The following is a 57671-nucleotide window of genomic DNA, read 5'->3' as shown; positions in this document are numbered from 1 at the left end:
ACGAAGTACGCCAGCTGCTTGGCAAACGCCTCACGCGCCGCACGCACCACATTACCCTTGGCACTGCCGACATCGGTCAGCACCGCGTGCCCCAGGTCAAGTTGCGCCAGTCGAGCCAGGAGCTTTTCCATGGCCAGGATCGGCACGGCCAGCTGAATGACATCTGCGCCAACGCAGGCCGCAGCCAGGTCTTCTTCGCAGCGGTCGACAACCCCCAGCTCCACCGCCAGCTTGCGCGACTGTGGATCCAGGTCAACGCCGACCACTTCACGGCAGAGGCCGCTTTCGCGTAGACCCTTGGCGAACGAACCGCCAATCAGCCCGAGACCGACCACCACCAGCCGACCGATAAGCGGCTCGACCTTGTTCAACACGACTTCAACCACGGAGCAGGACCCTATTCAAATCTGTATGCACGTCACTCATTACGTCAGAGTACTGCTTTGGGATAGGAACCCAATACCTTGAGGGCCACAGCTTCCTGGCTGATCTGTTCGAGTACGGCCTTGATCAGCGGATCACGGTGATGCCCCATGAAATCGATGAAGAACACGTAGGTCCATTTGCCACTGCGCGACGGGCGGGTCTCAATACGGGTCAGGTCGATACCGTTCTGATGGAACGGCACCAGCAACTCGTGCAAGGCGCCCGGTTTGTTGCTCATGGAAACGATGATCGAGGTCTTGTCGTCACCGGTTGGCGGCACTTCCTGGCTACCGATCATCAAAAAGCGCGTGGAGTTGTCCGGACGGTCTTCGATCTTCTCGGCAAGACGCGTCAGACCGTAGAGGCCTGCCGCCATGTCGCCAGCGATCGCTGCCGAGTTCCACTCACCCTTGACCCGCTTGGCGGCCTCGGCGTTACTCGACACCGCGACGCGCTCAACATTCGGGTAGTGGGCATCCAGCCATTTGCGGCACTGGGCCAACGACTGGGCGTGCGAGTAAATGCGGCTGATGCTGTCGGTCTTGGTGTTCTCACCCACCAACAGGTGGTGGTGGATACGCAGCTCGACTTCGCCACAGATGACCATGTCGTGCTCAAGGAAGCTGTCGAGGGTGTGGTTGACCGCACCTTCGGTGGAGTTCTCCACGGGCACCACACCAAAGTTGACGGCGCCTGCCGCCACTTCGCGGAACACTTCGTCGATCGCCGCCATCGGCTTGCTGATCACGGCGTGACCAAAGTGCTTCATCGCCGCGGCCTGGGTAAAGGTACCCTCAGGGCCGAGGTAGGCGACTTTGAGCGGCTGCTCCAGGGCCAGGCAGGAGGACATGATTTCACGGAACAACCGCGCCATCTCTTCATTGCCCAGCGGCCCTTGATTGCGCTCCATGACGCGCTTGAGCACCTGCGCCTCACGCTCAGGACGGTAGAAGATCGGCTCTTCACCGGCCGGTAAAGCCGCCATCTTCACCCGCGCCACTTCCTGGGCGCAGCGGGCACGGTCACTGATCAGCTCGAGGATCTTCTCGTCGAGGCTGTCAATGCGCACCCGCAGCGCCTTGAGTTCCTGCTCCGACATCAGCCGTGCTCCTTCTCGAATTCAGCCATGTAGGTCACCAGCGCTTCTACCGCGTCCAGGCCCAGGGCGTTGTAGATCGAAGCACGCATGCCGCCCACCGAGCGGTGACCCTTGAGGTTGAGCAGGCCACGGGCGTCAGCGCCGGCGAGGAACGCTTTGTCCAGGCGCTCGTCAGCCAGGCGGAACGGTACGTTCATCCAGGAGCGGGCGTTGACACTGATCGGGTTGCTGTAGAAGTCGCTGCTGTCGATGAAACCGTACAGACGGTCCTTCTTGGCGCGGTTGCGCACTTCCATGGCAGCTACACCGCCCTGCTCCTTGAGCCACTCAAAGACCAGGCCCGAGAGGTACCAGGAGTAGGTAGCCGGGGTGTTGTACATCGAGTTGTTGTCGGCAGCGACCTTGTAGTCGAGCATGGTCGGGCAGCTGCTGCGGGCGCGACCGATCAGGTCTTCGCGCACGATCACCACGACCAGGCCGCTTGGGCCGATGTTTTTCTGCGCACCGGCATAGATCAGACCGAAGTCAGCGACATCGATCGGACGGGAAAGGATGTCCGAAGACATGTCGACCACCAGCGGAACGTCACCGGTCTGCGGCACCCAGTCGAACTCCAGACCACCAATGGTCTCGTTCGAGGCGTAGTGCACGTAGGCGGCACCCGGGGTCAGGTTCCACTCATTTTGGCCAGGGATGGCCAGGTAGTCGTAGGGTTTGGCACTGGCAGCAACGTTGATGTTGCCGTAGCGACGGGCTTCTTCGATGGCTTTCTTCGACCAGATACCGGTTTCGATATAGTCGGCCGTGCCGTTTTCAGGCAGCAGGTTCAGCGGGATTTCAGCGAACTGCTGACTCGCACCACCCTGCAGGAAGAGCACCTTGTAATTGGCGGGAACGGACAACAGGTCGCGCAGGTCCTGCTCGGCCTTTTCGGCAATGGCCACGTAGTCGTCGCTACGGTGACTCATCTCCATCACGGACAAGCCCTTGCCATTCCAGTCCAGCATTTCGGCCTGGGCACGCTGCAGGACAGCGTCGGGAAGCGCAGCAGGGCCTGCGCAGAAGTTAAAGGCTCGTTTGCTCACATCCACTCTCGCTCTGCTCTTGATGTCCGTGGAAGTGGCCGGCCGGCGCTGGATTTGCACCGCGACGGCCACCCCACCAGGGTTACGCTACTGTGTTGGTTATTCCTGCTGCGCCTCTTCGTCGCCAGCGGCCTGCGCCTCTGGTGCGTCATCGGCGTCAACGGCGTCAGCATCGACTTCGTAGTCCTCGTCACCTTCCTCTTCGGACGGCTCCTGGACACGCTCCAGACCCACCAGGGTCTCGTCGCTGGCCAGCTTGATCAGGGTCACACCCTGGGTATTACGACCCAAGCTGGAGACCTCGCCGACGCGGGTACGGACCAGGGTGCCCTGGTCGGAAATCAGCATGATTTCCTCACCATCCTGCACCTGCACGGCACCGACCAGACGACCGTTACGCTCGTTGCTGACCATGGCGATAACGCCCTGACCGCCACGCTTGTACTCGGGGAACTCGCCGATTTCGGTACGCTTGCCGTAACCACGCTCGGAGGCGGTAAGGATCTGGCTGCCCTCCTCCGGAATGATCATGGAGATCAGCTTCTGCCCTTCGCCCAGACGCATGCCGCGCACACCGCGGGCGGTACGGCCCATGGCGCGAACGTCGGACTCTTTGAAACGGGTGACCTTGCCGGCGTCGGAGAACAGCATGACCTCACGCTCGCCATCGGTGATGGCCGCGGAAATCAGCACGTCGCCTTCATCCAGCTCCAGAGCGATCAGGCCGACGCTACGCTGACGGCTGAACGACTCCAGCGGAGTCTTCTTCACGGTACCGTTGGCGGTGGCCATGAAGATGAAATGACCTTCGGTGTACTCCTCGACCGGCAACATGGTCGAGATGTACTCACCTTCGTCCAGCGGCAGCAGGTTGACCAGTGGTCGACCGCGCGCGGCACGGGAGGCTTCGGGAATTTCGTAGGTCTTGAGCCAGTACACCTTGCCCTTGCTGGAGAACAGCAGCAGCGTGGTGTGGCTGTTGGCAACCAGCAGGTGCGAGATGTAGTCCTCGTCCTTGACGCCAGTAGCCGACTTACCTTTACCACCGCGGCGCTGAGCCTGGTAGGCCGCCAGCGGCTGGGTCTTGGCGTAGCCGCCATGGGAGATCGTCACAACCCGGTCTTCTTCCGGAATCATGTCACCCAGGGTCAGGTCCAGACGCGCATCGAGGATCTCGGTGCGGCGCACGTCGCCGTATTCAGCGCGGATCAGTTCCAGCTCTTCACGGATCACTTCCATCAGGCGCTCGGCGCTGCTGAGGATGCGGATCAGCTCGCCGATCTGGTTGAGGATCTCCTGGTACTCGGCCAGCAGCTTCTCGTGCTCCAGACCGGTCAGGCGGTGCAGACGCAGGTCCAGAATGGCCTGGGCCTGTTCCGGCGACAGGAAGTACTTGCCATCACGCAGGCCGTACTGCTCGTCGAGGTTCTCCGGACGGCAGGAGTCGGCGCCCGCGCGCTCGACCATGACCTGCACGGCGCTGGATTCCCACGGCGTGCTGATCAGCGCTTCTTTAGCTTCCGACGGCGTCGGCGAGGCCTTGATCAGGGCGATGACCGGGTCGATGTTGGACAGGGCAACCGCCTGACCTTCAAGGATATGACCGCGCTCGCGAGCCTTACGCAGCTCGAACACCGTACGACGGGTAACCACTTCGCGGCGGTGACGAACGAACGCCTCGAGCAGGTCCTTGAGGTTCAGGACCCGTGGACGACCGTCGATCAGGGCGACGATGTTGATACCGAAGACCGCCTGCAGCTGGGTCTGGGCGTAGAGGTTGTTGAGGATCACCTCAGGCACTTCGCCACGACGCAGCTCGATGACGATACGCATACCGTCCTTGTCGGACTCGTCGCGCAGCTCGGTGATGCCTTCGAGTTTCTTTTCCTTGACCAGCTCGGCGATCTTTTCGATCAAGCGCGCCTTGTTCAGCTGGTAAGGCAGCTCAGTCACGACGATCTGCTGACGGCCACCGACCTTATCGATGTCTTCGATGGTGGAGCGGGCACGCATGTAGATGCGGCCACGGCCGGTGCGGTAGGCCTCGATGATGCCCTGACGGCCGTTGATGATCGCGGCGGTTGGGAAATCCGGGCCCGGGATGAACTGCATCAGCTCATCGATGGTGATGTCGGCGTTATCGATCAGCGCCAGGCAACCGTCGATGACTTCACCGAGGTTGTGCGGCGGAATGTTGGTCGCCATGCCCACGGCGATACCGCTGGAGCCGTTGACCAGCAGGTTGGGGATCTTGGTCGGCATGACCGCCGGGATCTGCTCGGTGCCGTCGTAGTTGGGCACCCAGTCGACGGTTTCCTTGTGCAGGTCTGCCAGCAGCTCATGGGCCAGCTTGGTCATACGCACTTCGGTGTATCGCATGGCCGCGGCGTTGTCGCCGTCCACCGAACCGAAGTTACCCTGGCCATCGACCAGCAGATAACGCAGCGAGAACGGCTGAGCCATACGAACGATGGTGTCGTAGACCGCGGTATCACCGTGCGGGTGGTACTTACCGATCACGTCACCGACCACACGGGCGGATTTCTTGTACGGTTTGTTCCAGTCGTTACCCAGTTCGCTCATCGCATAGAGAACGCGGCGATGCACGGGCTTCAAGCCATCACGCGCATCGGGCAGTGCACGCCCGACAATGACGCTCATCGCGTAGTCGAGGTAGGACTGTCTCAGTTCGTCTTCGATATTGACCGGGAGGATTTCTTTGGCCAGTTCGCCCATGAGAAGCCTGATTCCTTTTTCTGGTGAAACCTCGTCACATCCATATGGGACGAACGAAGCTCGCCGCTGCAAAGTGACTCCTTGCAGCGACTTACGACAAATCAACGAGTTAAGCCATGGATCTGCGCAGTAAAGACAGCCCCATCGGGCTACCTTGGAAACCGTCGGATGTTACCACAATCGCCCAGACGGTGGGAGTAGGCTGCAGCACTACTACCCTACTGCTCGTCAGTAACGCCCGCTAGCCGCCCAACCAGGCCGCAAGCGGGGGATAAACACTCAATGCAAACGCTTGCGACACATCAGTTGCGCCATCTTTACGGTGTCGGGACGTTCGACGATACCTTTCTCGGTCACGATCACATCGATCAAATCGGCCGGGGTCACGTCAAAGCAGGGATTGTAGGCCTCGACATCTGCCCCCACGCGCGTGCCGCCGAGCGTCAACAGCTCGCTGGCGCTGCGCTCCTCAAGGAGGATGTCTTCGCCACTTTCCAGGTTCATGTCAATGCTCGAGCTCGACGCCACGACCATGAAGCGCACCCCGTGGTGCATAGCATTGACGGCCAACTGGTAGGTGCCGATCTTGCTCGCCACGTCACCATTGGCGGTGACCCGGTCAGCCCCGACGATGACCCAGGTAATGCCCTTGGTCTTCATCAGGTGGGCGGCTGCGGAATCAGCAGTGACCGTCAATGGGATGCCTTCATTGGCCAGCTCCCAGGCGGTCAGCCGTGAGCCCTGCAGCCAGGGCCGGGTCTCGTCGACATAGACCCGCTCGACCATGCCTTCCATATAGGCGGCTCGAATCACCCCGAGCGCCGTGCCAAAACCACCGGTGGCCAGGGCGCCGGTATTGCAGTGGGTCAACAAGGCCTGCTCATTGCCCTGGTGCTTGCGAATCAGCTCGACACCGAATTGGGCCATGGTCAGGTTGGCTTCACGGTCACTGTCATGGATGGCAACGGCTTCGGCGTCCATGATTGCCGCCACATCATCGCCGTCCTTGATCCGCAGCAAACGCTCACGCATGCGGTTGAGCGCCCAGAACAGATTGGCGCCGGTAGGGCGCGCGTGCAGCAGCAGCTCGAAATCCTCTTCCAGAGCCATCTCCCAGTCATCGCCGGCGGCCAGGCGCTGGCGCACGGCCATGGCCAGGCCATAGGCCGCACTGATGCCTATGGCAGGCGCGCCGCGCACCGTCATCGAGGCAATTGCCCGAGCCACATCAGCGGCATCGGCACAGGCCTGCCAGGTCTGCTCGAACGGCAGGACACGCTGATCGAGCAGATACAGGACGCCATCACGCCAATCGATGGCTTTCACCTTCTCTGCTGCCAGTAGTCGATCGCGCATGCCTCACCCCGTCATTCGGACATCAAAAGCGCACGATTATAGCGAGCCCCAGGCGCAGACGCTCGGGTATACTTCGCCCTCAGCCCAAGTGTCCCAGGGAAACCCTGCCATGCCCAAACCCGCTACGCCGCTCGACCTGCTGCTCCTGCCTAGCTGGCTGGTGCCTGTCGAACCTGCCGGGGTGGTATTGAAGGATCATGGCCTGGGTATTCGCGACGGGCAAATCGTCTTTATCGGCCCGCGGGCCGAGGCCGAGCGCTATCTCGCCACCGAAACCCGTGAACTGCCGGGCTGCCTGCTCAGCCCAGGCCTGATCAACGCCCACGGCCATGCCGCCATGAGCCTGTTTCGCGGCCTGGCCGACGACCTGCCACTGATGACCTGGCTCGAAGCGCACATCTGGCCGGCTGAAGGTCGCTGGGTCGACGAGGACTTTGTCCGTGACGGCACCGACCTGGCCATCGCCGAGCAGATCAAAGGCGGCATCACCTGTTTTGCCGACATGTACTTCTTCCCCAAGATTGCCAGCGAGCGGGTCCACAACAGTGGCATCCGTGCGCAAATCGCCGTGCCGCTACTGGATTTCCCGATCCCGGGTGCCCGCAGCACCGAAGAAGGCCTGCACCTGGCGGTCGAACTGTTCGGCGACCTGCGTCATCACCCGCGCATTACCGTGGCCATGGGCCCACATGCGCCGTACACCGTGAGCGACGAAAACCTGGAGAAGATCCGGGTGATTGCCGAAGAACTCGACGCGCCCATTCATATGCATATCCATGAAACTGCCTTCGAGGTCGAGCAATCACTGGCCACCCGTGGCGAACGGCCACTGGCGCGCCTCGCCCGCCTAGGGCTGCTCGGCCCACGCCTGCAGGCGGTGCACATGACCCAGGTCAGCGACGATGACCTGGCCTTGCTGGTAGAAAGCAACACGAGTGTGGTGCATTGCCCGGAGTCCAACCTTAAGCTGGCCAGCGGCTTCTGCCCAGTCGAGCGCCTGTGGCAGGCCGGTGTCAATGTCGCCGTGGGCACGGATGGCGCAGCCAGCAACAACGACCTCGACCTGCTGGGCGAAACCCGTACCGCAGCGCTGCTGGCCAAAGCCGTGGCGGGCTCGGCCGCCGCTCTGGATGCCCACCGGGCACTGCGTATGGCGACCCTCAACGGCGCCAGGGCGCTGGGCCTTGAGGCGCTGACTGGTTCACTGGAAGTGGGCAAGGCAGCCGACCTGGTCGCCTTCGACCTCTCAGGCCTGGCCCAGCAACCGATCTATGAGCCTGTTTCACAACTGATTTACACCAGCGGCCGTGACTGTGTGAAACACGTCTGGGTCGCTGGCAAGCAACTGCTCGACGAGCGCCGCCTGACCCGCATGGACGAGCAGGCACTGCATGCCGTTGCCTGCGCCTGGGGCCAGCGGATCGGCGAGCGCAGCGAATAACTGGTCGGCAGCTGCGGCTGCTGACCTGTAACACCTTTAATCAAAGTTTCAGAGGACCGTTCCATGAGCAACGTCGACCACGCCGAAATCGCCAAGTTTGAAGCCTTGGCCCACCGCTGGTGGGACCGCGAGAGCGAGTTCAAGCCACTGCACGACATCAACCCGCTGCGGGTCAACTGGATCGATGAGCGGGTCAAGCTGGCCGGCAAAAAGGTCCTCGACGTCGGTTGCGGCGGCGGCATCCTCAGCGAAGCCATGGCCCAGCGCGGCGCTACCGTCATGGGCATCGACATGGGCGAAGCGCCGCTGGCCGTGGCCCAACTGCACCAGCTCGAATCCGGCGTAGAAGTCGAGTACCGCCAAACCACCGCTGAAGCCCTGGCCGAAGAAATGCCCGAGCAGTTCGATGTGGTCACCTGCCTGGAAATGCTCGAGCACGTGCCTGATCCGTCTTCAGTCATCCGTGCGTGCTACCGCATGGTCAAGCCAGGCGGCCAGGTGTTCTTCTCGACCATCAACCGTAACCCCAAGGCCTACCTGTTCGCGATCATCGGCGCTGAATACATCATGAAGCTGTTGCCGCGCGGCACCCATGACTTCAAGAAATTCATCCGCCCTTCCGAGCTCGGTGCTTGGAGCCGCGAGGCGGGCCTGAACGTCAAAGACATCATCGGCCTGACTTACAATCCACTGACCAAGCACTACAAGCTGGCCAATGACGTTGACGTCAACTACATGATCCAGACCCTGCGCGAGGAATGAGCATGCGCCTGAGAGCAGTACTTTTCGACATGGACGGCACCCTGCTCGACACGGCGCCGGACTTCATTGCCATCTGCCAGGCGATGCTCGCCGAGCGCGGCCTGCCAGCGATCGATGATCAGAAGATCCGCGACGTGGTTTCTGGCGGCGCCAAGGCCATGGTTTCAGTGACGTTCAACCTCGACCCGGAAGACCCGACATTCGAAGCCCTGCGCCTGGAGTTCCTTGAGCGGTACCAACAAGGATGCGCGGTGCACAGCAAGCTGTACGACGGCATGGCCGAGCTGCTGGACGATATCGAGAAAGGCAACCTGCTGTGGGGCGTGGTCACCAACAAGCCGGTGCGTTTCGCCGAGCCGATCATGCAGCAGCTGGGCCTGGCCGAACGTTCGGCATTGTTGATTTGCCCGGATCACGTCAAGAACAGCAAGCCGGACCCCGAACCCCTGATTCTTGCCTGCAAGACCTTGAACCTCGACCCTGCCAGCGTGCTGTTCGTCGGTGACGACCTGCGCGACATCGAGTCGGGCCGTGATGCTGGCACCCGCACTGCAGCGGTGCGCTACGGCTATATTCATCCAGATGACAACCCCAACAACTGGGGCGCGGATGTGGTTGTCGATCATCCGCTGGAGCTGCGCAAGGTGCTTGATAGCGCGCTTTGCGGCTGCTGAACCTTTGTATCGGCAAGGCTTTGCCTTGCATCGCCGGCAAGGTCGGCTCCCACAGGGAGCTGGCTTGCCAGCGATGACGCCATCACCACTCTAGAGGTAACCCCATGTTCGATTACTCCGCCCGCCCCGACCTGCTTAAAGGCCGGACCATCATGGTCACCGGCGCCGGTCGCGGAATCGGCGCAGCTGCCGCCAAGGCTTACGCCGCCCATGGTGCGACCGTGCTGTTGCTGGGCAAGACGGAAGGCAACTTGAGCCAGGTTTATGACGAGATCGAAGCCGCCGGCCACCCCAAGCCTGCCGTCATCCCGTTCAACCTGGAAACCGCCCTGCCGCACCAGTACGACGAACTGGCGGCGATGATCGAAAGCGAGTTCGGCCACATCGACGGCCTGCTGCACAACGCCTCGATCATTGGCCCGCGTACGCCACTGGAGCAGCTGTCCGGCGACAACTTCATGCGCGTCATGCAGATCAACGTCAATGCCATGTTCATGCTCACCAGCACCCTGCTGCCGCTGCTCAAGCTGTCGCAAGATGCTTCAGTGATCTTCACCTCCAGCAGCGTCGGACGCAAAGGCCGGGCTTACTGGGGCGCCTATGGCGTGTCGAAATTCGCCACCGAAGGCCTGATGCAGACCCTCGCCGACGAACTGGAAGGTGTGGCACCGGTGCGCGCCAACAGCATCAACCCGGGCGCCACCCGCACCAGCATGCGCGCCCAGGCCTATCCAGGTGAGAACCCGGAGAACAATCCGCTGCCTGAGCAGATCATGCCGGTTTACCTGTACCTGATGGGCCCCGACAGCACTGGCGTCAACGGCCAGGCGTTCAACGCCCAGTAGGCTCAGCCCTCGACCAGTTCCGCCTGGGAACGGGCGGGCTGGTGCTGCTCCAGCTGCATGCAGCGCTCAAGGAACAGGAACATGCAGTCGTAGCTCTTACAGATCGCCCGACGCAATTCTGCCTGCAACGCCTGACTAGGGTTATTACCGGCCAGGGTGCAGACGATTTCCAACGCTTCCCACGGGTGGGCATCGTCATACTGAGCATGCATCTTCAGCCACTTCATGGCGCGCTTGCGACCTTCTTCTGCAAAGCCCTGGGCATACACGCCGGTCGAGCAGACCACTGCCGACCATTCGCCGGTCGCCCCTTCGATCGCATAGTTGGTCGCGGCAATGGCGACAACCAGGGAGTCGGCCGCACAGGTATGCCAGCACCAGTCGCTCAAGGCATTGAGTTCGGTGGGCACTTCCTGGGTTTGCAGGTCCTCCAGGCTCACGCCATGGGCCTGGCTCCAATACAGCCAATAATCAGCATGATTGAGCTCGACGCGAATATTGCGCATCAGCCAACGACGCGCCATATCCTCCCCAGGATGGCGCGCGTAGCGGGTCTTGGTCAGGTTCTTGGCCATGTACAGGGAAAACTGCTCGACCACCGGCCAGCCACCAATCAAGTACTGGCGCATCGTCCGGCCACTGAGCCGACCGTCACGCATGCGTTGATAAACTTCGTGCTCGACGACCCGACGCTTGCTCTCATGACAATCCCTGATCAGCTGCTGGGCCCAGAGCGGGTAACTGGTGGGGTCCATCAATGGACCGGTACGGATAAACGCGTCAATCACTGTCAGCTCCTTGTTCCTTGTGATTATCGTGCGGATCTTCAGCGAAAGGTCCCGGGTGCCTTGAACAACAAGGGCCTTGCGGTAATCCGTTGGCGTTGCAAGCTGTCGCAGGTAAACATCTGCGGTCGTTCGATCAGGTAGCCCTGGGCATAATCGACGCCGATTTCCTGCAGGGCCTGTTCGATCATCGGCGTTTCGACGAATTCGGCAATGGTGCGTTTGCCCATGACATGACCGATGTGGTTGATGACCTCGACCATGGCGCGGTTGACCGGGTCATCAAGCATATCTTTGACGAAACTTCCGTCGATTTTCAGGAAGTCTACAGGCAAATGTTTTAAATAGGCGAACGACGACATCCCGGCACAAAAGTCATCCAGCGAGAACCGGCAACCCAGGCCTTTGAGTTCGTTGATGAAGCGAATGGCGCTACCCAGATTGGCGATTGCACTGGTTTCAGTGATTTCGAAACAAATCATCTGCGGTGGAATAGCGTACTCACCAAACAAGCGCCGCAGGTATTCAAGGAACTTGTCATCGCCAATGCTGCTGCCAGAGAGGTTGATCGCGCACATGGCCAGGGGGCCGTCGCGCTGCTCATCCAGGCACTGGCGAATGACGGTGAAGACGCTGCGCACCACCCACCGATCAAGTGCAGTCATTAAGCCATAGCGTTCAGCGGCAGGAATGAAGCTGTCCGGCAGGATAATACGTCCGCTTTCGTCCTGCAGGCGCAGCAGGATCTCGATATGTCCTGCCCCTTCATGCGGCCCGAGTGCGGCGATTTCCTGGGCATACAGGCAGAAGCGGTTTTCTTCCAGGGCCACATGCAGGCGTTGAATCCAGGCCATTTCACCAAAACGCATGGACAACTCGCTGTCGTCGGCGTGGTAGACCTGCACCCGATTGCGGCCTTTTTCCTTGGCCATGTAGCACGCCATATCAGCCGACCGCAGGGAGGCTTCGAGGGTAGTCGGCGCCTGTGCGATATGCACCACCCCCAAGCTAACCGTGGTCATGAACGGACGACCCTTCCAGACAAAATGCAGGCTCTGTACCGCCTGGCGCAAGCTTTCAGCGATACGCTCAGCCTGCTCCTGAGGGCAGTTCAGGAGGAGAATGCCGAATTCATCGCCGCCCAACCGCGCCAGGATGTCACCCTCTCGCAGGCCGGCCTGAAGTACGGCACAAATGTGCCGCAACAGCTCATCACCGGCCGCGTGCCCGCAGGTGTCGTTGACCAGCTTGAATTGGTCGAGGTCGAGAAACATCAAGGCATGCCGCGCCGATTTGCGCGTCAGACCATTGAGTGCCTGCTCCAGGCGATACTCGAACTCGCGGCGGTTGGCCAGGCCCGTCAGCGCATCATGGGTCGCCTGCCAGGACAGGTTGGCGATGTACTGGCGCTCCTGGGTCATGTCATGCAGCACCAGGACGATACCGCTGATTTGCCCATCGGCCATGATCGGCGCCCCCACCAGCGTCACCGAGACGGTACTGCCATCCAGGCGCTGAATCAGCTTAGTGTGTTCGCTGCCGCCCTTGAGGCCACCGCTGAGAATGCGCTCAACCAAGGTCAGGCTGTCTTTCTCGGCATTCTCATCCAACAGGCTGAAAAGTGCCGCCAATGGCAGGCCGTGGGCCTGGGCAGCGTGCCAGTGGGTGAGTTGCTCGGCGGCCGGGTTCATGTAGGCGATGCAACCTTCCACGTCGGTGGTGATCACCCCGTCGCCAATCGATTCAAGGGTGATTTGCGCCCGCTCTTTTTCCACCTGCAAGGCGTTGGCAAAGGCCTGACGCTGGGCCAGCAGCTTGCTTGAACGCAACCAGGCCAGGGCAATCAGAAACAGCGCCGTAGCGAGGTTGGTCACCAGCAAGATCCGCAACAGCATCCGCGAGCCTTCACCCAAGGCATCACTGAACGCGCGCGCGGCGGGTGTCACACCATCGTTGATGGTGGCAATGCGCGCCTTCCATTCGGCGACATCAGCGGCCGTCGCTGTGCCCGAACGAAAGCCTTCATGCATCTGCTGGGCAACGTCGTTCAACTGGTTGAGAAAACCGTCACCCACCGCCCACAGCTCGATGGCCTTTTCCAGGTAACTGACCTGGCGAAAGTTCAGGTACAACCAGATGACACTGGAGATGTCGTCAGGATGGTTGCCACCCTGAAGAATGCCCCGACGTGCTGCCTCAAGGTCCGGATTTGGCAAATCCAGAGCAGCCCGCAGCTCATGGCCACCTTGCGGCACCGCAAAGGCCTTTTGGTACTTGTGGTAGTTAGCCTCATCGTGGCTGTCGGCATACAGGTTGAGGTAGTAGATCGCGTCCTTCTGCCCCTTGGACCAGAGGCTCTCCCCCGCCACGTAACCACGCACCGCCGATAACGCGTACAGGCTGATGCCTCCGAGCAGCGCCTGAAACACCACCACCGCAACAAATGGCCAAATGATGCCCAACAAGTTCGGCGCTTCGAGAATCCGTGTTCGCTTCATGAGGTCCCTTGCACACAGAGCCGGATGAATCTCTATCTTATAAACGCACAGCCTAGGCTATTTGCTCTCACATCTGGAGAGCTTTTCTCTATTACCCGTACTTTTGCCTCAACTCTGCTGCAAATGCCCGTACAGCTTGGCGTACAAACCGCCGTCGGCGATCAGTTGCTGGTGATCACCATCCTCAGCGACGTGTCCGCCATCAAAGACCAGCACGCGGTCGGCCTGCTTCACGGCTGAAAGGCGGTGGGCAATGATCAGGGTGGTCCGCGCACTGAGGAAACGGGTCAGGGCCTGATGCAGGTTGTATTCGGTGGCCGCATCCAGCGCCGAGGTGGCTTCGTCGAGAATCACCACCTTGGGCTCAGCCAGCACCATCCGCGCAATCGCCAGGCGCTGACGCTGCCCGCCCGACAAGCGCACACCCGAGCGCCCGACCACGGTGTCCAGGCCATGGGGCAAGGCAGCAATGGTGGTGTCGAGCTGGGCGATACCCAGCGCCTGCCAGCAGGCTTCGTCGCTGCAGTCGCGGCCCATGGTCAGGTTGGCGCGCACCGAGTCGTTGAACAGCGACGGATGCTGCAGCACCACGGCAACATGCTCGCGCAAGGTCTCAAGGCCAATGTCCTGCAAGGTCGAGCCCCCAAAACGGATCGTGCCCGCCTGAGCGCTGTAGAGCCCCAGCAGCAGTTGCACCAGGGTGCTCTTGCCGCCGCCACTGGCACCAACGATTGCGACCTTTTCGCCAGGCGCAATGGACAGGTTCAACTGGTCGAGCACCGGCTCATCACCGTAGGCAAAGCGCAGTCCCTGGACTTCGATGCCGACCGTGTCACGGCCCTTGAACGGATCGACACCACCGGGGTACTGCGGCTCATCTGCACGCGCCAGCAGCTCGTTGAGTCGGCTCAAGGCGCCGCCTGCGGCGTAGTAGGCATATTGCAGGTTCAGCAACTGCTCAACCGGGCCAATCATGAACCACAGGTAGCTGAACACCGCCAGCATCTGCCCGATCGACAGGTCAGAGAACAATACTGTGAGCATCGCCGCGGCACGGAAGATATCGATGCCAAACTGGAACAGCAGTCCACTGGCGCGGCCACTGGCATCACTTTTCCACTGCGACGCCACTGCGTAGTTGCGCACTTCCTGAGCCCGCACGCCCAGACGCCCAAGGAAATAGCCCTGGCGATTGCTGGCGCGGATTTCCTGAATGGCGTCGAGAGTTTCGGTCAGCGCCTGGGTGAAACGCGAGGTACTGTCGTTCTCGAGTTTCTTCAGGTGTTTGACGCGCTTGCCCAACTGCACCGTGGCGAAGATCACCAAGGGGTTGAACAGCAGAATCAGCAATGCCAGCTTCCAGTGCATCCACATCAGGATCGCCGCAGTGCCGGTCAAGGTCAGCATGGCCACCAGGAAGCGGCTGAGGGTTTCGCCGACGAATTTGTCCAGGGTGTCCAGGTCGGTGACCAGGTGGGTGGTCACCGTGCCGCTGCCCAGGCTTTCATATTCCTTCAGGGAGATGCGCTTGAGCCGCTCGATCAGGCGGATGCGCAGGCGATAGACGATGTCCTTGGCCAGGCCGGCAAACAGCTTGGCCTGAATCACGTTGAAGGCCAGGGCGGCGCAGCGCAAACACAAGGTCAGCACCAGCATCAAGCCGATATAACCGGCCGCCACTTGCCAACTCTCCGGCAGCAACTGATTCATCCACTTGAGCGCGGCATCACCATGGCCGAGCAAGACTTCATCGACCAGCAACGGCAGCAGCAAGGGAATTGGCACACTGCACAGCGCCGCCAGTACGGCGATGCCGTTGGCAATCCACAGGGCTTTGCGATGATGCAGGGCCAGGCGGCGGATTTCCGCCCAGCTCAAACGATCGGCAACAGTGGGCGCTGGCCCCGGCACAGGGTCGGGTGACCCTGGCAGGTCAAGCACAAGCGGCCTGCTGTAGCCAGCGGCCAAGCAGTGGGCTCAACGCATCGAGTGGCTGGTAGCCATTGGTCAGCAACGCCAGCTGGCCATTACGTTCAGCCAGTAAGGTGGGAAAGCCGGCAATGCCCAGGTCCTGTACCCAGGTGAAGTCCGAGGCTGTGGCCGACCGTACTTCGGCACTGGTAAAGCGCTCGGCAAAGGCCGCACGCTCAAACCCCACCTGCTCAGCCAGCTCCACCAGTTTCGGCGCCAGGGTGACGTCTTCGCCGCCCTGATAAAACGCTTGCTGGATCGCCGCGAGCAACGCCCAGGTGCGCTGTGGATCAAGACCACGAGCAGCCACCAGGGCACGGCAGGCAGGTTCGGTGTCATAAACAAAGCCGTCCGGCATCGCCCCTTCATGGGTGAAGGGTTGGCCAGTGGCTTGATTGACCGCTTGCCAGTGCTCAAGGATGTAGCCACGGGTCGACGCATCCAACGCACTGCTACCGGTGCGCAAACCGCCGGGCACCAGTTGCGTGTCGACCCCGGCGGCGCGCGCCTGGGCGATCAGGGCCTGGGCCACTGGTGCAAACCCCCAGCACCAGGAGCACATCGGGTCCATCACATAGAGCAGGCGTGCGGACATCTATCAGGCCTCGGCAGCTTTGCGGTAGTTGTGACCGATCGGGTGCGGCATGTTGCGGGCCTTGGCCAACTCGATCTGCTTCTGCCGGTCAATGGCGCTGCGTCGGGTCTTCTCGCTCAGGCTGTCCCAGCAATGCGGGCAGCTGATACCAGGCGAATAATGCTCGGACGCACGGTCTTCCACGCTGATCGGGGTACGGCAAGCATGGCACTGGTCGTAGTCGCCCTCGGTCAGGTCGTGACGCACGGTTACCCGGTTGTCGAAGACGAAGCAATCACCCTGCCAGCGGCTTTCATCCTGCGGCACCTCTTCGAGGTATTTCAGGATCCCGCCCTTAAGATGATAGACCTCTTCGTAACCTTCACCGAGCATGTAGCTGGAGGCTTTTTCGCAGCGGATGCCGCCAGTGCAGAACATCGCAACCTTCTTGTGCCGCGACGGGTCGAAGTTGGCCTTGATGTACTCGGGGAACTCGCGGAAGGTAGTGGTTTTCGGGTCGATTGCGCCTTCGAAGGTGCCAATGGACACTTCGTAGTCGTTACGGGTGTCGATCAACAGGACTTCCGGGTCACTGATCAGCGCGTTCCAATCTTTGGGCTCGACGTAGGTGCCGACCTTGTGGTTCGGGTCAACGCCCTCGACGCCCAGGGTGACGATCTCTTTCTTGAGCTTGACCTTGGTGCGATAGAACGGCTGTTCGTCGCAGTAGGATTCTTTGTGGTCGATGTCCACCAGGCGTTCATCACTGCGCAACCAGGCCAGCAGGCCGTCGATACCTTCACGAGTACCGGAGACAGTGCCATTGATGCCTTCTTCGGCCAGCAACAAGGTGCCCTTGATGCCGTTGGCGGTCATGCTTTCGAGCAGCGGTTCGCGCAGCTCGACGTAATCTTTCAGGGTGACGAACTTGTACAGCGCCGCCACGACGATAGCTTGGGTCATGCAGTCAATCTCCAGGTGGTCACCCTCGCAAAGGGCGGACCGGATGGCAAAAAAAACGCGCCGACGAGCGGCGCGTTGCACATTCTAGCAAAAACCTGACGATGAAATCAGTGTTTGCTACCACCTGCGCAGGTGGGGGATGCCGGTGCCGCGCCAACCTTCTGCCACTCCTCGGGCGTGTAGGTGTGCAGCGCCAGGGCATGGACCTGCCCCATCAGCTCACCCAAGGTGGCATAGACCGTCTGGTGGCGCTTGACGCTGTTCAGGCCTGCGAACTGCTCGCTGACCAGCACCGCCTTGTAATGGGTCTCTAGCCCACGGCTGTGCATATGGCTTTCGTCGAGCACCGACAGGTGCTGCGGCGCCAGCGCGGCCAGGCTTTGTTCAATTTTTTGCTGCATGGACATGGACGGCTCCGCGGTTTACTTCTTCGCTGGCGCGGCGGCCTTGCCAGCGTTCGGGTCAAGCTCCTTGGTCATGTCAGCCAGCAGCTTGTTGACCACCGGCACCGCGCTTTCCAGCTTGCGCTGGGTCAGCTGGGCCGACTGCTGGGTAACTTGTGGCATCTTTTCCAGGACTTTCTTGCCCAGTGGCGACTGATAGAAGGCTACCAGGTCCTTGAGCTCGCTTTCGGTAAAGGTAGTGGTGTACAGCTTGACCATGTCCGGCTTGAGCTTTTTCCAGCCAATAGCCTGGTCCAGGGCAGCGTTGGCCTTGGCCTGGTAGCTATCAAGCACGGCTTTTTTCGAGGCTGGGGCCTTGGTCTGTTCAAAGCGCTGGGCAAACATCTGTTGCACCTGCATATAGACCGGAGTGCCCAGCTTGTCAGCATGCGCCATCATGAGGAATTTTTCGGCACTGGCGTTGTGGCTAGCGGTATCGGCAAGCACCTGGCCGCTGGCGCAGACCAGCGCAACAGCAGTGCAAAGGGCGCGAAGACGGGTCATCGTTATTCCTTCATTAGACAGAGGAGGTAGTACCCCAGAGTAGAGCATTCTGCGCCGACTCGGGCACGGCACTCAAGTGGGTCGACGAGCGATGGAACCGCTGCGACAAAAAGGGACCTAAACTGCGAATTCAGACCACAAGGGAGTGAGCGCAGTATGAGCCGTATCGAAACTGACAGCCTGGGCCAGGTCGAAGTTCCTGAGCAAGCCTATTGGGGTGCCCAGACGCAACGCTCGCTGATCAACTTCGCCATCGGCAAGGAACGCATGCCCCTGGCCGTTTTGCATGCCCTGGCGATGATCAAAAAAGCCGCCGCACGCGTCAACAACCGCAACGGCGACCTGCCGGCCGACATTGCCCGGCTGATCGAGCAGGCTGCCGATGAAGTGCTCGACGGCCAGCTCGATGACCAGTTTCCACTCGTCGTCTGGCAAACTGGCAGCGGCACCCAGAGCAATATGAATGTCAATGAAGTGATTGCCGGGCGCGCCAACGAGCTGGCAGGCAAGGGCCGTGGCGGCAAGGTTCCGGTACACCCAAACGACCATGTCAATCGCTCGCAAAGCTCCAACGATTGCTTCCCCACCGCCATGCACATCGCTGCCGCCCAGGCCGTCCAGCACCAGCTGTTACCGGCAATCACCGAGCTGTCGTCGGGGCTCGCAGAATTGGCGGCGCGTCACCAGCACCTGGTCAAGACCGGCCGCACGCACATGATGGACGCCACGCCGATCACCTTCGGCCAGGAAATCTCAGCCTATGTCGCGCAACTGGATTACGCCCAGCGGGCGATCCGCAGCGCCCTGCCGGCCGTGTGTGAACTGGCCCAGGGAGGCACGGCCGTCGGCACCGGGCTGAACGCCCCGCACGGTTTTGCCGAAGCCATTGCTGCCGAACTTGCCGCCCTCTCCGGCCTGCCCTTCGTCACCGCGCCGAACAAGTTTGCCGCCCTCGCCGGGCATGAACCGCTGACTACGCTGGCAGGCGGCCTGAAGACCTTGGCCGTGGCGCTGATGAAACTGGCCAACGACCTGCGCCTGCTGAGCTCCGGCCCCCGCGCCGGGCTTGCCGAAGTGCGCCTGCCCGCCAACGAGCCTGGCAGTTCGATCATGCCCGGCAAGGTCAACCCGACGCAGTGCGAGGCGCTGTCGATGTTGGCCTGCCAGGTGCTGGGTAACGACACGGCCATCGGCTTTGCCGCTAGCCAAGGCCACCTGCAGCTGAACGTGTTCAAGCCAGTGATCATTCACAACCTGTTGCAGTCAATCGAGCTGCTGGCAGACGGTTGTCGCAACTTCCAGCAGCACTGCGTCGCGGGTATCGAACCGGATACCGAACAGATGGCGGCGCACCTGGAACGCGGATTGATGCTGGTCACTGCACTCAATCCGCACATCGGCTACGACAAGGCGGCGGAAATTGCCAAGAAGGCCTACAGCGAAGGCAGAACCTTGCGCGAAGCAGCCTTGACCCTGGGTTACCTGAGCAATCAGCAGTTCGACGAGTGGGTACGCCCACAAGACATGCTTGAACCTGGCAAGAAAGGCTGAGCTTACCGGGCCAGGCGTAGACGCCTGGCCCGCCAGCCGGCCATCAGCGATGGGCCCAGCGCGGTGAGCGCCGAGCCCAGCACCACCACCAGTGCACCGATGTAGCCCAACGAGTTGATTTGCTCAGCCTGTACAAAGTCAGGCCAGAACCAGGCTGCCAAGGCGACGGCGACAAAGGTCACCAGTGGGGTCAGCGCCAGGGTAGCGCTGACCTTGGACGCCTCCCAGTGCGCCAGCGCCTCGGCGAAGGCGCCATAGGCCACCAGGGTATTGAGGCAGCAGGCAAGCAACAACCACCCTTGCAGCGGGCTTAGTTGCAGGGCTTCAAGCGGATGCACCCACGGTGTCAGGAGCATCGCGCAGCACAGGTAGATGACCATCATCACCTGCATCGAATTCCACACCGTCAACAGCTGCTTCTGGCTCAGGGCGTAGAACACCCAGATGGTGGTGGCCAGAATGATCGTTAGCACACCAGTGGTGTAAACGCTCAGGGAGGTCAACAGCTCTTCCAGACGCTGATTGAAGAACAGGCCAAAGCCCATCAACAGGATGAGCAGACCTACGCCTTGCCCGAAACTGAAGCGCTCCTTGAACAGGAACACGCTGGCCACCAGCAACAGTACCGGACCAAGCTGCACCACCAATTGCGCGGTGCCCGGGCTGAGCAGGTTCAGGCCCATCAGGTACAGCACATAGTTGCCGACCAACCCGCAGGTGGCCAACGCCACCAGGCCCCAACCCTTGCGGCCCAGACCGTTGAACCTCGGCAAGCGCTTGCTTGCGGCCAGCCAGGCAAACAACAGGCCGCCTGACACCAACAGACGAAACCAGGTGACGGTGATCGGGTCCATCACCTGCAGCACCTGTTTGAGCTTGATCGGCAGAATGCCCCAGAGCAAGGCGGTCAGTAATGACAGCGACAGACCGTAGACCCAGCGTCCGGAAGAAATATGCATAACAGCCTCAATAGCCCTGTGGTGGGGGGAGACTGAATTCTACGGGCTGGGCATGGGGGGCCGACAGGTACAATTGCGGAAAAGAATTCAGTACTTCATTCCCTGGGTTCCTGCGAGCCGAGCGTATGACTTGACTGCCCCCTCGTTGCCGCTGCCGCTAGGCTGCGATCGGGCGTGAAACGGCCGCAAACCTGACCACCGCGATTCGACAGGCCCAACGAGGTGAGCGAGTTGCGACTGCTCTGCAGTCGATCGCAGCCTCGTACCTCGGCAGCGGCTACAGCAAGTGCTGCTGCCTTGGCCTACTTCTTGTCTTTCTTGAACGCCGCCTCCAGCGCGTTGTTGATAGTGCGCAGAACCTTGACCCGGGCCCAGCGCTTGTCGTTGGCCTCGACCAGGGTCCAAGGCGCAATTTCGGAACTGGTGCGGTCGACCATGTCGCCCACTGCTTCAGCGTACTGGCCCCACTTTTCACGGTTACGCCAGTCTTCTTCGGTGATCTTGAAGCGCTTGAACGGAATCTGTTCACGCTCCTGGAAACGCTCCAACTGCGTCTGCTCATCAATCGACAGCCAGAACTTGACCAGCACCACGCCAGCATCGACCAACTGTTCCTCAAAATCGTTGATCTCGCCGTAGGCGCGCATCCAGTCGGCCTGACTGCAAAAGCCCTCGACCCGCTCGACCAGTACCCGGCCATACCAGGAACGGTCAAAAACGGTGAACTTGCCGCGCGCCGGAATGTGCCGCCAGAACCGCCACAAGTACGGTTGAGCACGTTCTTCCTCGGTGGGTGCGGCAATGGGCACGATACGGTACTGGCGCGGGTCCAGTGCGTCGGCCACGCGACGGATTGCCCCCCCCTTGCCCGCCGCATCGTTGCCTTCGAACACAGCAATCAGTGCATGGCGGCGCATGCGCTTGTCGCGCAACAGGCCAGCCAGACGCGCCTGTTCGGTGATCAGTTGCTCCTGATAGTCACTTTTGCTCAGGCTCAATGTCAGGTCAAGGCTATCAACCAGACTGCGCTCGTCGATGCTCCTGCCCAACGGCGCAATGTTGGTGTGATGCAGTGGCGCATGCTGGGCCTTCAGCGCCGCCTGCAACCCTTCCAGCAAAATGCGTCCGACCGCCAGGCTGCGATAGTGCGGGTCGACGCCTTCGATCACGTGCCAAGGGGCATAGTCACGACTGGTCTGGCGCAGCACGCGCTCGCCGAAGCGCACAAAACGGTCATAGGTTTCTTCCTGCTGCCAGTCCAGTGGGCTGATGCGCCAGCTGTGCAACGGATCGTCCTTGAGGGCCTTGAGCCGGGCTTTCATCTGTTTCTTGGACAGGTGGAACCAGAATTTGAAGATCAACGCGCCTTCATCGCAGAGCATCTCTTCCAGGCGTTCGGCGCCGCGGATGGCCTGGTCGAGTACGGCGTCCTTGAATTGGCCATGGACCCGCCCCTGAAGCATCTGGCTGTACCAGTTGCCAAAAAACACGCCCATTCGCCCTTTGGCCGGCAGTGCCCGCCAGTAGCGCCAGGCCGGTGGCCGGGCAAGCTCCTCATCGGTCTGCTGGTCGAAGGTGCGCACTTCGATCAAGCGCGGGTCCATCCACTCATTGAGCAGTTTTACCGTCTCGCCTTTGCCCGCGCCTTCAATGCCGTTGATCAGCACAATCACTGGAAAACGCGCCTGTTGCTTAAGTTCGTACTGCGCCTCAAGCAAGGCTTCACGTAGCGCCGGCACCTCGGCGTCGTAAGCGTCTTTGTCGATGGCGTGACCAATTTCAGCGGATTCGAACATACCAGGCTCCCTACATGGATAAGCAAGACTAGCGGATCCGGGTAGACTTTGTCCGGGTAAGCTAAAATGCCGCTCTAGACATGCCTGAGCCGACCATGACCGAAGTAACCCATTACGCCCAGATCGACTGGGACGACCAGGGCCGCCCCCACTCACGCCAGTTCGATGACATTTACTTCTCCAAGGATCAAAGCCTGGAAGAGACCCGTCATGTGTTCATTGAGCAGAACAATCTACGCCAGCGTTTCAGTACGATGGCCCCCGGCCAGTGCTTGGTGATTGGTGAAACCGGCTTTGGCACAGGGCTGAACTTCTTCTGTGCCTGGCAACTGTTCAGCGCCTGTGCCAGCGCCGAATCGCGCCTGCATTTCATCAGTGTGGAAAAGTACCCGCTCAGCCACGATGACCTGACCCGCGCCCTGGCCCTGTGGCCAGAGCTGGCGCCTTTCAGTAGCCAACTGCTGGCGCAATACGTGGCAGTGCATGACGGCTTCCAGACGTTCGTTTTCGATCAGGGCCGGGTACGCCTGACGCTGATCATCGGCGATGTGCTGGAGCAGTTGCCACAGCTCGATGCTCAGGTCGATGCCTGGTTCCTCGACGGTTTTGCCCCGGCCAAGAACCCACAGATGTGGACCCCGGAACTGTTCACCGAGGTCGGGCGGCTGTCGGCCGCCAATGCGACTCTGGGTACCTTCACCAGCACCGGCTGGGTGCGCCGCGGGCTGATCGCTGTGGGCTTCGAGATGAAGCGCATTCCTGGTATCGGCAAGAAGTGGGAGATCCTGCGTGGCGCCTTCCAAGGTCGGCCCGCTGAGCTTGCGTTGCCATCGCCCGTTCCTTGGTTCGCCCGCCCCGCTACCCTGCCCGGCCCGCGCCAGGCCCTGGTCATCGGCGCGGGGTTGGCCGGTTGCGCCACGGCGGCGAGCCTGGCGGCGCGCGGCTGGCAGGTACAGGTGCTGGAACGCCATGCGACGCCAGCGGCGGAAGCGTCGGGGAACCCGCAAGGGGTGCTCTACCTCAAGCTTTCTGCTCATGGCACCGCCTTGTCACGTTTGATCCTCAGTGGTTTCGGCTACACCCGCCGCTTGCTTGAGGCGCTGCAACGTGGGCGCGACTGGGATGGCTGTGGGGTCTTGCAACTGGCCTTCGATGCCAAGGAGGACCAACGCCAGACGCTGCTGGCCGAAGCCTTCAACCCACAGTTGTTGCAACGCCTGAACCGTGAGCAAGCCGAGTCCGTAGCTGGGGTAAGCCTGGCCAGCGGCGGTCTGTACTATCCCGAAGGGGGCTGGGTCCATCCACCGGCCTTGTGCCAGGCACAACTGCAGCACCCCAACATCACCTTGCGGACCCACCATCAGGTGCTGGAGCTGCGCAAGGTCGACGGCCTTTGGCAGGCCTGGGAAAGCGACAAGCTGCTGGCTAGCGCACCGCTGGTGGTACTGGCCACTGCCGCCGAGATTCAGCGCTTCGAGCCCTGCGCGAACCTGCCGCTAAAGCGTATTCGCGGTCAGGTCACCCGCCTGCCCGCCACGGCGCAAAGCCAGGCCTTGGACTGCGTGGTGTGCGCCGAAGGATATGTCGCGCCGCCGCGTGAGGGCGAACATACCCTGGGTGCCAGCTTCGACTTTCACAACATCGACCTCACCCCGACGGCCGGCGAACACATCGGCAACCTGGCCCTGCTTGAAGAAATTTCCAGCGACCTGGCCGAGCGCCTGAACGCCCACCAGATTGATCCGCACACCTTGCAGGGCCGCGCCGCCTTCCGCTGTACCAGCCCTGATTACCTGCCGATCGTCGGCCCGCTGGCCGACTGCCAGGCATTCGCGCAGTGCTATGCGGTGCTGGCCAAGGATGCCCGGCAACTACCAGACACTCCCTGCCCTTGGCTCGAAGGCCTGTACATCAACAGCGGGCATGGATCGCGCGGGCTGATTACCGCCCCCTTGTCCGGTGAATTGATCGCCGCCTGGGCCGACAACGCCCCCTTGCCGCTACCACGAAGTGTCGCTGAGGCCTGCCACCCGAATCGCTTCATGCTGCGCGAGTTGATACGCGGCAAGGGCAAGCGGAGTTAACTGCTTATAACCGATCGATCTAAAACTCTCACGATCCGCACCGGTCAGTTTCCTTGTGCCTGTGTATTGGCACCTTCCCCAACGGCAAAACCGGTAAGGACTTATGTGCGGATTAGCTGGAGAGTTTCGTTTCACCCCTGTAGAACACCCATCACGACCGGCAGACCTCGCCGCAGTCGAGCGAATAACCCATCACCTGGCACCTCGCGGCCCCGATGCCTGGGGCTTTCATAGCCAGGGCCCGATTGCCCTGGGCCATCGTCGGCTGAAAATCATGGACCTGTCCGATGGCTCGGCGCAGCCAATGGTCGACAATCAGTTGGGCCTGTCCCTGGCCTTCAACGGCGCCATCTACAACTTCCCGGAACTGCGCCGTGAGCTGGAAAGCCTGGGCTACGCCTTCTATTCCGAGGGCGACACGGAAGTGCTGCTCAAGGGCTACCACGCCTGGGGCGCCGAGCTGCTACCGCGCCTGAACGGCATGTTCGCCTTGGCGATCTGGGAGCGTGACAGTCAACAGCTGTTTCTCGCCCGCGACCGCCTGGGCGTCAAACCGCTGTACTTGTCGCGCAACGGCGAGCGCTTACGCTTCGCCTCAAGCCTGCCGGCTCTGCTGCAAGGTGGCGACATCAACCCGATGCTCGACCCGGTAGCCCTCAACCACTACCTGAATTTTCACGCCGTGGTGCCCGCACCGCGTACGTTGCTGGCCAATGTCGAGAAGCTGCCTCCGGCCACCTGGATGCGTGTCGATGCTCAGGGCCGGGTTGAACAACAGGTCTGGTGGCAGCTGCATTACGGGCCGCGCTCCGATGAACACGACCTGAGCCTGGAAGACTGGCGTGACCGGGTCCTGGAGAGCACCCGCGAGGCCGTGGCGATCCGCCAACGAGCCGCGGTGGATGTCGGCGTGCTGCTCTCCGGTGGGGTTGATTCGAGCCTGCTCGTCGGCCTCTTGCGCGAAGTCGGTGTCGAGGATCTGTCGACCTTCTCCATTGGCTTCGAGGATGCCGGTGGCGAACGCGGTGATGAGTTCCAGTATTCCGATCTGATCGCTCGCCACTACGGCACCCAACATCACCAACTGCGTATTGACGAACGAGAGATCATCGAGCAACTGCCAGCAGCGTTCCGCGCCATGAGCGAACCGATGGTCAGCCACGACTGCATCGCGTTCTACCTGTTGTCCCGCGAAGTGGCCAAGCACTGCAAAGTGGTGCAAAGCGGCCAAGGCGCTGACGAGTTGTTCGCCGGTTATCACTGGTACCCGCAGGTAGACGGTGCGCAGAACCCTTATGGCGCCTACCGCGATGCCTTCTTCGACCGCAGTTATGACGACTACGCCGCCACCGTCCAGCAGCCATGGCGACTCGATCACGACGCCGCCGGCGACTTTGTCCGCCAGCACTTTGCCCAACCAGGTGCGAGCGCGGCGGTGGACAAGGCGCTGCGCCTGGACAGCACGGTGATGTTGGTCGACGACCCGGTCAAACGGGTCGACAACATGACCATGGCCTGGGGCCTGGAAGCACGCACGCCGTTTCTCGACTACCGCCTGGTGGAGCTGTCGGCGCGTATTCCGGGGCGTTTCAAGCTGCCTGACGGCGGCAAACAGGTGCTCAAGGAAGCGGCGCGTCTGGTCATCCCCAGTGAAGTCATCGACCGCAAGAAAGGTTACTTCCCGGTGCCTGGCCTCAAACACCTGCAAGGGGCAACGCTGGACTGGGTGCGCGAACTGCTGCTGGACCCCAGCCAGGACCGCGGCTTGTTCGAACCGGCGGCACTGGACCGCCTGCTCAGTGATCCCCATGGCCAGCTGACACCGCTGCGCGGCTCGAAACTCTGGCAACTGGCAGCCTTGAACCTGTGGCTCAGCGAACAAGGAATCTGACCGATGAAAGCCCACGCATCACCTTATGGGCAGCGACTGGTTCGCGGCCAGGTACCGTCCTACGAGCGCTTGCAAGCGCAACTGGCCGGCGACGGTAGCGAGCCTCACGACCAGCCGCGTTCTTTGCATTGCGGCTGGGGGCGCTTGCTGATCGGCCACACCTACCCAGATCCGGCAAGCCTGGCCAATGCCCTGCAAGACGAACGACCCGGCGAGCGTGACATCGCCCTGTATGTCGCGGCGCCGCAGCAAGTGCTGGCCCAGGCGCCACAGCAGCTGTTCCTCGACCCCTCCGACACCCTGCGCCTGTGGTTCAGCGACTACCGCCCGGCGCAGCGGGTGTTTCGTGGCTTTCGTATCCGTCGCGCGCAGAGTGACAGCGACTGGCAGGCGATCAATGCCTTGTACCTGGCCCGAGGCATGTTGCCCATCGACCCGGCGCTGCTGACCCCGCGCCACCTCGGTGGCCCGGTGTACTGGCTGGCCGAAGACGAAGACAGTGGCGCGGTGATTGGCACTGTCATGGGCCTGAATCATCACAAGGCCTTTTCCGACCCCGAGCATGGCAGCAGCCTCTGGTGCCTGGCGGTAGACCCACACTGTACCCGGCCAGGGGTCGGCGAAGTGCTGGTGCGGCACTTGATCGAGCACTTCATGAGCCGCGGCCTTAGCTGCCTGGACCTGTCGGTGTTGCACGACAATCGCCAGGCTAAACGCCTGTATGCCAAGCTCGGTTTTCGCACCCTGCCGACCTTCGCGATCAAGCGCAAGAACGGCATCAACCAACCACTGTTCCTGGGGCCTGGGCCTGAAGCCGGGCTCAACCCCTACGCCCGGATCATCGTCGAAGAGGCTTACCGGCGTGGCATCGATGTACAGGTCGATGACGCCGAGAGCGGGCTGTTCACTTTAAGCCTGGGCGGACGGCGGGTGCGTTGCCGCGAATCTCTCAGTGATCTGACCAGCGCCGTGAGCATGACCCTATGCCAGGACAAAAGCCTGACCCACAACGTACTGAAGAACGCCGGGCTGCAACTGCCGGCGCAGCAATTGGCCGGCAATGCCGACGATAACCTGGCGTTTCTCGAAGACCACGGCGCAGTCGTGGTCAAGCCGCTGAATGGCGAGCAGGGTCAAGGGGTGGCGGTGAACCTGACCAGCCTTGAAGCGATCAGCCAGGCCGTGGACAACGCTCGGCGCTTCGACAGCCGAGTGCTGCTGGAAAGTTTCCATGAGGGCCTGGACTTGCGCATCGTGGTCATCGGCTTTGAGGTCGTCGCGGCCGCCATTCGCCACCCGGCGCAGATCGTCGGTGACGGCCAGCACGCCGTTGGTGCCTTGATTGAAGCGCAAAGCCGCCGACGCCAGGCCGCTACCGACGGCGAAAGCCGCATCCCGCTGGATGAGGAAACCCAGCGCACCCTGCACGGTGCTGGCGTCGATTACGACAGCGTACTACCTGCGGGCCAGCGCCTGACTGTACGGCGCACCGCCAATCTGCACACCGGTGGATGCCTGGAGGACGTCACTGAGCGCCTGCACCCGCAGTTGGTTGATGCCGCTGTGCGCGCCGCCCGCGCTCTCGATATTCCCGTGGTCGGCCTCGATCTGATGGTCAAGGCCGCCGATCAGCCCGAACACGTGTTCATTGAAGCCAATGAACGCGTCGGCCTGGCCAACCACGAACCGCAACCCACTGCCGAACGCTTCGTCGACCTGCTGTTCCCACACAGCAAACTGACGCCATGAGCACAGGAGGCCGCATGCCCGAACAATGCCCGGAACCCGATCTCAATTATCTGCAGAAAGTCTTGCTGGAGATGCTCGCCATTCCCAGCCCTACCGGTTTTACCGACACCATCGTGCGCTATGTCGCCGAACGCCTGGAAGAGCTAGGCATCCCCTTCGAACTGACTCGTCGCGGCACCATCCGCGCCACCCTCAAAGGACGCAAGAGCTCACCGGACCGCGCCGTCTCGGCCCACCTGGACACCATCGGCGCCAGCGTGCGGGCGATTCAGGACAACGGCCGGCTGTCGCTGGCGCCGGTAGGTTGCTGGTCCAGCCGCTTCGCCGAAGGCAGCCGAGTCAGTGTTTTCACCGATAACGGCGTGCTGCGTGGCAGCGTCCTACCGTTGATGGCCAGCGGGCACGCCTACAACACCGCCATTGACCAGATGCCAGTGAGCTGGGAACACATTGAACTGCGTCTGGATGCCTACTGCGCAACCCGTGCCGATTGCCAATCACTGGGCATCGATATCGGTGACTTCGTCGCCTTCGACCCTCTGCCGGAGTTCACCGAAAGCGGTCACATCAGTGCCCGTCACCTGGATGACAAAGCCGGTGTGGCGGCGCTGCTGGCATCACTCAAAGCCGTGGTCGACAGCGGCGCCCAGCCATTGATTGACTGCCACCCGCTGTTCACCATCACCGAAGAAACCGGCTCTGGCGCTGCTGCCGCCCTGCCCTGGGATGTCAGCGAGTTTGTCGGCATCGACATCGCCCCGGTCGCGCCAGGACAACACTCCAGCGAGCATGCCGTCAGCGTGGCCATGCAAGACTCGGCCGGCCCTTACGACTATCACCTGTCGCGCCATCTGCTGAAGCTGGCCCGTGACAACGAACTGCCGGCGCGCCGCGATGTGTTTCGCTACTACTTCAGCGACGCCCACTCGGCGATCACCGCCGGTCACGACATCCGCACCGCGCTGCTGGCCTTTGGTTGCGATGCCACCCACGGTTATGAACGAACCCATATCGACAGCCTGGCAGCCCTGAGCCGCCTGCTCACCGCCTACTTGCTCAGCCCGCCGGTGTTTGCCAGCGACTCCCACGCTACGGGCAGTTCGCTGGAAAGCTTCAGCCATCAGCTTGAACACGACGCGCAGATGGAAACCGAAACCCGTGTGCCCGCGGTCGACAGCCTGGTCGGCAACAAGCACTAGCGCCTACACAGTCAGGACAGGTTTCGCGTAGCATGGGTACTCATTTCGCCAAGCCTGTCCTGTTTATGCTGATTCCCTACGACCAACTGGAAGCCGAAACCCTCACCCGCCTGATCGAGGACTTCGTCACCCGCGACGGTACCGACAACGGCGACGACACCCCGCTGGAAACCCGCGTACTACGCGTACGCCAAGCCCTGGCCAAGCAGCAGGCGTTCATCCTCTTTGACCTTGAAAGCCAGCAATGTCAGCTGCTGGCCAAGCACGACGTGCCCAAAGAACTGTTCGACTGATCACTCCGTCCCCTTGCCCGCCAGCTCGGCAATACGCCGATAGATTTCTGCTCGATGCACCTCGATTTCGCGCGGTGCGCTGATACCGAAGCGCACCACATTGCCCTCTACCGAGAGCACCTTGACCTTGATGTGCTCATCAATGGCGATCACCTCACCGACTTCGCGGCCGATCACTAACATGCTCCGATCCTCCCCAATACTGAGAGTTCGGAGACTGCACGGGGTGTCAGAGCGCTTCAATACTCAGCCAATCAAATAGACCGATCCCACTTCTACCGACGAATTTGCCTACAGATTTTCGCTTTTTATGCACTCTGCAGGCGTGGTCCCAGCACAATGATGCTGGCCCCCAGCACACACAGCAAGGCGCCGATCCAGTCGCTGCCCAATGGCCGCGCGCGTTCGATCACAGCCAGCCACAGCAATGACGTGACGATATAGATACCACCATAGGCGGCATAGGCGCGTCCGGCGTAGGCGGCCTCGACGCGGGTGAGGATCAATGCGAACAGGGTCAGGCTGAGCAACGCCGGGGCAATCCACCAGCCGCTCTTGCCTAGCCGCAGCCACATGTAAAAGGCATAGCAACCGGCGATCTCGAAGACCGCCGCGAGGAAAAACCACAGGTAATTGATCACACCAGCCATCCCGGTCCAGTTATAAAGGGCCTAGGTTAACCGATTGGATGTATACCGAACCTGTGGAAGCTGGCCTTGCCAGCGATGCAAACACCGCGCTAGCGCTGGCACCACTCCGCCCCCATCGCCAGCAAGACTGACTCCCCCTCTGCATCGTCTAGGAAGCCGGTTTGGCTTTGGCGCGCATTTTCTCCGCCATCGTCGCCATCTCGTCGTAGATCATCTGTGGATTGCGCTGCTTGAGTTGCCAGGCGTTACGCCCCAGTTCATGCGGCAGGATCAGGAACTGACCCTCTGCGACCTGCTCGAAAATGTACTCGGCAATATCGGCAGCACTGATCGGCGAGCTTTCCAACAGCTTGCCGACCTGAGCCTTCATCGCCGGGGTCGGGCCGCGGAACGAGTCGAGCAAGTTGGTCTGAAAGAACGAGGGGCAGACCACATGCACCGCGACTTCCTGCTGGCGTAACTCGATCAGTAGGCTCTCCGACAGTGCCAAAACGCCAGCCTTGGCCACGTTGTAGTTACTCATTGCCGGCCCCTGCATCAACGCCGCCATTGAGGCGATGTTGATGATCCGGCCTTTACTGCGTTCAAGCATCGGCAGGAAGGCCTTGCAACCCTTGACCACACCCATCAGGTTGATCGACAGCTGCCACTCCCAGTCTTCCAGCGACAGTTCAGAGAAGAAGCCGCCCGAGGCCACCCCGGCGTTGTTGACGATGACATCGATACCGCCAAACTTCTCTTCGCAGGCCTGGGCCAGTGCAGTGAGCTGACTGTAGTCGCGCACGTCGCAGCGTTGCACAAAGCCTTGGCCACCCGCCTCTTTGACCAGTGCCAGGGTGTCCTTCAGGCCCGCCTCATTGACATCCGCCAACGCCAGTTGCCAGCCCTCGCGTGCCCAGCGCAGCGCGATCTCGCGGCCCAGCCCGGAGCCTGCGCCAGTAATCATCATGCGGTTTTGCATAGCCGGATGCCTTATACGGTTCTGGAAAGTTAGCGCCAGTGTAGCGAAGGCATGTGCCGTACCCACCCTGTATCAGGATGCTGAATAGCCCAGGCAAACAGTGGTGAAACCGGTTTATTAAACTTTTCGTCGAGAACAGGAGTCGGAATTAACAGGCGGACATGATTCACGTGGCCGAACAGCAGGATTGAACCGAAACGCCTACCCCTCAAGCCAAACAAGGATACTGCCATGGGCACCATACTCATCATCATTCTGATACTGCTGTTGATTGGTGGCTTACCTGTCTTCCCGCACTCCAGAAGTTGGGGCTATGGCCCGTCCGGTGTCATCGGTGTGGTGCTGGTGGTCCTGCTGGTGCTGCTTTTGCTCGGCATGATATGACCCAGGCGCTACCTGTAGGACCCCGCTTACGCAGTCTTCTACAGGTAGCGCCACTCAAAAAGCGATCGGGTTATATCAACAGGTTGCGCCGTGCCAGATCAGCAAGATCGATCAGAGACTTGACCCTGAGTTTCTCGATCAAGCGCATCTTGTAGGTACTGATGGTCTTGTTGCTCAGCAGCATGGCTTCGCCGATTGCCTTGTTGCTCAAGCCACGAGCCAGCTGCTGCAGTATCAACACCTCACGGTCGCTCAAGCGGGCAATGCACTGTGCTTCGGTGGCCCGCAAATCCTGCTGATTGATCGAACTGAGCACCACCTCGGGGAAATAGGTATACCCGGACAACACCGCCCTGACAGCCTTGCTCAGCGCTCGCAAACCGTCGGTTTTTGATACATACCCGGCCGCGCCAGCCTGCATGCAGCGCAGGGAAAAGTAATCCGGCAACTGGGAGGTCAGCACCAGCACTTTGGCCGGCCGCTCCATGGCCCTGATGCGCATCATCACCTCCAGACCGTCCAGCCCCGGCATGGTGATATCCAGGATGACGATATCAGGTGACAGCTCGCGAGCATGACGCACGGCATCCACACCATTGTCCGCCTGGCCCGCAATTTCGATACGGTCCTGACGCAACAGCATGCAGACACTGGATCGAATGAAGGGGTGATCATCTACCACTAACGCTCTATACATGGTCCTTCCTCACTGGAAATTCGGCGTCCTACAACTCTGCATCGAATACCACTGTCACCTGACCTGTGTAGGTACTGCCGGGGTGGGCGAGCATGCTGCCGACGTCGTCACGTGCTACCTCGAAGTGCAGTTGGCCTGCTCGGTTAAGGGTGGGTGTCGCGGCCTCAAATTGCAGGGCAGCGGACCGACCAGTAGGCAATGCCAGTCGGTTGACCGTCGCCCCCCGGTGTTCAACGCCCGCCGGCAGGGTCAGTGCGATCGTCACAGGCACTTGATCGCTGTCGTCGTTACGGATACCACAGCGGTCGCCGTCCTCGTACTGACACTGTTTGTAGACCTTGAAGGGCCCGGTCGACCAGAGTCGAAACGGCAAGTCTCGGTAAAGTCGCCCAGGCCGGCGCCCACCGGTCAACCAAGCATTCCAACCGCCTTGAGGCTCCAGTACGGCGCGGTCCGAACCCGGCGGGAACTCGAAAATGAACGCGTGCTGAACGTCGAGTACAAAGTTGACAGTCAAACTGCCCCCGCTGAGTTCGGTGACGTCGTTGCCAAAATCAAAGTCGCCCCCAGGGCCGATGCTGTAGGTCTGGCTGCCGCGGTAAGTACCAGCCTTTAACCGGTAAGGCGGCGGAATGTCCATGGCATAAGCAACACTGGTTTCCAGAACGGTGGCGACTTCGACCCGCCCAACCGGCGCATTTTTGCCGTTGGCCCAGCATGCAACCGGTGATTGTGGGATACCTATGTCCCACAGATAAGTGACGATAGCGGGCCGGAACTGAGAAGTGCTCCCGACAAAACGGCAACCACTACTGATAACAGGCTGGTAAAGCGGGTGGTGATTCAGACTTGATGCCAGCACTTTCTGGCTGACTGCCGTCCACTCAAAAGTCATGCGCCGCGGCTCGCCGGTCTGCTCATGAAAAACATCGACCTCCCTGCGCCCTGGCAACTGCAGGAAGAACTCATCCCGCGAGTCGACCGCACCTTTAGTGGTCTTCTTGGAATAAGTGATGGGCAGGTTCACCGTCATTCTGTTTCTACAGGTAGCTGGCCAGCCCTGGCAAAGCCCGCCTGGCGGGGTTGTGTTCTCGAAGCGTCCCGAGCCACCACCGCGGTACTGCGCCGAAATCGTAACTTCCAAAGCCCCTGCTACAGGTGCCCCCCCTAACAGCACAAGGCCCAGCAGCAACCAGAAGCGTCGCCGTAGCGGCTGAGTCAACCTGCGAGCGCTCATCCCTTGAGCACCATAAGCTGATGGTTTTCCCCTTCATGCAGCTCGAACTGATGCACCTTGTCCGACTCACCGTCGAACTGCCGACTGCGCCCCGGTAGCAAGTGGTGTTTAGTGGCCGGTTCGCAAGCCTGGTTCGGGGTCGAACATTGGCGAAAATGGTCGAGCACTACGGTAGTGTTACCCTCGTTGACAACAGTCAGTTGACCGCCCTGACGCCGCACCGGCGTTTGGAAACGCACCTGACCAGGGCGCACGAACAACAGCGAGCCGTAGCCGGCCAAGAGATTGACGCCCGCCTTGAGCTGCTCGCGATACCGTTCAGCATCCTGCGCATCGACAGCAAAACCATCGCTACTTTCCGGCAACACCGGAATGAAGCGTAGGCGGAAGTAGCGTTCGCGATCCCGTGTACCGCGATACAGCACGCGCACAGCCTGTGTGCCTTGGGCCGGCACAATCAGGCGAGCCGGACTGGCCACTACCCCTCGTTGCGCTAGGGGTAAGCCGTCGGTGGCGACTTCGCGCGCGACACCCTGGTCGTCATAGACCAGCTCGGCGACGCTGACCTTGACGAAAGCGGTCGTGTCACCGTTGTTGCGTACGCGTTTGAGCAGCGTGCTCTTACCGCTGTCGAGATAATCGTACAGCGCGCCAACATTCAGTTCCGGCGCGGCCTGCGCAGAATGCGCCAACAACAGCAGAAGTAACACAATAGGTACATGGATATTCATCTTGTCAGTCTCCGTATGCGCGCATCGAGAGTATTACCGTGACGGGTGCCACCATCACGGCGACCCCAGCAGGATTTCTCCCAAAAAAAATTCAGAAATTTCCCATTAAGAGGTCACTCACGTTGAGCATCAGCCCTTATCCAGGGCGGCAGCAGTGCCTGCTGTGCGCGCCAGACTGGCCGGGGTGCACCGCTGATCACCGGCCAGTAGCACATCCCCCTCGCGCTCAAGGCGCTTGAGGTCGAAATTGAGCAGGCAGGCAGGCGAACCGCCCTGGCGGACTTCCAAGGTAGGCGTCGACTCACTCATTTCCACGGCGAAAAAGCCATCGGCCTCGGTGACACTGCGGCTCGCATGGTTGATCACCTGGGCGCCACGCATCGGCTGACCATGAGCATCAAACAGCTGCCCGATTACCGTCACCGTGCGCAATACGCGCAGTCGGCGGTACTCAATGCCACCTCTGTTGAGGTGATAGTCGAAACTGGAGGGCTGAATCACCGCCGCGACGGTATCGCTGCCTTCGAAATCAAACTGCACGTTGCCAGCTTTGTAGGCGGTTACCGGGATCAGATTGCGTCCAGGGTGCAAGCTGGCAGTATTGCCTTGCGGATCATCGGCATGCAGCTTGAGGTCCACGATGTCGCTCTCCACGTCTACGATCAGCCCCGCTTCATGGGGTAAATACTGGCCGCTTAGGGCGGCCTTACCGGCCCCCACGGCAAGCACGCTCTCCAGGTTCAGGCCCGCATTGAACTCGCCGTTGTAGGAGGAGCGCTGGAAATAAGCATCACCATGCATCACCTCGTTCTCAAACAGGCTCTCCCCCCCGACTCCGGCGCCGTAGCGGTCAGCCGTCGCATTCACTCCAAGCGTGCGCACTGCCCCCAAATCGACGTCCTGCTGGTAGGCCAGTGAAGCGTTCAGATCGCGCCCGCCATCGCGCGACGTGCGGGTGCCGAAGCTGGCTGCAACACGCCGTCCGCCGCTGCCCAAGCTCATGCTCAAATTGAGGTTGATACCACGGCTGCGCGCCTCGTCGGTGCCTGCGGTCCCCGGTCGATCAAACACTGACAGCCGCCAGTTGGCGTCAGAACCGAGCAGTCGACCGTAATACGACCATCCCAAATCGACACCCGCACCATCGCTGGCACCGCTGCTATGGGACAGGCGCAGGGTGACACTATTGCGCGGGTCGAGGCGGTGGTTGAGGGATAATGACGACTGGCTGACCGACTGTTCAAAAGGCCCTTGCCGGTAGGTACGCGGCCGCTCGAGAAAGGAACGACTGTGGCTGGCCACCAACGAACCTCTGTCATAGCTATGGATGGCCTGAACGTCGTAACCGGTGCCCTGCCCCTGACTTTGGAACAGATTGCCGTAGAGTTTGAAACGTTCACGCACATCCCAATCCAGCGAAGTACCGTATTGCATCGCCTCATCGATACGCTGCGTCGACAGACCAAGTATCGCCCGCGGATGCAGCATGTAGTTGGCCATCACACCAGCACTGAGGGTGTCTTCATGGTTACTGTCCCAGTTATTCAACAGGCTGCTCTGCTGGCCAAGGAACAGGTTGTAGCGCCAGGGTTTGTCGGTGCTGCGCCAGTTGGAGGGTTTGTAGATAAACGCCTGGTGGGTCGAGGACACCTGGCCGTCCTCGACCAGACGGATCTCCACCTCGTAAATACCACCTGGCAACACTCGGGTATCAAGCGTCTGCAAGCCCGGCTGGACCGGTTGACTGTTAATCAGTACTCCATTGCGGTAGACCTCCGCCACGGCCGGCCGGTCGGGGGTGACATAAATGGGCGTGGTACTTGGCGCACCGTTGTCGATCGCCAGGCTGTCGCTGCTACCGAACATCACGCCCAGGGTTGTGTCCGGGCTGCTGCCAAACAGGCGTGGCTGGCGAGTAAGTCCTTGAGCAGCAGGGGTGAAGTAGCCCAGGCGAAAGAAATGACTGTCAATCAGCCGTTCGCCATACAGTTGCTCAAGGTGATAGCGCGTTGACTGTGTGCTGTCGCTGCCCCGGTCTAGCTGGCCATCAGCCAAGGCCGTCCAATTACCCAGACTGCTTTGCCCTTGCAGACCATAGCGGCCACTGGAACCGTGATCGCCGCCGACCACGTTGAGCTGATTACGCAGCAGCAGCCCGTAACTGCCCTGTTCCGGCAAGCGGTGGTAGCGCTCGCCTTGCTCTGCGGACTCGGCCCGTTCGGTCAGCAGCGACAATTGTGAGTTGACCACGCTGTAGTGCACAGCGCGCAGACCGTCCGGACAAGCCTGGCGACAATCACCCAAGGGGTGACCGGCAGCCAGGCGCTCCTGCCAGCGCCGACGCACACTCGCCGGTTCAAGGCTTTCCTGAGTCTCGGTGAACGCGAGCAACTGCACACGCTCATCACGGCTGAGCACGACCATGGCATCGCCCAAATAACGACCATCGAGGTCGACACGCACGGCCAGTGGCACGTCGAAGAAGTGCTCTTCGAACTCCCGCGGCAAACCCTGAACCTGGCCCCGGCTACCCAGCACGCTGGACGCCGTCGAAGTGACCGGGACCAACAACAGGCAGGCGCACAGCCAGCTGATCGAAACGAAGAAGGTATGAGTAGTTGGCATGGTGTCGCTTACAGGCAATACCCGCCCTTGCCCACGGATCAACACCGCAGGGCAGGACAGGTAACAACGGATGAGTGAAAGGCTGGGCGACGCCTGTCAGGGAGCGGCGGTCTCGAACATCATGCTTACCAGCCCCTGATAGTTGCCCGGCTCATAGCCACCGGCACCCGCTGCCTGAGCGGCGACTTCAAAACCGATAACAGCGCCAGGGGCAGCCTGAGCGGCGCTGACAACTTCGGCAGTGGTAGTGGTTAGCACGGTGTCAGCCACCTTGACGTCCAGGCCGATACTGTCACTACCGCTGGCGACGACCGCAGGTGAAAGCAGGTAAGCGGAAATCGGGCCGATGGTGCTCTTGACCTGAAGCTGCTTACGGATCGGTTGTAGCTCGCTGCGGAACGAGTTCCAGGCCATTTCCTGCGGATCATTCATCCAGTTGCCGCCCACAGGTTCGACGTAGAAAGCATCGGTGGGTACCTGGGCGGTGATTTGAACCTGCTTCTCGATAGGATCGACGGCATAAGCCGAGCCGACGCTGAGCAGAGCCAGAGGGAGGGCAAGTAGCATACGTTTCACGAATCAATCTCCTTATAGGGTGAACGCTGAACGACGTTGCGTCGTCAACAAGGAGAATTATTCGTAAGTGACTACCCCCAAAAAATAGTACCGTTCCGACCAAACTTAGGAAATTTCCCAACGACCTCAAAGTGCCATTAGCGCAAAAGACAACGCCCCGGCTAGCGGGGCGTTGTCTGGTTACAGCTGGGTCAATCAGTGCGAAACCGCACCTGAAGCCCCCAGACCGGTTTGCGAGCGAACAAACTGCGGGAAGAACAGTGCACGTTCTTCATCAGCCGCCTTGGACTTGTCGGTGATCGAGAAGAACCAGATCCCGACAAAGGCGATGAGCATCGAGAACAGCGCTGGGTACTCGTACGGGTAGATGGCTTTCTCGTGACCGAGGATCTGCACCCAGATGGTCGGGCCAAGAATCATCAGCGCCACTGCACTGACCAGGCCCATCCAGCCACCAATCATGGCGCCACGGGTGGTCAGCTTCTTCCAGTACATCGAGAGCAGCAGTACCGGGAAGTTGCAGCTGGCCGCGATTGAGAACGCCAGGCCGACCATGAAGGCGATGTTCTGGCTTTCGAAGAGGATCCCCAGGCCGATAGCCAATACCGCGAGGGCGATGGTGGTGATCTTCGAGACGCGGATTTCATCCTTCTCGTTGGCCTTGCCTTTCTTGATCACGCTGGCGTACAGGTCGTGAGACACCGCCGAAGCACCAGCCAGGGTCAGGCCAGCCACTACCGCCAGGATGGTCGCGAACGCCACCGCCGAGATGAAGCCCAGGAACACACTGCCACCCACGGCGTTAGCCAGGTGCACTGCAGCCATGTTGTTACCACCAATCAGGGCGCCGGCAGCGTCCTTGAAGTCTGGGTTGGTGCTGACCAACAGGATCGCGCCAAAGCCGATGATGAAGGTCAGGATGTAGAAGTAGCCGATGAAGCCGGTCGCGTACAGCACGCTCTTACGCGCTTCTTTGGCATCGCTGACGGTGAAGAAGCGCATCAGGATGTGCGGCAGGCCAGCGGTACCGAACATCAGCGCCAGCCCCAAGGAGAAGGCCGAGATCGGGTCTTTGACCAGACCGCCCGGGCTCATGATCGCTTCACCTTTCGGGTGAACCTTGATGGCCTCGGAGAACAGTGCGTTGAAGTCGAAGTTGACGTGTTTCATCACCATCAGCGCCATGAAGCTGGCACCGGAGAGCAGCAGTACGGCCTTGATGATTTGCACCCAGGTAGTGGCCAGCATGCCGCCGAACAACACGTACATGCACATCAGGATACCGACCAGGATCACGGCAACGTGGTAGTCCAGACCGAACAGCAACTGAATCAGCTTGCCGGCACCAACCATTTGCGCGATCAGGTAGAACGCCACCACCACCAGCGAACCAGACGCCGACAAGGTGCGGATTTCTTTTTGCCCGAGGCGATAGGAGGCCACGTCAGCAAAGGTGTATTTACCCAGGTTACGCAGGCGTTCAGCAATCAGGAATAGAATGATCGGCCAGCCAACCAGGAAGCCGATCGAGTAGATCAAGCCGTCGTAGCCAGAGGTGAACACCAGGGCGGAAATACCCAGGAAGGACGCTGCCGACATGTAGTCACCGGCAATCGCCAAACCGTTCTGAAACCCGGTGATGCGTCCACCGGCGGCGTAGTAGTCGGAAGCGGACTTGTTACGTTTGGATGCCCAGTAGGTGATGCACAGGGTGGCACCGACGAAGGCGACGAACATAAGGATCGCCGCAACGTTCAAGGGTTGCTTGTGCACCTCGCCGGTGAGGGCGTCGGCGGCCCAGACGGCAGGTGCGAAAACGCCGAAGGCCAGGGTTGCCAGAAGACGCCGGATCATTGCTGTGCCTCCTTGAGAATCGCTTTGTTCATCTCATCGAACTCACCGTTGGCGCGACGCACATAAATGGCAGTGAGGACGAAGGCCGAGAGGATCAAGCCGACACCGAGAGGAATCCCCCAGGTAATCGACGAGTCAGGGCTGAGCTTGGCACCCAAAATTTGCGGGCCATAGGCGATCAACAGGATGAAAGCGGAGTAGAGGCCGAGCATGATCGCCGAGAGAATCCAGGCGAACCGTTCGCGTTTTGACACCAGCTCTTTGAACCGCGAGCTGTTTTGTATCGAGAGATAAATGCTGTCGTTCATTGTTTTTGTCCTCGCAGCACAGATTAGGTAGTACCCGCTCCACTTTATGCTGCCTTTGGACGCACTCCAGACGACCTTAGTCTTAGATGCAAAACTCTTTTACCGATTCGGTAACAGCCAGTAACGACAAGGGCTGCAGCACCGTTTGCGGTGCTGCAGCCCTGGAAGGTGCAAGTTAGAAGCCTTAAGCCATTATTTGGCCGTCCACTCCGCGACGCGCTCCGGGTGTTTGGCCACCCAGTCCTTGGCGGCGGCTTCGGGTTTTGCGCCCTCTTGAATGGCCAACATGACCTCGCCGATTTCATCCTTGGACTGCCACTGGAATTTTTTCAGGAAGGCTGCGACTTCCGGGGCCTTACTGTCCAGTTGCTTGCTGCCGATGCTGTTGACGGTTTCAGCCGCGCCGTACACGCCTTTGGGGTCTTCAAGGAACTTGAGTTTCCACTTGGCGAACATCCAGTGTGGCACCCAGCCCGTCACTGCGATCGATTGCTGCTTGGCGTAGGCACGCCCCAACTCTGCGGTCATCGCCGCGCCGGAACTGGCCTGGAGTTTGTAGCCGCTCAGGTCGTAATCCTTGATGGCCTGGTCGGTCTTGAGCATCACCCCGGAGCCGGCATCGATGCCGACGATCTTGTGTTTGAAACTGTCATCGGTCTTGAGGTCAGCCAGCGAGTTGGCCTTGACGTATTCAGGGACGATCAGCCCGATCTTGGCGTCCTTGAAGTTGGGGCCGTAGTCGACCACGTTGTCCTTGTTCTTGGTCCAATAGTCGCCGTGGGTTACCGGCAGCCAGGCCGACATCATGGCATCGAGCTTACCGGTGGCCACCCCCTGCCACATGATCCCGGTGGCCACAGCCTGCAATTTGACGTCATAACCGAGCTTCTGTCTGATCACTTCGGCAGCCACGTTGGTGGTCGCTACACTGTCGGACCAGCCATCGACGTAGCCGATGCTCACTTCCTTGGCCATCGCTGGTGCAGCGCCAATGGCCATTGCCAGGGCGGTGCCCAGCCCCAGGAGTCGTCGCATTTTCATCAAAGCTTCCCCTCGTCACGTCACGGAACCTGCATCATCAACCGCTGATGGTCCCTGACCTGCTCTGGTAGCGACCTCCAGGCAACGACAAGCGACATCACATCGCCAGCAACCGGCGGTCATATCAAGCAACATCCAACCCAGGTTAGTTTGCTGGCCAAGGCTTTAGCCCGTGCCATTTGCAGGTACTATTGACGGCTTTGCTCCCTGACGGTCCGATCCATGTCCTCGACTGCCCGCTTCCCGATACTGCCCTATCTGTTTGCCTGCCTGCTCGGCCTGTTTGCGCTGGGAGGGCTCTGGTACGGGCTGGGCAAGCCGGTGGTGCTGCCCGATGCGGCCAGTGCCTCGCACAAATTGCAGTGCGCCTCCTACACGCCGTTCGATAAGGACCAATCGCCCTTCGACCAGCCCTTTCAACTGCGCCCGGCGCGCATGGACGCCGATCTGGCCTTGCTCGCACAGCGCTTTGAATGCATCCGCACCTATTCAATGACAGGGCTTGAGGCGATTCCGCAGCTGGCGCGTAAACATGGCTTGAAAGTGATGCTCGGCGCCTGGATCAACGCCAATCCGGTCGATACCCAAAAAGAGGTCAAGGCCCTTATCGCCGCGGCCAACGCCAACCCGGACATCGTCAAGGCGGTGATCGTCGGCAACGAAACGCTGCTGCGCAAGGAAGTCACTGGCCCACAGTTGGCCGCGCTGATCACGCAGGTGAAAAGCCAGGTCAGCGTACCGGTGACCTATGCCGACGTCTGGGAGTTCTGGCTGCAACACCCAGAGATCGCGCCAACCGTGGATTTCCTGACCATTCACTTGCTGCCGTACTGGGAAGATGATCCCAAAGGTATCGACGACGCCTTGGTGCATGTCGGCGAGATTCGCCAGGTGTTCGGCAACCGCTTTGCGCCCAAGGATATTGTCATTGGCGAAACCGGCTGGCCCAGCGAAGGTCGTCAGCGTGAGACCGCGCTGCCCAGCCGGGTCAATGAAGCACGCTTCATTCGCGGCTTTGTCGCCATGGCCGAACAGAACGGCTGGCACTACAACCTGATCGAAGCCTTCGACCAACCGTGGAAACGTGCCAGCGAAGGCGCAGTGGGCGGCTACTGGGGCCTGTATGACGCCGACCGCAAGGACAAGGGCATTCTCGAAGGGCCAGTGAGCAACCTCGCGTTGTGGCCGCAATGGTTGATTGCTAGTGGCCTGTTGTTTGCCGCCACCTTGCTCCTCGCCGGTCGAGTGCGCGGCACCCGCTCCGCTTTGCTGCTACCGCTGCTGGCCGCCTTGGGCGCGGCGAGCCTGGGGCTGTGGGGCGAATTGGTGCGGATCAACAGCCGCTTTGTTGGCGAATGGGTCTGGGCGCTGCTGTTGGCTGGCTTGAACCTGATTGTTCTCGCCCATGGCGCCTTGGCCCTGGCGCAACGGCAAGGCTGGCGCGAGCGAGTCTTTGCCTGGCTTGAGGCACGAGCCGGCGGGTGGTTGCTGGCTGCAGGTTTTGCCGCCGCCGTGAGCATGCTGGCGTTGGTCTTCGATCCGCGCTATCGCAGTTTTCCGAGTGCGGCGCTGATGTTGCCGGCGGTGGTTTACCTGTTGCGCCCGGTCCGTGGACCGCGGGCTGAGATTGGCTTGCTGGCGTTCATCGTCGGTGCCGGGATCGCACCGCAGTTGTTCCGTGAGGGCTTGAACAACCAACAGGCGTTGGTCTGGGCGGGGGTCAGTGTGCTGATGGTGGGGGCGTTGTGGCGTAGCCTGAGGGTTCGCGTCCAGTCTTGAAAAGGGCTGCTGCGCAGCCCATCGCCAGCAAGGCCGGCTCCCACCGGGCTCAGTGGGGCCGGCGCACCAGGCGCAACCCTGCCAACACCAGGGCGAACACCGCGATACTGGCGCTGTACAGCACCAAGGCTGGAATTCCGACCACCAGCGCCAGCACTGCTAAACGCCACCCCGCACGCGCAGGCACTACCTGCGCCAACAACGCCAGCCCCAGCGCGGTCCAGGCGATTACCCCGAAGTGAATCATCAAGCCCAGGGTCGAGCGCGCCTGACATTGCCAGATCTGTGCTTGTTCGGCGCAGACCCCGACCCACTGAGCATCCTCCATCAGGACATAACGCACCGCATAACTGGCTGCCAGCCACAAGGGCACAAACAGCAACAAGGTGATCAGCGGCAAACGGCGGGACATAAAGGCTCCGGAATCTTCGAAATCGGCGCCCAGCATAAAGCGCCGAGCCGTCTATGCAAGGCAAAAGCGCCAGCCTCGACTACTTTGAACTGAAGATAAATGGAACCAATTGTTGCCGTGCCTCAACCGAAGACGGCAACATCGGGGACGATAAATGCCGTGGCGCCAGGCAACTTTGCCCAGGACTTGATGGTCCTAGCCTTCGTTACGCACTTTGCTGCTGCTTTTTTTGGGGATCCGTCATGCTTCGATTACTGCGCCTCGCTGCCCTCTCGGGCGGCCTTATCCTGAGTGCGTCCGCTTCGGCACAAGATATCGATGCCGCCAGTTACGGCTACCCACTGACCAATCCGTTCGAGGCGACCATCGCCACCACGCCGCCGGACTTGCGCCCACAGCTGCCCAGCGACGATGACATTGACCAGGCTGACTACAGCCTGAACATGCGTCCGGAGCGCGCCTTCACCCTCCCCGACAATTTCTGGGCAGTGAAACAGCTCAAATATCGCCTGGCCGAACAGGACCACCCGGCGCCGCTGATCTTTCTGATTTCCGGAACCGGTGCGCCCTACGCCAGCAGCATCAATGAATACCTCAAGAAGCTCTTCTACAAAGCCGGCTACCACGTGGTGCAGCTGTCTTCACCGACCAGCTTTGACTTCATCACCTCGGCCTCGCGCTACGCCACCCCTGGCGTCAGCAAAGACGACGCCGAAGACCTGTACCGAGTCATGCAAGGCGTGCGCGCCCAACACCCGCGCCTGCCGGTCACCGAGTACTACCTCAGCGGCTACAGCCTTGGTGCCCTGGATGCGGCATTCGTTAGCCATCTGGACGAAACCCGGCGCAGTTTCAACTTCAAGCGCGTGCTGCTGCTCAACCCACCAGTCAACCTCTACACCTCGATCAGCAATCTCGACAAGCTGGTGCAAACTGAGGTCAAAGGTGTCAATAGCAGCACCACCTTCTATGAGCTGGTGCTCAACAAGCTGACCCGTTATTTCCAGCAGAAGGGCTACATCGACCTTAACGACGCGCTGCTCTACGACTTCCAGCATTCGCGCCAGCACCTGAGCAACGAGCAGATGGCAATGATCATCGGCACCTCGTTCCGCTTCTCCGCTGCCGATATTGCCTTCACTTCTGACTTGATCAACCGCCGCGGGCTGATCACTCCGCCCAAGTACCCGATCACGGAGAGCAGCAGCCTCACTCCGTTCTTCAAGCGTGCCCTGCAGTGTGACTTCGATTGCTACATGACCGAGCAGGTCATCCCCATGTGGCGCGCCCGTACCGATGGCGGCAGCCTGCTGCAACTGATTGACCAGGTCAGCCTCTACGCCCTCAAGGATTACCTGCAACAGAGTTCGAAGATTGCCGTGATGCACAACGCCGACGATGTCATTCTCGGCCCGGGAGACATTGGCTTCCTGCGCTCCACCTTTGGTGATCGCTTGACCCTCTACCCCCACGGCGGCCATTGCGGCAACCTCAACTATCGCGTTAACAGCGACGCCATGCTGGAGTTTTTCCGTGGTTAAACGTTTATTGATTGCTAGCGCATTTATTGCCAGTGGACTGGCCCAAGCTGCGGAAGAAACCGCGCCCCGTGCCAGCGTAATCGAAGCCGATGGCTTCACCGAGCCACTCAAGGAGCTCAAATTCAACCCGGGGCTGGACCAGCGTGAGTTCGAACGTTCGACCCTGGCGGCACTGAACGTCTATGACCCGTTGGAATCGATGAACCGGCGGATCTACCACTTCAACTACCGCTTCGACCAGTGGGTGTTCCTGCCAGTGGTCAATGGCTACCGCTATGTCACTCCCAGCTTTGTACGTACCGGGGTGAGCAATTTTTTCAGCAACCTGGGCGACGTACCTAACCTGTTCAACAGCGTTCTGCAGTTCAAGGGCCATCGCTCAATGGAGATCACCGCGCGGCTGATGCTCAACACCATCATTGGCGTGGGCGGCCTGTGGGACCCGGCAACCAAGATGGGCCTGCCCCATCAAAGCGAAGACTTCGGTCAAACCTTGGGCTTCTATGGCGTGCCGGATGGCCCCTACCTGATGCTGCCGATTCTCGGCCCTTCGAACCTGCGCGATACCGGCGGCTTGCTGGTGGACTATGTCGCCGAAGACCAGGCCAACTTCCTCAACGTGGCCGAAGTCAGCGGTGATCACCCGGAACTGGTCATCCTGCGCGCCGTCGACAAGCGATACACCACCAACTTTCGCTATGGCCAGCTGAACTCACCCTTCGAATATGAGAAGGTCCGCTACGTCTACACCGAGGCGCGCAAGTTGCAGATTGCAGAGTAACCGCCTTGCGCCTGCGTTGCAGGCGATCGCAACCTGCACCCGCGGCTACAGACCGAGGAAATTACCCAGCTCACGGCGCTTGGCCAGGGCGTCGCGCCGCCCTAGCTCGATCAGTTCGCTGCAGTAACCGGCTTCGAACAACAGGTAGCTGAGCACCCCTGCACCACTGGTCTTGGTCGCCCCCGGCCCCCGCAGGAACAGGCGCAGGGCTGCCGGCAGCTCGCGGCGATGCCGTGCGGCAATCTCATCCAGCGGCTGACTCGGTGCGACCACCAGCACCTCCACCGGCGCCAGGCCCAGGCGCCGTCGCTCCACGTGCTCGGGCATCAAGTGGCTGAGGTGGTTGAGACGCTGAAGCAACTCAATATCGTCTTCCAGGCTATCGATGAAGGTGCTGTTGAGCATGTGTCCGCCAATCTGCGCCAGGCTTGGCTGCTGGCCGCTGAACAGGCGCGGGCGCGGCTCACCCTCGACCGGACGCTGCGGGTTGCCACTGACGCCGACCACCAGCACGCGGCTGGCGCCCAAGTGCAGGGCCGGGCTGATCGGTGCCGACTGACGTACCGCGCCATCGCCAAAGTACTCCTCACCGAGTTTGACCGGAGCGAACAGCAGTGGAATGGCGGAGCTGGCTAGCAAATGATCGACACTCAGACGTGTTGGCAGTCCGATGCGCCGGTGGCGTAACCACGGATCAATGGCGCCGCGCCCCTGATAGAAGGTAACAGCCTGGCCAGACTCGTAACCGAAGGCGGTCACTGCCACCGCATGTAACTGTTGCTGTTCAAGGGCCTGGGCGATGCCGTTGATGTCCAGGTGTTCGTTGAGCAACTGGCGCAGCGGTGAGCTGTCGAGCAAGGCCACCGGCACCGGCGCGCCAAGGCCGAGCAGGCTATGACCGACAAAACGACTGGCTTGGCGAATCACCCCCGGCCAGTCGCTGCGCAGCACTTGATGGCTGCGAAAGCCCTGCCAGAAACGGGTGAGGCGGCGGATGGCATCGGCAAAGTGCATGGCACCACTGGCCAGGGTCACCGCATTGATCGCTCCGGCCGACGTGCCGACGATCACGGGAAAGGGATTGGCCGCACCGGCGGGCAGCAGATCGGCAATGCCGGCCAGCACACCAACCTGATAAGCGGCGCGGGCGCCACCGCCAGAGAGGATCAATCCTGTGATCGGTTGTGCTGACATGGGGTCTTCCTGAGCTATGTTTTGCCCCCATCGCCGGCAAGACCGGCTCCCACAGGTTTCGGGCGAGTCCCATTCTGTGCGAGCTGGCCTTGCCAGCGATGGCCTCAACGCCGTTTATCGTAGAGCTTGGGCTCCCCGGGCGGGCGCGACTTGAAGCGTCGATGCGCCCACAGGTACTGCTCCGGACATTCACGCAAGGCCCCTTCAATCCACCGATTGATGCGCAGGCAGTCGGCTTCTTCCGTCTCACCCGGGAAATCTGCCAGTGGCGGATGGATCACCAGGCGATAACCGCTACCGTCCGCCAGGCGCTGCTGGGTGAACGGAATGACCCGGGCCTTGCCCAAACGCGCAAACTTGGTGGTAGCCGTCACAGTGGCCGCCTGGATACCGAACAGCGGTACGAACAGACTCTGCTTGGCGCCGTAGTCCTGGTCCGGCGCATACCAGATCGCGCGGCCGGCGCGCAGCAGCTTGAGCATGCCCCGCACGTCTTCACGCTCCACGGCCAGCGAGTCAAGGTTGTGTCGCTCACGGCCACGGCGCTGGATGTAGTCGAATACCGGGTTGCCGTGCTCACGGTACATGCCGTCGATGGTGTGTTCCTGCCCAAGCAAGGCCGCACCGATTTCCAGGGTGGTGAAGTGCAAAGCCATAAGAATGGCACCCTGCCCATCACGCTGGGCCGCCTGCAAGTGCTCCAACCCTTCGATGTGCGCCAGGCGCGCCAAGCGGGCCTTTGGCCACCACCAGCTCATGGCCATTTCGAAGAAGGCGATGCCGGTGGAAGCGAAATTTTCCTTGAGCAAGCGCTGCCGTTCGACGGACGGTAGTTCCGGAAAACACAGCTCCAAGTTGCGCGCAGCAATACGCCGGCGCTCACCGGCGACCAGGTACATCAAGGCACCCAGCAGGCGACCGATCACCAGCAATACCCGGTACGGCAGCTGCACGATCAACCACAGCAGCCCCAGCCCCAGCCACAGCGGCCAGAAGCGCGGATGCAGAAAGTAACGACGAAAACGCGGGCGATCCATTAAAGATTCCGGAAAGACAATGGCCGGGCATTCTACAACGGTTCGGCACGGGTTGCGGCTAACCGGCGTTCTCGTTATAAGTCTGGGCACTTTTTCGTAACAAGCCGCCCTATGCAGACCATGAGCCAAACCCAATCGCCAGACCAAGACCCCGTGTTCCAGCTCAAGGGCAGCATGCTCGCCATCACTGTGCTTGAGCTTGCCCGGAACAACCTCGAAGGCCTCGACCGGCAGTTGGCGGCCAAAGTTGCCCAGGCGCCGAATTTTTTCAGCAACACGCCGCTGGTGCTGGCCCTGGACAAGCTGCCGCCAGGTGAAGGTCCCATCGATCTGCCCGGGCTGATGCGCGTCTGCCGCCATCATGGCCTGCGCACCCTGGCCATTCGTGCCAGCCGTATCGAAGACATCGCCGCAGCCATTGCCATCGATCTGCCGGTGCTGCCACCGTCCGGCGCGCGTGAGCGGCCGGTCGAACCTGAGCCGGAAGTGAAGAAGGCAGAGCCTGCACCGCCACCGCCACCGGCGCCAGCCCCTGAACCAGCCATCAAGCCGACCAAAATCATCACCACGCCTGTACGTGGTGGCCAGCAAATCTACGCCCAAGGTGGCGATCTGGTCGTGGTGTCATCGGTCAGCCCCGGCGCGGAACTTCTCGCCGATGGCAACATCCATGTGTACGGTGCCATGCGTGGACGGGCGCTGGCCGGGATCAAGGGCAATACCCGGGCACGCATCTTCTGCCAGCAGTTGACAGCCGAGATGGTCTCGATCGCCGGCCAGTACAAGGTCTCCGAAGACCTGCGCCGTGATCCGCTGTGGGGGACTGGCGTACAGATCAGCCTGTCTGGTGACGTGTTGAACATCACCCGTCTTTAACGGATACTTGCCGCCATTTTCCGCGCAACTTTTTCCGATGTTGCCGTTTTTAGTATTTTTTGGGACTCAACGTCCTTTTTCATTAGGGGTGATACACCTTGGCCAAGATTCTCGTGGTTACATCCGGCAAGGGTGGTGTGGGTAAGACCACCACCAGCGCCGCTATTGGTACCGGCCTCGCACTGCGTGGTCACAAGACCGTCATCGTCGACTTCGACGTCGGCCTGCGTAACCTCGACCTGATCATGGGCTGCGAACGCCGCGTGGTGTACGACTTCGTCAACGTCGTCAACGGCGAAGCCAACCTGCAGCAGGCTCTGATCAAGGACAAGCGCCTTGAGAACCTTTACGTGCTGGCCGCCAGCCAGACCCGTGACAAGGACGCGCTGACCCAGGATGGCGTGGAAAAGGTCCTGATGCAGCTCAAGGAAGACTTCGAGTACGTGGTCTGCGACTCCCCGGCCGGTATCGAGAAAGGTGCCCACCTGGCGATGTACTTCGCCGACGAGGCCATCGTCGTGACCAACCCTGAAGTGTCCTCGGTACGTGACTCGGACCGCATGCTCGGCCTGCTGGCCAGCAAATCGCGCCGCGCCGAGCGTAACGAAGACCCGATCAAAGAACACCTGCTGATCACCCGCTACCATCCAGAGCGCGTGAGCCAGGGCGAAATGCTTGGCGTCGAAGACGTCAAAGAGATCCTCTCGGTTGCCCTGCTCGGCGTGATCCCGGAATCCCAGGCGGTGCTCAAGGCATCCAACCAGGGCGTACCGGTGATTCTCGACGACCAGAGCGACGCGGGCCAGGCCTACAGCGATACCGTTGACCGCCTGTTGGGTAAAAATGTGGAACATCGGTTCCTTGATGTGAAGAAGAAGGGATTCTTCGAGCGCCTGTTTGGAGGCAACTAACCAATGAACCTTTTTGACTTCTTTCGTGCCAGCAAAAAAGTAAGCACCGCGTCGGTCGCGAAAGAGCGTCTACAGATCATCGTGGCGCACGAACGCGGCCAACGTAGTACTCCGGACTACTTGCCAGCCCTGCAGAAGGAACTGGTGGAGGTGATCCGCAAGTACGTCAACATCGGCTCCGATGATGTGCATGTCGCTCTGGAAGACCAGGGCAGCTGCTCGATCCTGGAACTCAACATCACCCTGCCCGATCGTTGATCGGCGCCTACGGGTAACCTGCCACGGCGACGGCCGGGCCTGGGCTTTACAGCCCGGGTCTGACCGTCGCCGTTTGGCGTTTGCAGAGAACACGTAATGCCGCTGTCCAATGTTCACGTCCTCTTTGAGGATGACGCCATTCTGGTGATCAACAAACCGACCCTGCTGTTGTCGGTGCCAGGGCGCGCCGAAGACAACAAGGATTGCCTGATCACCCGCCTGCAGGAAAACGGCTATCCCGACGCGTTGATCGTTCATCGACTGGATTGGGAAACGTCTGGGATCATCCTGCTGGCCCGCGATGCCGACAGTCACCGCGAGCTGTCACGCCAGTTCCACGACCGGGAAACCGAGAAAGCCTACACCGCCTTGTGCTGGGGCCAGCCGGAGCTCGACAGCGGCAGCATCGACCTGCCCCTGCGCTACGACCCGCCGACCAAGCCGCGCCATGTGGTCGACCATGAGCAAGGCAAGCATGCCCTGACCTTCTGGCGCATCCTGGAACGCTGTGGCGATCATTGCCGGGTGGAACTGACGCCGATTACCGGGCGCTCTCACCAGTTGCGCGTACACATGCTGTCGATTGGTCATCCGCTGCTGGGGGACCGACTGTACGCTTATCCTGAAGCCCTCGCTGCCCATGAGCGGCTGTGCTTGCATGCAAGCATGCTCAGCTTTACCCATCCGGTTTCCGGGGAGCGCTTGCGCTTCGAGTGTCCGGCGCCGTTCTGAGGCTGCGCGGCGCCTCTATCGCCGGCAAGGCCGGCTCCCCCAGGTACTGCCGGCCTTGGCGGCGATTAGGGCCCACACAAAACCCCAGCCAAGTACGCTAAACTCGCGCCACTGCTGTCTGGAGTGACCTATGCGCGATGCACTGAATCAAGGCCTGATCGACTTTCTCAAGGCCTCCCCTACGCCGTTCCACGCCACCGCTGCCCTGGCCCAACGCCTGGAAGCCGCCGGTTACCAGCGCCTGGACGAGCGCGACAGTTGGGCCACCGTGGCCGGCGGTCGCTACTACCTGACCCGCAACGACTCCTCGATCATCGCCTTCAAGCTCGGCCGTCATTCGCCGTTGCTCGATGGCATTCGCCTGGTTGGCGCCCATACCGACAGCCCATGCCTGCGGGTCAAACCGCAACCTGAGCTGCAGCGCCACGGTTTCTGGCAGCTGGGCGTGGAAGTCTACGGGGGGGCGCTGCTCGCCCCTTGGTTCGACCGCGACCTGTCGCTGGCTGGACGGGTCACTTTCCGCCGTGACGGCAAGGTCGAGAGCCAACTGGTCGACTTCAAGCTGCCGATCGCTGTCATCCCCAACCTGGCGATCCACCTCAACCGCACGGCCAACGAAGGTTGGGCGATCAACCCGCAGACCGAACTGCCACCGATCCTTGCGCAAGTCGCCGGGGACGAGCGCGTCGACTTCCGCGCCCTGCTCACCGATCAGTTGGCCCGCGAGCATGGCCTGAATGCCGATGTGGTGCTGGATTACGAGCTGAGCTTCTACGATACCCAGAGCGCCGCCCTGATCGGCCTGCACGGTGAGTTCATCGCCGGTGCCCGCCTGGACAACCTGCTGTCTTGCTACGCCGGCCTGCAGGCCTTGCTCAACGCCGACAGCGACGAAACCTGTGTGCTGGTGTGCAACGACCACGAAGAAGTCGGCTCCTGCTCGGCCTGCGGTGCCGACGGGCCAATGCTCGAGCAGACCCTGCGCCGCCTGCTGCCCGAAGGTGACGACTTCGTCCGTGCGATCCAGCGTTCGCTGCTGGTCTCGGCTGACAACGCCCACGGTGTGCACCCCAACTATGCCGACAAGCACGACGCCAACCATGGTCCCAAGCTCAATGCAGGGCCTGTGATCAAGGTCAACAACAACCAGCGCTACGCCACCAACAGCGAGACCGCTGGCTTCTTCCGCCACCTGTGCATGGCCGAAGAAGTGCCGGTGCAAAGCTTTGTGGTGCGCAGCGACATGGGGTGCGGCTCAACCATCGGCCCGATCACCGCCAGCCACCTGGGCGTGCGTACGGTCGATATCGGCCTGCCGACCTTCGCCATGCACTCGATCCGCGAACTGTGCGGCAGCGAAGACCTGGCGCATCTGGTCAAGGTGCTGACCGCGTTCTATCGCAGCCGCGACTTGCCGTAATTTCGCGGTGCCGGCATCGCCGGCAAGACCGGTTCCCACAGTGGTTCAACGGGGAGCCGGCCTTGCCAGCAATGAGGCCAGCAACGCCAGTCACCCTGACCCCGATCAGTCTCCTCGCAAGCGATTACCGCTATGCTTGCAGCATAAACTCGAATCCAAGGACCTTGCCGCATGTCAGCTTTTCAATCCCTCTTCCTCCCCGTCATTGCCGGCCTGATTCTGCTGACCGTGGGTTTCAACATGCGCGACCGCAATATCGGCGTGTTCATGATGTGGATCGGTACCCTCGGAATGATTGGCATCATGTGCTGGAAGATCCTCGAGAAACTCAACTGACAAATACACTACACTCGGGCGATTGATCGTTTTGAGGTTGATTGTCCGGTGCCTGCCTTTTTCCGCGTTTTAGCTCTATTCCTGGCGTTGTTTACTTTGGCCCCGGCTCACGCCGCCGGCCTGCCGAGCCTGCTCGGTGGCAGCAAGGCGCAGCCCGAGGCCACCGTGCCGCTGGGCCAGTCGCTGGACGAAGTGATCAAGACCCTGGAAAACGACCAGCAACGCAGCAAGCTGCTGGCCGACCTGAAAAAGCTACGCGACAGTACCAAACAAGCCCAGCCCGCGACCGAGCAAGGGGTGCTTGGGCTGATCGGCAGCACCTTCGCTGAGCTGGAAAAGCAGTTCAGTGGCGATGCCAGCCCGCTCACGCGCTGGAGCCGCGAGCTTGATCTGGCGCAGATCGAGCTCAATGCCCGCCTGGTCCCCCTGCAGGAGTGGCCACCGATCCTGTTCGGTTTCGCCGCCATCATCGCCCTCTGGAGCCTGCTGGCCTACGCCTTGAACTGGGTCAGCCATCAGGTGCGGCTGCGCTTTGGCTTGAGTGAAGAGTTGCCCCAGCACCCACGCACCTGGGACCTGGTGCGTTTTGCTCTGCGCAAGCTTGGACCGTGGCTGGTGGCGCTGGTGATCACGGTGTACCTCAGCTTTGCCCTGCCCTTCTCACTGGGCAAGTCGATGGCCATGGTCCTGGCCTATGCCCTGGTGGTCGGCACTTGCTTCTCGGCGATCTGTGTCATTGCCTTTTCCCTGCTCGACGGCCCACACCGTCATCGCGCCTTGCACATTCTTCGGCACCAAGCCTTCCGGCCGTTGTGGCTGATTGGCAGCTTCGCCGCCTTCGGTGAGGCCATGAACGACCCACGCATGGCCAGCGCGCTTGGCGATCATCTGGCCCATACCCTGGCGACCCTGGCCAATATCCTCGCGGGGCTGTCCACTGGCCTGTTCATCCTGCGTTTCCGTCGGCCAATCGCCCACCTGATCCGCAACCAGCCGCTGTCCCGGCGCCTGACCCGACGGGCGTTGAGTGACACCATCGAAATTCTCGGCACCTTCTGGTACCTGCCGGCGCTGGTGCTGGTGGCGATCTCGCTGATCGCAACCTTTATTTCCGCCGGCGACACCAGCACCGCCCTGCGCCAGTCACTGATGTGCACGGTGCTGCTGATCCTGTGCATGGTCATCAATGGCCTGGTGCGCCGCCAAGGGCTCAAACCGCAACGTGCCAACCGCCGTCACGCGGTGTACAGCGAACGCCTGCGCAACTTCGTCTACACACTGATCCACATGTTCATTTGGTTGCTGTTCGTCGAGCTGGGCCTGCGCGTCTGGGGCTTTTCGCTGATCGGCTTTGCCGAAGGCGAAGGCCATGAAGTAGCCGTGCGCTTGCTCGGCCTGGCCGGCACCCTGATTGCCGCCTGGCTGGTGTGGATTCTCGCCGACACCGCCGTGCACCATGCCCTCACCCGCTCGCGCAAAGGCCCGGCCAACACCCGCGCGCAGACCATGATGCCGCTGATCCGCAATGTGCTGTTCGTGGCTATTTTCATCATTGCGGTGATCGTTGCCCTGGCCAACATGGGCATGAACGTCACGCCGCTGCTGGCCGGTGCCGGTGTGATCGGCCTGGCCATCGGTTTCGGCGCCCAATCTCTGGTGGCCGACTTGATCACCGGCCTGTTCATCATCATCGAAGACTCCCTGGCCATCGATGACTATGTCGATGTCGGCGGCCACCTGGGTACGGTCGAGGGTTTGACCATCCGCACCGTGCGCCTGCGCGATATCGACGGCATCGTCCACACTATCCCGTTCAGTGAAATCAAGAGCATCAAGAACTACTCCCGCGAATTTGGCTACGCGATCTTCCGTGTGGCGATTCCGCACAGCATGAACATCGACCAGGCCATCAGCCTGATTCGCGATGTCGGCCAAAAGCTGCGCAACGACCCGTTGATGCGCCGAATCATCTGGTCGCCGCTGGAGCTGCAAGGGGTGGAAAGCTTCGAGTCGGGCTCGGCGATCTTGCGCGCCCGCTTCAAGACCGCGCCCATCCGCCAATGGGAAGTGTCGCGGGCGTTTAACCTGGCCCTCAAGCGTCAGCTGGATGAAGCTGGGCTGGACCTGGCAACCCCGCGCCTGAGCGTGCAGGTGATTACCGCTGGCGCCGGCACGCCATTGAGTGAAACCGAAGCCAAGCGCTAACCGGCCTCGGCCTTGATGCGGATTGCATCGTGACGCCAATACTCAAGGTCACAGTCGATCAGCCGGCCCTGCTGGTCGCTGTTGACCCGGGTGATGTGCAAGCCCGGGCTGCCTGCGGACACCTTCAGCGCCAGGGCGGCGGCCACCGGTAATGCCGTGGGCAGGATCTCGAACCGCACCCGCCCATAGTGAATCGCGTAGTGCCGCTGATAGAGCTCGGTCAGCGACTGGCTCAAGTCGTGCTCAAGTATGCCGGGGAAATACTCGGGATTCAGGTAGTGCTCGGCATACAACACCGCCCGCCCATCGATTCTGCGCAAACGACACACCTGGATCACGCTGGATAACGCCGGTAACTGCAAGCGCGCGCACACACTGGCCGCTGCCGGCTGAAGCCGCGCCGACAACAGCTGCGTAGAGGCTTCACGGCCCTGGGCACGGACCATGGCGTGAAAATGGCTGCGTTCGATCAGGTCGTAGGTCAGGCGCTCGGGCGCCACGAACCAGCCACGCCGCTCCTCACGGTAAATCAGCCCGCGCGCCTCCAGTTGCACCAACGCTTCGCGCAAGGTGATGCGCGTGGTGTCGAACACCTCGCTCAACTTGCGCTCAGCCGGCAACTTGCCGCCGGGCAAGAGTAAGCCGTGTTCGATTTGCTCCTGCAGGGCATGGCAGATAGCTGTTACTGCTCGCGGTGGCAGTGGTTGCATCAAAGGTTACCTATCTGGACTAGTCCAGCACCGGCAGCGCGCACTATTGGCGCCTTCAGGGCTATGAGAATAGTGCAAGCCTAGGCAACACAGATGAACGCCAGATGACAGCCAACCTGGTCTACGCTTGATTTTCAGGGGCGCAGACCATGGCCGGGAGCCGGCATCGACATCAAATTGTCATGCTACAGACCTACCTTGGCTCGGGTATTGCTGACCTAGACCAACCGAATCGCAACGACGTCCAACACCACTTCGCGTTTGCAAGGCACCCACCAAGGAGCTTCGGATGAAACACCTTTTTCTGGCATCACTGCTAGGCTCGACCATCGCCCTGTGCACATCGGCCATGGCCGCCGACACCGACCTCAAGGCCCTCGAGGACGCCGCCCGCAAGGAAGGCGCCGTCAACAGCGTGGGCATGCCCGATGCCTGGGCCAACTGGAAAGGCACCTGGGAGGACCTGGCGAAAAAATACGGCCTCAAACACATGGACACCGACATGAGCTCGGCCCAGGAAGTGGCCAAGTTCGATGCCGAGAAAGACAACGCCAGCGCCGACATCGGTGACGTCGGCGCCGCCTTCGGCCCCATCGCCGTGGCCAAAGGTGTGACCCAGCCATACAAGCCGAGCACCTGGGAGCAGATCCCGGCCTGGGCCAAAGACAAGGATGGCCACTGGGCGCTGGCCTACACCGGCTCCATTGCTTTCATCATCAACAAGCAGTTGGTCAAGGAAGCGGACATGCCGAAAACCTGGCATGACCTGGAAAAAGGCAAATACAAGGTGGCCATTGGCGACGTTGGTACCGCCGCCCAGGCCGCCAACGGCGTACTGGCTGCCGCCATTGCCTACAAGGGTGATGAGAAAAACATTGAGCCGGGCCTGCAACTGTTCACCAAACTGGCCCAGCAGAAGCGCCTGTCGCTGGCCAACCCGACCATCCAGACCCTGGAAAAGGGTGAGATCGAAGTCGGTGTGGTCTGGGACTTCAACGGCCTGAGCTACCGCCAGCAGATCGACCCAAATCGTTTTGAAGTATTGATCCCGTCGGACGGCTCGGTGATTTCCGGCTACACCACCATCATCAACAAGTACGCCAAAAACCCCAACGCGGCCAAACTGACCCGTGAGTACATCTTCAGCGATGCCGGGCAGACCAACCTGGCGATCGGTCACGCCCGGCCGATCCGTGCCGAACACCTGACGCTGCCGGCTGATGTGCAGGCCAAGCTGCTGCCGAACGAGCAATACAAGGCGGTGCAGCCGATCAAGGATGCCGCGGCCTGGGAAGCGACCTCCAAGAAACTACCGCAGATGTGGCAAGAGCAAGTGATTATCGAGATGGAGTGAGGCTTCGGGGCGCCAGGGAAATCCCAGCGTCCTCAATCGCCGGCAAGGCCGGCTCCCACATGGACAGAGTCAGCACAAATCCTGTGGGAGTCGGCCTTGCCGACGAAGCGATCATCACCTAACCCGGAGAACCCATGAATCACAACGTCATCCTGGTCTTGCTCGACGGCCTCAACCATCAAGTCGCCTACCACGCCATGGGCCACTTGCATGCCTATGTCGAAGCCGACCGCGCAGCCTTGTATCGCCTGGAGTGTGAACTGCCAGCGCTGTCGCGCCCCTTGTACGAATGCATCCTCACCGGTGTAGCACCGATCGACAGCGGTATCGTTCACAACAACGTCACCCGCCTTTCCACTCAGCGCAGCATCTTCCACTATGCCCGTGAAGCCGGTCTGGGCACGGCGGCAGCGGCCTACCACTGGGTCAGCGAACTGTACAACCGCTCGCCCTTCGACCCGTTGCGCGACCGCCACACCCATGCACCCAAACTGCCGATCCAGCACGGTCTGTTCTACTACGCCGACCACTACCCGGATTCACACCTGTTCGCCGACGCCGAGTACCTGCGCCGCCGCCACGCACCAAACTTTCTGCTGGTGCATCCGATGAACATCGATGACGCCGGTCACCGTCACGGGCTGGACAGCAGCCAGTATCGCAACAGCGCCCGCAGCGCTGACATCCTCCTGGCCGACTACCTGCAGACCTGGCTGCAAGAGGGTTACCAGGTGCTGGTCACCGCCGACCATGGCATGAACAACGACCGCTCACACAACGGCCTGCTGGCCGAAGAGCGCGAGGTGCCGCTGTTCGTGTTTGGTGACGCCTTCAGCCTCGATCCTGCCGCCAAGCCGCTGCAAACCGATTTGTGCGGGACGATCTGCGAGCTGCTTGGCGTCCCCCATGACAAGCCGGTATGTCGGGAGTTGCTCAAGTGAATTCGATCAAACGCAGGCGCTGGCTGGCAGCGTTGTGCCTGCTACCGTTTGCCGTGTTTTTCATCATTTTTCAAATTGCACCGCTGGCCTGGGTGGCGATCCACAGCTTACAGGCCGAAAGCGGTTGGGGGCTGGCCAACTTCAGCAAGGTGTTCAGCTCAAAATTCTATCGCCAGGCAATTCAGCACAGCCTGGAAATCAGCTTCTGGTCGAGTGTATTCGGCCTGTTGATCGCCATTCTAGGCAGCTATTCGCTACGCAAGGTCGACTCGCGCCTACGCGATTTCGTCAATGCCTTCGCCAACATGACCAGCAACTTTTCCGGCGTACCGCTGGCCTTTGCCTTCATCATCCTGCTCGGCTTCAACGGCGCCTTGACCCTGCTGCTGAAACAGGCCGGGATCATCGAAGACTTCAACCTCTATTCGAAGACCGG

53 protein-coding genes (2 of these 53 cut by a window edge) are annotated in these 57671 nt (G+C 60.9%); 24 read left to right on the top strand and 29 right to left on the bottom strand.

Translation table 11 applies throughout. The annotated features are described in order from the left end of the window. The 5 genes from CX511_RS07435 to mtnA form a co-directional block, all read right to left on the bottom strand. Positions 1-386, bottom strand: the 5' portion of a protein-coding gene (locus tag CX511_RS07435; protein ID WP_045180065.1) for a bifunctional prephenate dehydrogenase/3-phosphoshikimate 1-carboxyvinyltransferase. It extends 1855 nt beyond the left edge of the window; only the first 386 of its 2241 coding nucleotides appear in the window; it begins with the start codon at positions 384-386; its stop codon lies off the left edge, out of view. A gap of 44 nt (positions 387-430) precedes the next feature. After that, the gene (pheA, locus tag CX511_RS07430) at positions 431-1525 is read right to left on the bottom strand and encodes a prephenate dehydratase (RefSeq protein WP_045180067.1); all 1095 of its coding nucleotides are present in this window, start codon (positions 1523-1525) and stop codon (positions 431-433) included. Beyond that, positions 1525-2610 carry a 3-phosphoserine/phosphohydroxythreonine transaminase gene (gene serC / locus CX511_RS07425; protein ID WP_045180204.1) on the bottom strand — a complete coding sequence of 362 codons (1086 nt, stop codon included), beginning with the start codon at positions 2608-2610 and terminating at the stop codon, positions 1525-1527. Before serC ends, pheA begins: the two co-directional genes overlap by 1 nt. Before the next feature lie 99 nt (positions 2611-2709). Then, a complete protein-coding gene (gyrA, locus tag CX511_RS07420) occupies positions 2710-5346 on the bottom strand; it encodes a DNA gyrase subunit A (protein ID WP_101293052.1) in 2637 nt (878 codons plus the stop codon). Between the two features lie 279 nt (positions 5347-5625). After that, positions 5626-6702, bottom strand: coding sequence for an S-methyl-5-thioribose-1-phosphate isomerase (mtnA, locus tag CX511_RS07415; RefSeq protein WP_101293053.1), 1077 nt, complete (start codon positions 6700-6702; stop codon positions 5626-5628). Between the two features lie 109 nt (positions 6703-6811). Between mtnA and CX511_RS07410 the strand changes: the two genes are divergently transcribed. The 4 genes from CX511_RS07410 to CX511_RS07395 all read left to right on the top strand — a co-directional run bounded on the left by CX511_RS07410 (position 6812) and on the right by CX511_RS07395 (position 10424). Continuing rightward, positions 6812-8143: a TRZ/ATZ family hydrolase gene (locus tag CX511_RS07410; RefSeq protein WP_101293054.1), complete on the top strand. Its 1332-nt coding sequence runs from the start codon at positions 6812-6814 to the stop codon at positions 8141-8143. 63 nt (positions 8144-8206) lie between these two features. Further along, on the top strand, positions 8207-8905 hold the full coding sequence (gene ubiG / locus CX511_RS07405) for a bifunctional 2-polyprenyl-6-hydroxyphenol methylase/3-demethylubiquinol 3-O-methyltransferase UbiG (RefSeq protein WP_045180076.1): 699 nt from the start codon (positions 8207-8209) through the stop codon (positions 8903-8905). 2 nt (positions 8906-8907) lie between these two features. Beyond that, positions 8908-9579, top strand: coding sequence for an N-acetylmuramic acid 6-phosphate phosphatase MupP (mupP, locus tag CX511_RS07400; RefSeq protein ID WP_045180079.1), 672 nt, complete (start codon positions 8908-8910; stop codon positions 9577-9579). A 104-nt stretch (positions 9580-9683) separates the two neighbouring features. Then, positions 9684-10424, top strand: coding sequence for a YciK family oxidoreductase (locus tag CX511_RS07395; RefSeq protein WP_045180081.1), 741 nt, complete (start codon positions 9684-9686; stop codon positions 10422-10424). A 2-nt stretch (positions 10425-10426) separates the two neighbouring features. Here CX511_RS07395 and CX511_RS07390 read toward each other — a convergent pair whose 3' ends face one another. From CX511_RS07390 to CX511_RS07360, 7 genes are all read right to left on the bottom strand, one after another. Next, complete coding sequence (locus CX511_RS07390; RefSeq protein WP_045180083.1) at positions 10427-11212, bottom strand: iron-containing redox enzyme family protein; 786 nt, start codon at positions 11210-11212, stop codon at positions 10427-10429. 38 nt (positions 11213-11250) lie between these two features. Then, positions 11251-13707 (bottom strand): EAL domain-containing protein, encoded by a 2457-nt coding sequence (locus CX511_RS07385; protein ID WP_101293055.1) that lies wholly within the window; start codon positions 13705-13707, stop codon positions 11251-11253. Between the two features lie 108 nt (positions 13708-13815). Continuing rightward, positions 13816-15648 (bottom strand): ABC transporter ATP-binding protein, encoded by a 1833-nt coding sequence (locus CX511_RS07380; protein WP_045180087.1) that lies wholly within the window; start codon positions 15646-15648, stop codon positions 13816-13818. After that, complete coding sequence (locus CX511_RS07375) at positions 15641-16273, bottom strand: DsbA family protein (RefSeq protein WP_045180089.1); 633 nt, start codon at positions 16271-16273, stop codon at positions 15641-15643. Before CX511_RS07375 ends, CX511_RS07380 begins: the two co-directional genes overlap by 8 nt. A 3-nt stretch (positions 16274-16276) precedes the next feature. Then, positions 16277-17215 carry an oxygen-dependent tRNA uridine(34) hydroxylase TrhO gene (gene trhO / locus CX511_RS07370; RefSeq protein WP_045180091.1) on the bottom strand — a complete coding sequence of 313 codons (939 nt, stop codon included), beginning with the start codon at positions 17213-17215 and terminating at the stop codon, positions 16277-16279. A gap of 107 nt (positions 17216-17322) precedes the next feature. After that, complete coding sequence (locus tag CX511_RS07365; protein WP_101293056.1) at positions 17323-17622, bottom strand: BolA family protein; 300 nt, start codon at positions 17620-17622, stop codon at positions 17323-17325. A gap of 15 nt (positions 17623-17637) precedes the next feature. Beyond that, positions 17638-18162, bottom strand: coding sequence for a DUF2059 domain-containing protein (locus tag CX511_RS07360; RefSeq protein ID WP_045180096.1), 525 nt, complete (start codon positions 18160-18162; stop codon positions 17638-17640). Between the two features lie 156 nt (positions 18163-18318). Between CX511_RS07360 and CX511_RS07355 the strand changes: the two genes are divergently transcribed. Continuing rightward, entirely contained in the window at positions 18319-19713 is a 1395-nt protein-coding gene (locus CX511_RS07355; protein ID WP_045180099.1) for a class II fumarate hydratase, read from the top strand. A gap of 2 nt (positions 19714-19715) precedes the next feature. Here CX511_RS07355 and CX511_RS07350 read toward each other — a convergent pair whose 3' ends face one another. Next, complete coding sequence (locus CX511_RS07350; RefSeq protein ID WP_101293057.1) at positions 19716-20672, bottom strand: DMT family transporter; 957 nt, start codon at positions 20670-20672, stop codon at positions 19716-19718. 302 nt (positions 20673-20974) lie between these two features. Next, positions 20975-22468, bottom strand: a complete 1494-nt coding sequence (gene pap / locus CX511_RS07345) for a polyphosphate:AMP phosphotransferase (protein ID WP_045180103.1) — start codon at positions 22466-22468, stop codon at positions 20975-20977. A 95-nt stretch (positions 22469-22563) separates the two neighbouring features. Here pap and mnmC point away from each other — a divergent pair, with 95 nt between their 5' ends. From mnmC to CX511_RS07320, 5 genes are all read left to right on the top strand, one after another. Continuing rightward, complete coding sequence (mnmC, locus tag CX511_RS07340; RefSeq protein WP_101293058.1) at positions 22564-24552, top strand: bifunctional tRNA (5-methylaminomethyl-2-thiouridine)(34)-methyltransferase MnmC2/FAD-dependent 5-carboxymethylaminomethyl-2-thiouridine(34) oxidoreductase MnmC1; 1989 nt, start codon at positions 22564-22566, stop codon at positions 24550-24552. A 103-nt stretch (positions 24553-24655) separates the two neighbouring features. After that, positions 24656-26443: an N-acetylglutaminylglutamine amidotransferase gene (locus CX511_RS07335; protein WP_101293059.1), complete on the top strand. Its 1788-nt coding sequence runs from the start codon at positions 24656-24658 to the stop codon at positions 26441-26443. Positions 26444-26446: 3 nt separating this feature from the next. After that, positions 26447-28192, top strand: a complete 1746-nt coding sequence (gene ngg / locus CX511_RS07330; RefSeq protein ID WP_045180110.1) for an N-acetylglutaminylglutamine synthetase — start codon at positions 26447-26449, stop codon at positions 28190-28192. Between the two features lie 14 nt (positions 28193-28206). Then, positions 28207-29391, top strand: coding sequence for an osmoprotectant NAGGN system M42 family peptidase (locus CX511_RS07325; protein ID WP_045180112.1), 1185 nt, complete (start codon positions 28207-28209; stop codon positions 29389-29391). A gap of 65 nt (positions 29392-29456) precedes the next feature. Then, positions 29457-29684 (top strand): YheU family protein, encoded by a 228-nt coding sequence (locus tag CX511_RS07320; protein ID WP_045180206.1) that lies wholly within the window; start codon positions 29457-29459, stop codon positions 29682-29684. On the opposite strand, the gene csrA is transcribed toward CX511_RS07320, so the two are convergent. The 3 genes from csrA to CX511_RS07305 form a co-directional block, all read right to left on the bottom strand. Then, complete coding sequence (gene csrA, locus CX511_RS07315) at positions 29685-29867, bottom strand: carbon storage regulator CsrA (RefSeq protein WP_045180114.1); 183 nt, start codon at positions 29865-29867, stop codon at positions 29685-29687. A gap of 125 nt (positions 29868-29992) precedes the next feature. Next, on the bottom strand, positions 29993-30325 hold the full coding sequence (locus CX511_RS07310; protein WP_045180208.1) for a YnfA family protein: 333 nt from the start codon (positions 30323-30325) through the stop codon (positions 29993-29995). A 157-nt stretch (positions 30326-30482) separates the two neighbouring features. Next, complete coding sequence (locus tag CX511_RS07305) at positions 30483-31295, bottom strand: SDR family oxidoreductase (RefSeq protein ID WP_045180115.1); 813 nt, start codon at positions 31293-31295, stop codon at positions 30483-30485. A gap of 231 nt (positions 31296-31526) precedes the next feature. Here CX511_RS07305 and CX511_RS07300 point away from each other — a divergent pair, with 231 nt between their 5' ends. Then, positions 31527-31679: a DUF3309 family protein gene (locus CX511_RS07300; RefSeq protein WP_045180117.1), complete on the top strand. Its 153-nt coding sequence runs from the start codon at positions 31527-31529 to the stop codon at positions 31677-31679. Positions 31680-31749: 70 nt separating this feature from the next. On the opposite strand, the gene CX511_RS07295 is transcribed toward CX511_RS07300, so the two are convergent. The 8 genes from CX511_RS07295 to CX511_RS07260 all read right to left on the bottom strand — a co-directional run bounded on the left by CX511_RS07295 (position 31750) and on the right by CX511_RS07260 (position 40748). After that, entirely contained in the window at positions 31750-32376 is a 627-nt protein-coding gene (locus CX511_RS07295) for a response regulator transcription factor (RefSeq protein ID WP_045180119.1), read from the bottom strand. Between the two features lie 28 nt (positions 32377-32404). Next, the gene (locus CX511_RS07290; protein WP_231353378.1) at positions 32405-33409 is read right to left on the bottom strand and encodes a hypothetical protein; all 1005 of its coding nucleotides are present in this window, start codon (positions 33407-33409) and stop codon (positions 32405-32407) included. Positions 33410-33609: 200 nt separating this feature from the next. Further along, a complete protein-coding gene (locus CX511_RS07285) occupies positions 33610-34344 on the bottom strand; it encodes a fimbrial biogenesis chaperone (protein ID WP_101293060.1) in 735 nt (244 codons plus the stop codon). 129 nt (positions 34345-34473) lie between these two features. Continuing rightward, on the bottom strand, positions 34474-36969 hold the full coding sequence (locus CX511_RS07280; protein ID WP_101293061.1) for a TcfC E-set like domain-containing protein: 2496 nt from the start codon (positions 36967-36969) through the stop codon (positions 34474-34476). Positions 36970-37065: 96 nt separating this feature from the next. Then, positions 37066-37545 (bottom strand): CS1 type fimbrial major subunit, encoded by a 480-nt coding sequence (locus CX511_RS07275; protein WP_045180125.1) that lies wholly within the window; start codon positions 37543-37545, stop codon positions 37066-37068. A 195-nt stretch (positions 37546-37740) separates the two neighbouring features. Beyond that, entirely contained in the window at positions 37741-39399 is a 1659-nt protein-coding gene (locus tag CX511_RS07270; RefSeq protein ID WP_045180127.1) for a cation acetate symporter, read from the bottom strand. After that, the gene (locus tag CX511_RS07265) at positions 39396-39707 is read right to left on the bottom strand and encodes a DUF485 domain-containing protein (protein ID WP_045180129.1); all 312 of its coding nucleotides are present in this window, start codon (positions 39705-39707) and stop codon (positions 39396-39398) included. The genes CX511_RS07270 and CX511_RS07265 overlap by 4 nt, the downstream gene beginning before the upstream one ends. 192 nt (positions 39708-39899) lie before the next feature. Then, a complete protein-coding gene (locus CX511_RS07260; protein ID WP_045180131.1) occupies positions 39900-40748 on the bottom strand; it encodes a glycine betaine ABC transporter substrate-binding protein in 849 nt (282 codons plus the stop codon). 222 nt (positions 40749-40970) lie between these two features. Here CX511_RS07260 and CX511_RS07255 point away from each other — a divergent pair, with 222 nt between their 5' ends. After that, a complete protein-coding gene (locus tag CX511_RS07255) occupies positions 40971-42527 on the top strand; it encodes a glycoside hydrolase family 17 protein (protein WP_101293062.1) in 1557 nt (518 codons plus the stop codon). A 49-nt stretch (positions 42528-42576) separates the two neighbouring features. Here the strand turns inward: CX511_RS07255 and CX511_RS07250 are convergent, their stop codons facing one another. After that, positions 42577-42939: a hypothetical protein gene (locus tag CX511_RS07250; RefSeq protein WP_045180212.1), complete on the bottom strand. Its 363-nt coding sequence runs from the start codon at positions 42937-42939 to the stop codon at positions 42577-42579. A gap of 242 nt (positions 42940-43181) precedes the next feature. On the opposite strand from CX511_RS07250, the gene mlaY reads away from it, so the two are divergent. Together mlaY and CX511_RS07240 are read left to right on the top strand one after the other, a co-directional pair. Then, a complete protein-coding gene (gene mlaY / locus CX511_RS07245) occupies positions 43182-44480 on the top strand; it encodes a lipid asymmetry maintenance lipase MlaY (protein ID WP_101293063.1) in 1299 nt (432 codons plus the stop codon). Beyond that, entirely contained in the window at positions 44473-45261 is a 789-nt protein-coding gene (locus CX511_RS07240) for an MlaA family lipoprotein (protein WP_045180137.1), read from the top strand. The genes mlaY and CX511_RS07240 overlap by 8 nt, the downstream gene beginning before the upstream one ends. A 45-nt stretch (positions 45262-45306) precedes the next feature. Here the strand turns inward: CX511_RS07240 and CX511_RS07235 are convergent, their stop codons facing one another. Both CX511_RS07235 and CX511_RS07230 read right to left on the bottom strand, forming a co-directional pair. Then, entirely contained in the window at positions 45307-46455 is a 1149-nt protein-coding gene (locus CX511_RS07235; protein WP_045180139.1) for a patatin-like phospholipase family protein, read from the bottom strand. A gap of 104 nt (positions 46456-46559) precedes the next feature. Continuing rightward, complete coding sequence (locus CX511_RS07230; RefSeq protein WP_045180140.1) at positions 46560-47492, bottom strand: lipid A biosynthesis lauroyl acyltransferase; 933 nt, start codon at positions 47490-47492, stop codon at positions 46560-46562. A 111-nt stretch (positions 47493-47603) separates the two neighbouring features. On the opposite strand from CX511_RS07230, the gene minC reads away from it, so the two are divergent. From minC to CX511_RS07195, 7 genes are all read left to right on the top strand, one after another. After that, entirely contained in the window at positions 47604-48368 is a 765-nt protein-coding gene (gene minC, locus CX511_RS07225; protein ID WP_045180142.1) for a septum site-determining protein MinC, read from the top strand. A 98-nt stretch (positions 48369-48466) separates the two neighbouring features. Next, the gene (minD, locus tag CX511_RS07220; RefSeq protein WP_045180144.1) at positions 48467-49279 is read left to right on the top strand and encodes a septum site-determining protein MinD; all 813 of its coding nucleotides are present in this window, start codon (positions 48467-48469) and stop codon (positions 49277-49279) included. Positions 49280-49282: 3 nt separating this feature from the next. Continuing rightward, positions 49283-49537 (top strand): cell division topological specificity factor MinE, encoded by a 255-nt coding sequence (minE, locus tag CX511_RS07215; protein WP_045180146.1) that lies wholly within the window; start codon positions 49283-49285, stop codon positions 49535-49537. Between the two features lie 96 nt (positions 49538-49633). After that, complete coding sequence (locus tag CX511_RS07210) at positions 49634-50269, top strand: RluA family pseudouridine synthase (RefSeq protein ID WP_045180147.1); 636 nt, start codon at positions 49634-49636, stop codon at positions 50267-50269. Positions 50270-50399: 130 nt separating this feature from the next. Then, positions 50400-51689 carry a M18 family aminopeptidase gene (locus tag CX511_RS07205; protein WP_045180148.1) on the top strand — a complete coding sequence of 430 codons (1290 nt, stop codon included), beginning with the start codon at positions 50400-50402 and terminating at the stop codon, positions 51687-51689. A gap of 171 nt (positions 51690-51860) precedes the next feature. Beyond that, on the top strand, positions 51861-52025 hold the full coding sequence (locus CX511_RS07200) for a hypothetical protein (RefSeq protein ID WP_167332108.1): 165 nt from the start codon (positions 51861-51863) through the stop codon (positions 52023-52025). Between the two features lie 48 nt (positions 52026-52073). Beyond that, a complete protein-coding gene (locus CX511_RS07195; RefSeq protein ID WP_045180150.1) occupies positions 52074-54230 on the top strand; it encodes a mechanosensitive ion channel family protein in 2157 nt (718 codons plus the stop codon). Here CX511_RS07195 and phnR read toward each other — a convergent pair. Continuing rightward, positions 54227-54940, bottom strand: coding sequence for a phosphonate utilization transcriptional regulator PhnR (phnR, locus tag CX511_RS07190; protein WP_045180152.1), 714 nt, complete (start codon positions 54938-54940; stop codon positions 54227-54229). The two genes, CX511_RS07195 and phnR, sit on opposite strands and share 4 nt — an antisense overlap. A 289-nt stretch (positions 54941-55229) precedes the next feature. Here phnR and CX511_RS07185 point away from each other — a divergent pair, with 289 nt between their 5' ends. The 3 genes from CX511_RS07185 to CX511_RS07175 form a co-directional block, all read left to right on the top strand. Beyond that, complete coding sequence (locus tag CX511_RS07185; RefSeq protein ID WP_045180154.1) at positions 55230-56294, top strand: ABC transporter substrate-binding protein; 1065 nt, start codon at positions 55230-55232, stop codon at positions 56292-56294. Between the two features lie 134 nt (positions 56295-56428). Beyond that, positions 56429-57235, top strand: coding sequence for an alkaline phosphatase family protein (locus CX511_RS07180; protein ID WP_045180156.1), 807 nt, complete (start codon positions 56429-56431; stop codon positions 57233-57235). Positions 57236-57240: 5 nt separating this feature from the next. Continuing rightward, positions 57241-57671, top strand: the 5' portion of a protein-coding gene (locus tag CX511_RS07175; protein WP_045180214.1) for an ABC transporter permease. The gene runs 403 nt beyond the window's last position; 431 of the gene's 834 nt are visible here — the first part of the coding sequence; it begins with the start codon at positions 57241-57243; its stop codon lies off the right edge, out of view.

Source organism: Pseudomonas sp. S06B 330 (assembly GCF_002845275.2).
In the GTDB taxonomy this organism is placed as follows: domain Bacteria; phylum Pseudomonadota; class Gammaproteobacteria; order Pseudomonadales; family Pseudomonadaceae; genus Aquipseudomonas.
This window is presented reverse-complemented; position numbering and strand designations above follow the sequence as displayed.

Coding starts and splice junctions, on each gene's coding strand:
- gyrA (WP_101293052.1), bottom strand. CDS start 5,346: ATGGGCGAACTGGCCAAAGAAATCCTCCCGGTCAATATCGAAGACGAA.
- CX511_RS07375 (WP_045180089.1), bottom strand. CDS start 16,273: ATGTCCGCACGCCTGCTCTATGTGATGGACCCGATGTGCTCCTGGTGC.
- CX511_RS07305 (WP_045180115.1), bottom strand. CDS start 31,295: ATGCAAAACCGCATGATGATTACTGGCGCAGGCTCCGGGCTGGGCCGC.
- CX511_RS07200 (WP_167332108.1), top strand. CDS start 51,861: ATGTCAGCTTTTCAATCCCTCTTCCTCCCCGTCATTGCCGGCCTGATT.
- CX511_RS07235 (WP_045180139.1), bottom strand. CDS start 46,455: ATGTCAGCACAACCGATCACAGGATTGATCCTCTCTGGCGGTGGCGCC.
- ngg (WP_045180110.1), top strand. CDS start 26,447: ATGAAAGCCCACGCATCACCTTATGGGCAGCGACTGGTTCGCGGCCAG.
- mupP (WP_045180079.1), top strand. CDS start 8,908: ATGCGCCTGAGAGCAGTACTTTTCGACATGGACGGCACCCTGCTCGAC.
- pheA (WP_045180067.1), bottom strand. CDS start 1,525: ATGTCGGAGCAGGAACTCAAGGCGCTGCGGGTGCGCATTGACAGCCTC.
- CX511_RS07210 (WP_045180147.1), top strand. CDS start 49,634: ATGCCGCTGTCCAATGTTCACGTCCTCTTTGAGGATGACGCCATTCTG.
- CX511_RS07180 (WP_045180156.1), top strand. CDS start 56,429: ATGAATCACAACGTCATCCTGGTCTTGCTCGACGGCCTCAACCATCAA.
- CX511_RS07265 (WP_045180129.1), bottom strand. CDS start 39,707: ATGAACGACAGCATTTATCTCTCGATACAAAACAGCTCGCGGTTCAAA.
- CX511_RS07360 (WP_045180096.1), bottom strand. CDS start 18,162: ATGACCCGTCTTCGCGCCCTTTGCACTGCTGTTGCGCTGGTCTGCGCC.
- CX511_RS07395 (WP_045180081.1), top strand. CDS start 9,684: ATGTTCGATTACTCCGCCCGCCCCGACCTGCTTAAAGGCCGGACCATC.
- CX511_RS07335 (WP_101293059.1), top strand. CDS start 24,656: ATGTGCGGATTAGCTGGAGAGTTTCGTTTCACCCCTGTAGAACACCCA.
- CX511_RS07285 (WP_101293060.1), bottom strand. CDS start 34,344: ATGAATATCCATGTACCTATTGTGTTACTTCTGCTGTTGTTGGCGCAT.
- CX511_RS07325 (WP_045180112.1), top strand. CDS start 28,207: ATGCCCGAACAATGCCCGGAACCCGATCTCAATTATCTGCAGAAAGTC.
- minC (WP_045180142.1), top strand. CDS start 47,604: ATGCAGACCATGAGCCAAACCCAATCGCCAGACCAAGACCCCGTGTTC.
- trhO (WP_045180091.1), bottom strand. CDS start 17,215: ATGACCCAAGCTATCGTCGTGGCGGCGCTGTACAAGTTCGTCACCCTG.
- csrA (WP_045180114.1), bottom strand. CDS start 29,867: ATGTTAGTGATCGGCCGCGAAGTCGGTGAGGTGATCGCCATTGATGAG.
- pap (WP_045180103.1), bottom strand. CDS start 22,468: ATGTTCGAATCCGCTGAAATTGGTCACGCCATCGACAAAGACGCTTAC.
- CX511_RS07350 (WP_101293057.1), bottom strand. CDS start 20,672: ATGCATATTTCTTCCGGACGCTGGGTCTACGGTCTGTCGCTGTCATTA.
- CX511_RS07300 (WP_045180117.1), top strand. CDS start 31,527: ATGGGCACCATACTCATCATCATTCTGATACTGCTGTTGATTGGTGGC.
- CX511_RS07185 (WP_045180154.1), top strand. CDS start 55,230: ATGAAACACCTTTTTCTGGCATCACTGCTAGGCTCGACCATCGCCCTG.
- CX511_RS07280 (WP_101293061.1), bottom strand. CDS start 36,969: ATGCCAACTACTCATACCTTCTTCGTTTCGATCAGCTGGCTGTGCGCC.
- CX511_RS07320 (WP_045180206.1), top strand. CDS start 29,457: ATGCTGATTCCCTACGACCAACTGGAAGCCGAAACCCTCACCCGCCTG.
- CX511_RS07260 (WP_045180131.1), bottom strand. CDS start 40,748: ATGAAAATGCGACGACTCCTGGGGCTGGGCACCGCCCTGGCAATGGCC.
- CX511_RS07290 (WP_231353378.1), bottom strand. CDS start 33,409: ATGACGGTGAACCTGCCCATCACTTATTCCAAGAAGACCACTAAAGGT.
- minE (WP_045180146.1), top strand. CDS start 49,283: ATGAACCTTTTTGACTTCTTTCGTGCCAGCAAAAAAGTAAGCACCGCG.
- CX511_RS07205 (WP_045180148.1), top strand. CDS start 50,400: ATGCGCGATGCACTGAATCAAGGCCTGATCGACTTTCTCAAGGCCTCC.
- CX511_RS07355 (WP_045180099.1), top strand. CDS start 18,319: ATGAGCCGTATCGAAACTGACAGCCTGGGCCAGGTCGAAGTTCCTGAG.
- CX511_RS07255 (WP_101293062.1), top strand. CDS start 40,971: ATGTCCTCGACTGCCCGCTTCCCGATACTGCCCTATCTGTTTGCCTGC.
- CX511_RS07270 (WP_045180127.1), bottom strand. CDS start 39,399: ATGATCCGGCGTCTTCTGGCAACCCTGGCCTTCGGCGTTTTCGCACCT.
- CX511_RS07295 (WP_045180119.1), bottom strand. CDS start 32,376: ATGTATAGAGCGTTAGTGGTAGATGATCACCCCTTCATTCGATCCAGT.
- phnR (WP_045180152.1), bottom strand. CDS start 54,940: ATGCAACCACTGCCACCGCGAGCAGTAACAGCTATCTGCCATGCCCTG.
- CX511_RS07250 (WP_045180212.1), bottom strand. CDS start 42,939: ATGTCCCGCCGTTTGCCGCTGATCACCTTGTTGCTGTTTGTGCCCTTG.
- CX511_RS07410 (WP_101293054.1), top strand. CDS start 6,812: ATGCCCAAACCCGCTACGCCGCTCGACCTGCTGCTCCTGCCTAGCTGG.
- CX511_RS07365 (WP_101293056.1), bottom strand. CDS start 17,622: ATGTCCATGCAGCAAAAAATTGAACAAAGCCTGGCCGCGCTGGCGCCG.
- mlaY (WP_101293063.1), top strand. CDS start 43,182: ATGCTTCGATTACTGCGCCTCGCTGCCCTCTCGGGCGGCCTTATCCTG.
- mtnA (WP_101293053.1), bottom strand. CDS start 6,702: ATGCGCGATCGACTACTGGCAGCAGAGAAGGTGAAAGCCATCGATTGG.
- CX511_RS07230 (WP_045180140.1), bottom strand. CDS start 47,492: ATGGATCGCCCGCGTTTTCGTCGTTACTTTCTGCATCCGCGCTTCTGG.
- mnmC (WP_101293058.1), top strand. CDS start 22,564: ATGACCGAAGTAACCCATTACGCCCAGATCGACTGGGACGACCAGGGC.
- CX511_RS07385 (WP_101293055.1), bottom strand. CDS start 13,707: ATGAAGCGAACACGGATTCTCGAAGCGCCGAACTTGTTGGGCATCATT.
- ubiG (WP_045180076.1), top strand. CDS start 8,207: ATGAGCAACGTCGACCACGCCGAAATCGCCAAGTTTGAAGCCTTGGCC.